Raw genomic sequence first — 56,834 nt, 5'->3', positions numbered from 1 at the left:
TCAGCACGGACGCATCGATCATGCCGCGCGTTTCGTCGTTGAGCGGCGTATGCAGCGACACCACGTGCGCCTGCTTGAAGAGTTCTTCCTTGCCGACGCGTTCCACATAGGCCGGGAAGTCGCCGTCGATGATGTACGGATCGTAAGCGATGACGCGTTTGAACAGGTTGCGGCTGATGTGCGCCATGCGCTTGCCGATGCGGCCAAGGCCGACGATGCCGATGGTCATGTCGGAGCAGCGCTGGATTTTTCCGGCGGTCGTGTAATGCCATTGGCCGGCCTTGACGTCGCGATCGTAGCCGGTGATGTTGCGGATCAGGTCGAGCGCCATTGCCAGCGCATGCGTGGCGACTTCACCGACACCGTAGTCGGGCGAGTTGCCGACCCAGACGCCGTATTGGGCGGCGTCGGTGGTGTTGATGGTGTCGAAGCCGGCGCCGTAGCGGCTGGCGATGCGAATCTCGGGACGGGCGGCGAACACCTTGGCATTGACCGGCGCATATTGCACCAGCAAGCCCTGGCAGCCTTCGGATGCCTTGATGACCTCGTCTTCGGTGCGGCACTGCGCCGTCACCACTTCAACGCCTGCTTCGCGATACAGCGCGAGCTCAAGGTCGACATCGGGAAAATCGTAGTCGGTAATCAACACTTTCATTGCTTTATGTCTCCATATGTCTTCGTGAGAGCGGACGGAAGTTCGTTTTTTTTGGTCGTCGTTCCCGTAATGGGTACGCGCCTGAATCTTCCGTCGGCTTGCTTGTTGAAAAATCAATTCAGATCAGTGGCTGTGCAATCAATGATTGTCCTTCGGAATGCCGGAGCCGCTCTTGCCGACCAGGAAGTCGAGGTCGGCGCCGAGATTGGCCTGCTGCACGTGATCGACGTAGAGCTTGACCCAGCCGCGATCGGCCGGCGCTTTCGGCGCTTGCCAGGCGGCGCGGCGGCGCTCCAGTTCTTCGTCGCTGACATGCAGGTGCAGCTTGCGCGCCGCCACATCCAGCTCGACCATGTCGCCGTTCTGCACCAGCGCCAGCGGACCGCCGGCAGCCGCTTCCGGCGTGACGTGCAGGACCACCGTGCCGTAGGCGGTGCCGCTCATGCGCGCATCGGAAACCCGCACCATGTCGGTAATGCCCTTGCGCAGCACCTTCGGCGGCAGCGGCATGTTGCCCGCTTCGGCCATTCCCGGATAGCCTTTGGGACCGCAGTTTTTCAGCACCAGCACGCAGTGTTCGTCGACGTCCAGATCCTCGTCGTCGATGCGCTTGTGCAGGTCGTCGCTGTTCTCGAACACCACGGCGCGGCCGGTGTGCTTGAGCAGTGCGGGCGTCGCTGCCGACGGCTTGATGACCGCGCCGTCCGGACACAGGTTGCCGCGCAGGATGGCGATGCCGGCGGCCGGCTTGAACGGTTGGTCGAAAGCATGGATGACGTCGCGGTTCCAGTTCGGCGCGTCCTTGCAGTTGTCCCACAAGGTCTGGCCGTTGGCGGAGAGCGCGCTTTTATCGATGACGCTTTCCAGTTCGCGGATCACCGACGGCAGGCCGCCTGCATAGTAAAAATCTTCCATCAGGTATTTTCCCGACGGTTGCAGGTTGACCAGGCAAGGCAGCTTCTGGCCGATGTTGTCCCAGTCTTCCAGCTTGAGGTCGACGCCGATGCGGCCGGCAATCGCCAGCAGATGGATCACGGCATTGGTCGAGCCGCCGATGCCGGCGTTGACGCGAATGGCGTTTTCAAAAGCAGCCTTGGTCAGGATCTTTGACATGACCAGGTCTTCCTTGACCATCTCGACGATGCGGCGGCCGGAATTGCGCGCCAGCACGTTGCGGCGCGCATCGACCGCGGGAATTGCGGCGTTGCCCGGCAAGCTCATGCCCAGTGCTTCGACCATGCTGGCCATCGTCGACGCCGTGCCCATGGTCATGCAATGGCCGTGCGAGCGATGCATGCAGCTTTCGGCTTCAAAGAATTCTTCCTGCGTCATATGGCCGCCGCGCACTTCTTCCGACATCTGCCAGACGCCAGTGCCGGAACCCAGTTCGCCGCCGCGGTATTTGCCGGACAGCATCGGGCCGCCGGATATGCCGATGGTCGGCAGGTCCACCGACGATGCACCCATCAGCAGCGCCGGCGTGGTCTTGTCGCAGCCCATCAGCAGCACCACGCCGTCGAGCGGATTGGCGCGGATCGATTCTTCCACGTCCATGCTGGCGAGGTTGCGGAACAGCATGGCGGTGGGGCGCATCAATGTTTCGCCGAGCGACATCACCGGGAACTCCAGCGGAAAGCCGCCGGCTTCCCAGATGCCGATCTTGACCTGCTCGGCCAGCGCGCGGAAGTGCGAGTTGCACGGCGTCAGTTCGGAATAGGTATTGCAGATGCCGATGACCGGGCGGCCGTCGAATTGATCATGCGGAATGCCGCGGTTCTTGACCCAGGAACGGTAGATGAAACCGTCGCGGTCTTGCCGGCCAAACCATGCCTGGCTGCGGCGGGTGAATTTCTTGGTATCGCTCATGTTCTTTCCTTCTTTCCTCGAGGCCCGCTGTGCGGACCATGAATGCTGTCTGAATCGGATGGCTGCAGGAAGAATCAGCGGCGAATATTGCTTTGGTCAAAGAAGTAGCGCGAGAAGTCCATCAGGTGGTAGGCGAGCATGGAGTCGCCGTCGCCTGCATGGCCGAGGCGGCAAGCGCGGATGCCCGACGCCGACGCGCTGTTGCGCGTCCAGTCGTGCGGCACGATGTCGGTGCTCCCCCGGCTAAATAAGAATTTCAATGCTTGTCTCCAGTACCCTCAGTACTGCACGGCGGCCGACGGCAGTATCTGCTCTTGTGTCGGTGTAGTACGGGCCGCGTGCTTTGAAAAGATGCCAGCGAGTCTATTTCAGCATTCGGGCTTTGGTCAAGTGGTAATACCAAATTTGCCAGATTTTCCATCGCGCGATTCAACCGGCGTTGTCATGATGCCCGATGGTGCGGTGCAGTGTAGGTGAATAATTTTCGTGCATAGCGTTCTTGCTTGACAGTGCCGGGACGATATGAAATTCTTTTCTATTATCTGGTCTGACCACATGACCTGTTTGTCGATTTGTTTGTCGCGCGCACAGGCTGAGGATTTTGTTGATGAAAGGATGGTTTGCAACATGGCTTCACCTGAACGTTTTTCCGCTGTCGAACTCAAGCAGTTCTCCACGCAACTGCTGCAGAAGGCCGGCTTGCCGCTGGAGCCCGCCGCTTCGGTGGCGAGCACGCTGGTCGACGGCGATCTGCTGGGACACGATACCCACGGGCTGGCATTGCTGGCCCCCTACGTCAAGGAGATCGAGAGGGGCGCGATGACCACCTCCGGCGAACCGGAAGTGGTGTCCGACCGTCCCGCCGCACTGGTCTGGGACGGCCGCCGCCTGCCCGGTCCGTGGCTGGTGCACAAGGGCATCGACGCGCTGGTTCCGCGTGCGCGCGAACTCGGCACGGCGTCGCTGGCGATCCACCATAGCCACCACATTGCTTGTCTCGCCGCGTATCTGCTGCGTGCGACCGAAGAGGGGTTCCTGATGGTCTTGTCGAGTTCCGATCCGGCCGTGCAAAGCGTGGCGCCGTTTGGCGGCACCCGGGCGGTGTTCACGCCGAATCCGATCGCGGCCGGCATCCCGACTTCCGGTACGCCTTTCCTGGTCGACATCTCGGCATCGGTCACCACCAACGGCATGAGCAATCGCCTGCACAAGGCCGGCAAGCAGTTTGAAGAAGAATGGATGCTCGATGCGCAAGGCAACGCCAGCCGCGATCCTGCCGTGCTGGCGACCGATCCGCCGGGCACCATCCTGCCGCTGGGCGGTTTGTCGGCGGGACACAAGGGCTTCGGCCTGGCGGTGCTGATCGAGGCATTGACCGGCGGCCTGTCCGGTTTCGGCCGCGCCGATCCACCGGCGGGCTGGGGTGCCACCGTGTTCATGAGCCTGTACGACCCGGCGGCGTTCGGCGGCGAGGCGGCGTTCAGGCGCCAGATGGATTACATCGCCGACGCTTGCCGCAGCAATCCGCCGCGTCCCGGCGTGGAGCGGGTGCGCATGCCCGGCGATCGCGGCATGGCGCGCCGTGCGCAACAACTGGAGCGGGGCGTGGCCTTGCATCCGACCATTGCGCCGATGCTGCGCGAAGCGGGGCAGCAGTATGGCCTGACGTTCCCCGCGGCGCTGGCCTGATCGAGGACATCCCGGCGCAGCAGCGCATGCCGTTGCCGCGTCGGGAGACAAGCAGGTCATTCGCTTGCGGGTGAGATACAATCCGGCGCCACTACAAGAAAGATTTTGAATCGGACCTCTTATGCCAATTGAAGCGATCGAGCCACAACGGCTGTACCGTCAGATCAGCGACCAACTGCGCAAGCTGATTGTCGACGGCGAATTCCCCGTCGGTTCGCGCTTGCCGTCGGAGCGCGACCTTTCCGTGCAATTGGGAGTGAGTCGTCCGTCGTTGCGCGAGGCATTGATTGCACTGGAGGTCGAAGGCTACATCGAAGTGCATATGGGGTCAGGCATCTACGTCTGTCCGCCGTCGCCGGCGCCTGAAGGCGAGATCGACCTGTCCACCGAAGAAGGTCCGCTGGAGCTGATCCGCGCGCGCGCCATGCTCGAAGGCGAGGTGGCATACGCCGCCGCCAAGAACGCGAAGAAGGCGCAAATCGACGCGATCGAAGAGGCGTTCAGGCTGATGATCGAGAACACCGATGCCGGCATTAATCCGCTGGAGGCAGACCGCCTGTTTCACATCCGCGTCGCCGAAGCAACCGGCAACAGCGTACTGGTCGGGTTGGTGACGCAATTGTTCGACGCGCGCCTGGGGCCCTTGTTCAACCGCTTGCATAGCCATTTCGATACTGCTGAGGTCTGGAACGATGCGATAGAAGAACATTCGCGCGTGATGAAAGCGCTGCGCGCCCGCGATCCGGAAATGGCGCGCGCGGCAATGCGGCGCCACATGGATATCGCCTTCAAACGCTACAGCGCCAGCCTGGTCGGACAAGCCGGCTTGCTGAAGAAAAAGGCGGAATCGGCGAAGACGTCCAAGGCACCTAAGGCGCTCGCAAAGAAACCTGTCATCAAGGCGAGTGCGGTCAAGAAGCAGATCAAACCGGCGACGGCGAAGAAAACGCCCGCGCCGAAGGCAATATCCAAACGCGCGCCGGCAATAACGGCAGCCGCCGCGGTCAAGCGGCGTAACGTTCGCGTCTAGCTGCGCTTAACTCAGTTTGCCGACGTTCCTGTCCCAATGGCGTCCGTCGAAGTCGATGAAAGTCAGCTTGTCGCTGGACAGGTCGACATCGTCGAGACAACGCACATTGATGGTGTAGAGTTCCGGCGCGGCGCGCGGACGGGTGAAAACATGCACGCCGCAATGGCGGCAGAAATGATGCTTGGCGACCATGGTGCCGAACTGGTAGGTCGCCAGCGCATCCTCGCCGCAGACCAGGCGGAAATTCTCGGGCTGCACGCGATGATGCAGAAACCCCTTCTTGGCGCAGATCGAGCAATTGCAGACGGTGATGCGTTCGATGGTCACATCGGCCTCGAAGCGGACCCGGCCGCAATGGCAACTGCCTTTGTGGTGATCCATGCGCGTCGGTCTCCGAGGTCTTCTGTCAGTTCCGTCAGTTGAAATAAGCTCTGGCCATTTCGAAGCGCGGCGCAAAGTAGGGATTGTCCATCCGCGAAATATGCACCTTGCCGTTGCCGGAAGGCGCGTGCACGAAGCGGCCGTCGCCGATGTAAATGCCGACGTGCGAGAACGGGCGGTTGAGCGTGTTGAAGAACACCAGGTCGCCGGGACGCAGGTTGGCCTTGTCGACCGGACGGCCCTGGCGCGCCATGTCGGCAGCGCTGCCGCGCAGTTTCAGGCCGGCGGCGCGGCTGAAGATATACGACACCATGCCGCTGCAGTCGAAGCCGGCTTCCGGATTCTTGCCGCCGAAGCGGTAGCCGGTGCCGATCATGTCCAGCGCGTAGATCGCCACTTCGCTGCCTTGTTCGGTGGCGGTTTCCGAACGCACGTCGGTTGCCGGCGCGGTCGACATGTCCGGGCCGCGCGTCGGCGCGACGCCGCATGCCGTCAACAGGACGGCGATGCAGCAGGCGGCGAGCGCATTGAGTGCATCGGGCGCGCGGGATGTGTTGGCCGTGTGAAGGCTGCGCATCGCCGTTTCCCGATCAGTGGCCCAGTTGCACCAGCACGCCTTCGAGCATGGCCAACATCTGGTCGAGCTCATCCTTGGTCACGTTCAGCGACGGCATGAAGCGCAGCAGATTGGGGCGCGGCGAGTTCAGCAGCAGGCCGACCGGATTGAGGTCGCGCGCGGCTTCGACGATTTGCGGGCCGATGTCCTTGCCCAGCTTGAGGGCGCGCAACAGGCCTTCGCCGCGCTCGCCTTCGAAGCCGTGCTTGTCCGACAGCTTGATCAATTCGGCGCTCAGGTAAGCGCCTTTTTCCCTGACCGAGGGCAGGAAGTCAGGCTTCAGCAATTCCTTGACCACGGCGACGCCGACGGCGGTCATCAGCGGATTGCCGTTATAGGTGCCGCCCTGTTCGCCGGCTTCGAAACAGGCGATTTCTTCGCGCGCCAGCAGGGCCGCCAGCGGCACGCCGCCGCCGATGCCTTTGCCCAGCGTCATGATGTCGGGTTCGATGCCGGACAACTGGTAGGCGAACATTTCACCGGTGCGGCCGACGCCGGTCTGCACTTCGTCGACGATCAGCAGCAGGTTGGCGTTCTTGGTCAGGCGGCGCAGGCCTTGCATGAATTCGCGCGTGGCCGGGATCACGCCGCCTTCGCCTTGCACCGGCTCCAGCATGACAGCGACGGTCTTCTTGCTGATCAGGCGCTCGACGCTGGCCAGGTCGTTCAGATCGGCCTTCAGGAAGCCCGGCACTTGCGGCGCGAACATGGTGTCCCAGCCCGGCTTGCCGCTGGCCGACATGGTGGCGATGGTGCGGCCGTGGAAGCTGTGGTCGAAGGTGATGATTTCAAAGCGGTCTTCACCGGCGCTGTTTTTGTTCTTCTTGCCCCATTTACGCGCCAGTTTGATGGCGCCTTCGTTGGCTTCGGCGCCGCTGTTGGCGAAGAATACGCGGTCGAACACGGAATTCGCGGTCAGCAGGTTGGCCAGTTCGATCGACGGCGCGTTATAGAAAGCCGGCGACGGATTGATCAGCTTCTTGCCCTGCGCGACCAGCGCATCCTGAATGCATTGCGGCGAGTGGCCCAGGGCGTTGACCGCCCAGCCCTGCAAATAGTCGAGGTAGCGCTTGCCAGTATGGTCGGTCATCCACATGCCGCTGCCTTCGGTAAAGACAAGTTCCGGCCGGTTGGTGACATACATCAGTTTGCTGACGTTGAACTGGTTGAATTCCATTGAATGACTCCTGCTTAGGCTGTAAAGGGCATGAAAAAAGTAAATGCGAATAAATGTGACGGAAGTAACCGAAACGAAATAAATGCGAACGATAAAAAAAAGCCACAGGGGTTGCCTGTGGCTTCGTGACCAAGCTTAACTCACGCGCACGGCAAACCTCGTTGAGGTTGGCTACGACGTCGCAAGGAAATAGTGGTGGCGTTCATGCGGTCAATATTAGGATGTTTTGCGCTATGCGTCAAAATTAATTTGGTGCAAATTTATAGAACGCTCGTCACTTCACAACGTCAGGCAACACGTGGCGGCAAGCGGCGGCGCCCCGATTTACTGCACCGTCGCCAGGTCGGCCGCCGAGGTGAACGAATCGGCATAGAACTCGTCTTCCGGCAAACCGCACTTTGCAACGAAGTCGCGCTGGGCCGACTCGACCACGATGGGCGCGCCGCAGGCATAGACCTGGTGGCCCGACAGGTCGGGATGATCGTCGATCACGGCCTGATGGACGAAGCCGCTGCGACCGTTCCAGTTGTCTTCCGGCTGGGCGTTCGAGATCACCGGTACGTACTTGAAGTCAGGCAGGCTTTGTTCCCAGCTCTTGCATAGTGCATCCATATACAGGTCCTGCGGGCGGCGGCCGCCCCAGTACAGCGTGACCGGACGCGTGGATTTGCTGTGTTCGAGCTGCTCGACGATTGCCTTGATCGGCGCGAATCCGGTGCCGGAAGCCAGCAGCACGATCGGCTTGTCGGAATCCTCGCGCAGGAAGAAGGTGCCCAGCGGGCCTTCGAAGCGCAGGATGTCGCGCTCCTTCAGCGTCGAGAACACCTGGTCGGTGAACAGGCCGCCCGGCATGTGGCGGATATGCAGCGTCAGGTGCCCGTCCTTGTATGGCGCGTTGGCCATGCTGTAGCTGCGGCGCTTGCCGTCGCGCAGCATGAACTCGACGTACTGGCCGGCCTTGTATTGGAGGCGGTCGTTGGCGGGCAATTGCAGGGACAGGATGATAACGTCGTCGGCGACCTTGTCCAGTTTCGCCACGCGCACCGGCATCTTCTTGACCGGGAACTCGCCGACGCCGGCCACTTCGCGCGCTTCGATGACGACGTCCGAATTCGGTTTGGCGCAGCAGAACAGCGAGAAACCCAGGCTTTCGTCCTGCGCCGAGAGGGCGCGTTCCTGGTGCGGGCCGTGGGTCACGCTGCCTTCGAGCAGCTTGCCTTTGCAGGAGCTGCATGCGCCGTTCTTGCAGCCGTAGGGCAGGCCGATGCCGGCGCGGATCGCCGCGGTGAGGATGGTTTCGCCTTCGTCGCAGGTAAACTGATGGCCGCTGGGCTGAACGGTAACTTGAAAACTCATACAATCCTGACAATGAACAAAGTAAAAAAAATCGGCAAGCCGCGCCTGCTGATGCTCGGTTGCGGCGACGTCGGCATGCGCATGCTGCCGCTGGTGCGCGCGCGGTTTCGCGTGATCGTCGTCACCAGCAAGCCGGAACGCCGTGAAGAACTGCGCGCAGCCGGTGCGATCCCGCTGGTCGCCGATCTCGACCGCCCCGCCACATTGGGCCGGCTGGCGCGTCTGGCGCAGGTGATCGTGCATCTTGCTCCGCCGCAACCTTCCGGTGAAAAAGACCGCCGCACCCGCAATTTGGCCGCCATTTTACCCGACCGCGCCAATCTCGTTTACATCAGCACCACCGGCGTCTACGGCGATTGCGGCGGCGCCCGCTTCGACGAGACGCGTCCGGTCAGACCGACTAACCCGCGCGCGCGCCGCCGTGTCGATGCCGAGCAGATCCTGCGCGCTTGGGCGCGGCGCTCCGGCAGCCGCCTGGCGATCCTGCGCGTGCCCGGCATTTACGCGCGCGACCGGCTGCCGCTGGAGCGCCTGCAAAAAGGCACGCCGACCCTGAACGCCGAGGACGACGTCTATACCAATCACATCCATGCCGACGACTTGGCCGCGATTGCCGTGCGCGCCATCGACCAGGCGTGGCCGCTGCGCGTGTACCACGCGGTCGACGATTCCGAAATGAAAATGGGCGACTATTTCGATGCCGTCGCCCGGGCCTTCCGACTGTCGCCGCCGCCGCGCCTGTCGCGCAGCGAACTGCGGCAGCAGGTCACGCCGATGATGCTGTCCTTCATGTCGGAGTCGCGCCGCCTGAAAAATGACCGTCTGCGCAATGAGCTTGGCATGCGTTTACGGTATCCGACTGTGGAAGCATTATTGGACGAGGTTGTTGGTTAGATAACAATTTGCATAAAGGCTTATGCTTATTTGTTTTTCGCATAAGCATACGTCTTTAAAATTGTTGTCCGGCGGGGACGATGCCAGTACAGTCGCATCCTACCGTCTGAAAGTCTGTGCAAAGTTGCCTTGAGTGCAACGCATCGGCAACGCACCCATTCATGAAACTATCGTTCAAGAACATTCAAAAGAGCTTTTCCGGCCTGCACGTCATCGACGATTTCAGCCGCGACATCGAGCAGGGAGAACTGGTCGCGCTGGTCGGTCCGTCCGGTTGCGGCAAGTCGACGCTGCTGCACATTGCCGCCGGCCTGGAAACGCCAAGCTCCGGCACCATCCTGGCCGACGGCCGGCCGGTGACCGGTCCGCATCCGGAACGCACCCTGATGTTCCAGGAAAACGCGCTGTATCCCTGGCTGACGCTGCAGCAGAACGTTGCTCTGGCGCTGGAATTCCAGAAGGTCGACAAGAAAACCGCCGCCGCGCAGGCGCGCGAGTGGCTGGCCAAGGCCAACCTGTCCGGCTTCGAGGCCTATTATCCGCACCAGGTTTCCGGCGGCATGCGCCAGCGTGCCGCGCTGGCCCGCGCCTTCATCTCGCAGCCGAAGGCGCTGTTGCTCGACGAGCCGTTCGGCGCGCTCGACGCGCTCACGCGCATGACCTTGCAAGATGCGCTGCGCAACCTGATCCGTTCCGAAGTGCAGGGCAAGGCGCCGACGGTGCTGCTGGTCACGCATGACGTCGATGAAGCCTTATTTCTGGCGGACCGCATCTTCGTCTTCAGTGCGCGTCCGGCCACCGTGCTCAAGGAATTCAATCTGGTGCATCACGAAAAAACGCACGATCTGTCGGAGTTCTCCGCGATCCGCCGCGAAATTCTCTGCCTGCTCGGCATCCATGCCGAACAGGATGAGTTTGCTAAAACAATGGAAGGGGTTGGGGTATGAAATTGAAACGTTTGTTGCTCATAGCATCCGCTGCCTTGGCCGCGCTGGTGTTTTCCGCACCGGTCATGGCGCTGGAAAAATTCAAGATCGGTTATCTGCGCGTGATGGACGACGCGCAGGCGATGGCCGCCTATGAGGCCGGTCTGTACAAGAAGTACGGACTCGATGTCGAGTTGATCGAATTCAAATCCGGCACCGATCTGATCAAGGCCATCGTCGGCGGCCAGCTCGACAGCGGCGTGTTCGGTTTCACCAATGCCGTCGCCTGGGCTTCCAAGGGCGCCGACCTGAAGGTGGTCAGCGGCGCCCAGCTCGGCTACCACGCCATCGTCGCGCGTGAAGATGCGCACATCAATAAAGTATCCGACCTCAAGGGCAAGACCCTGGCGTCGCAAGCCGAAGGCAGCACTGCCGACGTGGTGCTGAAGGGCGTCGTGTTCCGCGATGCCGGTCTCAAGACCGACGACGTCAACGTGCTTGGCGTGAGCCCGCAAGTGGCGGTGCAATCGCTGGTCGGCAAGCGCGTCGATGCTGCCTTCCTGTTTGAGCCGCAAGCGCGCATCGCGCAACTGATCGCACCGGTCAAGCAAGTCTATGAAATCGGCGAAGTCTGGCCTTTCCCGTGCATGGTGGTGATCACTTCCGGCGAGACGCTGAAGAACCGTCGCGCTGCGGTGTGGAAGTCGCTCGATGCGCAACGCGACGCCATCGAACTGTTGAAGAAGAAACCGGCCGATGCCGCCAAGCTGATCGCCGGCTACTTCATCGCCGAGCCGACGCTGAAGACGTTGAAGCACGGTGAGATGTTGCGTGAAGACGTGATCCGCGACGCCATCAAGAGCCAGACCTTCAGCGCCAAGCTGAACGACAAGGAACAGAACCGCATGCAGGAAATCGCCGATATCCTGCAAGCGCAGGGTTCGCTGAAGACCAAGGATGGGAAACCGTTTGAGGTGCGCAGCATAGTAGATCTATCCTGGCAAAAAGACAGAAAGTTGTAATAATCGCGGTCATCACGCTGCTGCGCCGGCCAAATTTGCGTCTGCGATGCTCACCGTACATCCGTACGGCTCCGCTTCTCGATGCAAACTTGACCGGCTCGCTACGCTTGCTGATCCGCGATGGTTTTCTAAGTATTTTAAAAAACGTGATTTCGATTCAGGCCGACGACTTCGTCGGCCATTGTATTTCTACTCAGTTCTAACTTATGAGCTCTCAGCGTCGCATTACCGGTTATCGTAAAAAGCTTGCCATGATGTTGGCGATCGCTTTCATTTTGTTGATGTGGCAGATCGCTGCGTGGTCGTTGCCGGACTTCCTCATGCCGGGCGTGCCGACCGTGCTGGCGCGCTTGTGGGAAGAGGTGCAGGCGCCGGCTTTCCGCACCGCGCTGTGGGGCAGCCTGACGCGCCTCGGCGGCGGGTACGGCGCGGCGCTGCTGCTGGGCATCGGTTTCGGTTTGCTGGGCGCGGTGATGTTCTTCTTCCGCGAAGTGCTGAAGTCGGCCATCATCATTTTGCAGTCGATTCCGTCGATCGCCTGGGTGCCGTTGTTCCTGATCCTGATGGGTTTCGGCAATTTGCCGATCATCGTCGTCGTCGCGATCGCGGCGTTTTTCCCGGCGGCCCTGTCGGTGATGAATGCGACCGAGAGCGTGCAGCAGGTGCATGTGTCCGCTGCGCGCGTGATGGGCGCGACGCGTTGGGGCATGTTACGCCGCGTGTATCTGCCGGCGGTCATGCCGGAACTGATCACCGGCGCCCAACTGGCGTTCGGCAACGCCTGGCGCGCGCTGATTTCGGCGGAGATGCTGGTCGGTTTCGGCAAAGGCCTGGGCCGTACGCTGGCGTATTCGGGCGAGACCGCGGACATGGTCGGCGTGATGACCAACATCCTCGCGATTGCGATTCTTGCTGCGCTGATCGATCAGGTGATCCTGGAAAATCTCAAGCACCGCTTGTTGCGCTATCAGTACGTCTGATGCCGTCGTGAAATGCACGTCATGAAACTCGCCGTTTCCGTTCTGTTGCATGTGTCCTTGCTGGCGTCGGCGCAAGCAGCGGACAGCGGTATCGACGCAGGGCGACAGCGCGGCACGCTGGTCGCCGGCGTGTCGTATCCCTTGCCGGCCTATGTCGCCGGCGCCAAATTCCGTACGCCGGAAAGTCCCGAGTCGACGTTGGTCGAAGACCTCGGAAAACGTCTGAAGGTCAAACTGGGTATGTCCAAGACGGACAACAGCAACGCTGCGCAATGGATCAGATCGGGGCGAGCCGACGTGGTGCTGGCGCTGGTTGATGACAATGATCCTTTGCGACGCGACGCCGGCGTCGTGCTCATCCCGACCGGTTACAGTGCCGGTGCGATGGCAATCATGCGCAGCGATACCGATATCAAGAGCTGGGAGCAGCTCAAGGGGCGCACCGTGTGCCTGTCCGAAGGCGGGGCTTATGTCGGTAAGATTGCAGCGAAATACGGCGCGATAGAAAAAGTGCAGCGCGCGCCGGCCGATTCGCTGTTGTCTTTACGCATCGGCGCCTGCGACGCCGCCGTGCATGACGACACCATGCTCAATGATTTGCTGAAGTTGCCGGAATGGAAAAAATTCTCTGCGCGCCTGCCGGTGCAAAGCCGCCGGACGCTGGTGTTTGCGGTGCGCGCCGATGACGCAAAGTCAATTTCTTATCTGAGACAGACAAGCGCAGACTGGGCCGCGGGTGGTTTCTGGCCGGAACTGAAAAAAAAGTGGGTCAACCACGTCGCCTTCGAGGTGTACCTGGATCAGAACGTCCCGGATTGTCATTGATTGTCATCGCATCAAGATGCGTTGCCATTACGGCATGACCCTGTTTTTCGCAAGTTGTCGCGACGGCAATCCCGCTTTGTAAGCAAACGCTTCCGTAGCTTGGCAAGCGCATTCAAAGGTGTAAGATGGCTTCACGTCCGCACAGTGTTACGACCGGACTGCTCTGTTCCCAGGCAATGAAAGGTGATCTTTATGGACGTCGCAATTACTGCCAGCTCTCCTGGCGCTGTTCCCAGTTCTCCCAATTCCGGTCCGTCGGTGAGCAATCTCGACAGCGCGCGCGCCGCACAGGCTCGCCAGGATGCCGAAAACGCACAGCGCAAGATCGACGAACAGCGCGCGGAAGCCGCTCGCCAAGCGCAGGCAACTCAGGCCTCGCGCAATTCCAATGGGGAAGTCATCGGCACCACGATCAGCACGACTGCCTGATCCGTATCCGATAGCTGGACTTTGAGATAAAGAACCCGCTGATGGCGGGTTTTTGCCGTTAACGTGTCTGTGAATGTCTCTTCGCAACGAGGCTATCTATGGCTCTCACCTTTGGCGCGTGGCGAGCGCCTGCTACGGTTTATAGCCGTCCGTCAGCGTCTTCAGGAACGCAATCACATCCTTGATCTCGGCGTCGTCGAGCGCCGGTTTGTCGCCGGGCTGACGGTCGAACGGCGGCTCCATGTTCACATTGGAAAAATGCTCCGGCAGCAGGTCGTCGAACTTGCGGATGCTGCCGTCGCGGTTGCGCGGATACCATTTCTCCGGATTCGTGTCGCGCTGTACATAGAACTGCATGACTTCCTCCAGCGTATGGAACACGCCGTTGTGGAAGAAGCTCCGGCGCAGCGCGATATTGCGCAAGGTCGGCGTCTTGAACAGGCCGCAGTATTCCGGCTTGTCCTTGAAGTCGTTGCGTTCCGGCCCGCACAGGCCGAAATCGTAGTAGCGCGGATCGGCGTTGGCCGGAATCTTCTTGTTGCGCGGCACGCCGACGGCGATCAGGCCGTAGTCGGTGAATTGCGGGAAAGCGCCGTTGGGCAGGATTTCGCTGATGTGGCACGAGGCGCAATTGCCTTTGCCCGGATCGTTGAACAATTCCAGGCCGCGCAGTTCCTGTGCGTTGAGTTGCGTTTGCTTGCGCAGGTAGGCGTCGTATTTGCTGGTGTAGGGGTAGAAATCGGCCGGACTTTCCTGGAATACTTCGAGCGCCATCAGCGCCGCCTGGAATGCCCGGTCCGTGTTGTCGAAAACCGTGTCGCCGAAAGCGGCGCGCAATTGCGCGGCATACGGCGCGCGCTTCAGTTTGGCGACGACTTCGGCGGCGTCGGCGTTGGCCATTTCATGCGGCGACAGCAGCGGGATGCGGGCCTGGTCATGGGCCGAATCGGCGCGGCCGTCCCAGGTCCGGCCGCCGGTCGGGCCGGCATCGATGCTGTCGTCGCCGTCGTCGTCATGGAAATGCTCGCTGAAGGGCGGCGTATTCTGTGCGTAGCGCAACGAGGGTACGGCGCGCGTGCCGGCGGTCTTCATGTCCTTGCCGCCGAGCTGCACCGACAAATCGTTGGGCGGCCCGAAAGCATGATCGGGGCTGTGGCAAGTCGCGCACGATTGCTGACCGGAAGCTGACAAGGATGGATCGAAAAACATGGTGCGGCCCAGCGCGGTCATTTCTTCGACGCTGGCGCGGCGTCCGGCGGGCGGCGCGTAAGCGGCATTGGCGTAGGCGGGAGCGGCCTCGGCGGGCGGCTGGCTGTCCGCATGCAGGGCGGCGAAGACGGCGGCTGCTGCGGCCGCGACAATAAGCAGGACTTTCATGGAGTGAGCATAGCAAGGCAATATGACGCAAATATGAAGTATCAGGATTGCCGCGGCAATGTCATTTTGTGGTTATATTTGCGGGCTAGCATAGCAGCCTTATCCTGCAGCATCTTCCTTGTGCGATTCCAAAAAAGAGAATATCCATGCGTGCTCAATTCAGCCAGTCGTTCAGCCAGCCAATACGCCTTTCCTTTCTTGCCGCCGCCGTTGCGGTCGGTCTCGCCGCTTGCGGCGGCAACGCCAACATCGCCGGCAGCGACGCCGCGGTGCGCAACATCGACACCGTGGTGGTGATCTATGCCGAAAACCGCGGCTTCGATACCCTGTACGGCCTGTTCCCGGGCGCCAACGGCATCCCCGGCGTCAATCCGAGTGCCAAAGGCGCGTATCTGCCGCAGGTCGACGTCGACGGCGCGGTGCTGCCGGTGCTGCCGCCGACCTGGGGCGGCGTGACCGCGCCGGGACAGAGCAAGGTGATTACGCAGGCGCAGTCCGCCGGCATGCCGAACAAGCCTTTCCAGATCGATGGCAAGGATGGCCTGGCGCTGGAGTCCAGCGTCATTACGCGCGACCTGGTGCATCGCTTCTACAATAACCAGATGCAGATCAACGGCGGCAGGAACGACAAGTTCGCCACCTATTCCGACGCCGGCGGATTGTCGATGGGCTATTACGACGGCAGCAAGATGGCGATGTGGCAACTGGCGCGCGAATACACGCTGGCCGACAACTTCTTCATCGGCACCTTCGGCGGCTCTTTCCAGAATCACCAGTTCCTGATCTGCGCCTGCACGCCGCAATATCCGAATGCCGACAAGTCGCCGGCCAAGGGCGGCATCTCCAAAATCGATGTCGACGCCAACGGCAATTTCGTGCGTCTGACGCCGGCTGCCGGTTCGCCGAAGTCGACCCTCGACGGCGCGCCGAAATACGCCAACGACGGTACGCTGACGCCGGCTGACGAGAAGGGCATGTTCTACGCCATCAACACCATGCAGCCGCCGTACCAGCCGAGCAACGTGGCGCCGTCCGCTGACGACGCCGCCAGGGCATATGCTGACGCGAACAGTGCGTCGACGCTGCCGCCGCAGACGCAAAAGAATATCGGCGACCTGCTGACCGACAAGGGCGTGAGCTGGGCCTGGTACGCGGGCGCCTGGAATTCGACGCTGAAAGTGGCGCAAGGCGACCGCAAATTCCCGACGCCGACGCCGAACTTCCAGTTCCATCACCAGCCGTTCAACTATTTCGCCAGCATGGATCCGGTCAAGCATGCGGCGTACCGCGCCGAGCATCTGAAGGACTTTGACGCCAGCTTCCTGCAAGACGCCGCCGCAGGAAAATTGCCCGCCGTTTCGTTTTACAAGCCGCAGGGCAACCTGAACCAGCATGCCGGTTATGCCGACGTGGCCTCGGGCGACGCGCATATCGCCGAAGTGGTCAACAAGCTGCGCCAGAGTCCGCAATGGAAGCACATGCTGATCATCGTTACTTATGACGAAAACGGCGGCTTCTGGGATCACGCTGCGCCGCCCAAGGCCGACAAATGGGGGCCGGGAACACGCATCCCGACCATCCTCATTTCGCCTTATGCCAAGAAAGGCTACGTCGACGACAGCCTGTACGACACCAGCTCGATCCTGCGCTTCGTCACGCGCCGCTGGTCCTTGCCGGTGCTCGACGGCATCGCCGTGCGCGACAAGGCGATCCAGGCCAACGGCGGCAAGCCGATCGGCGACCTGAGCAACGCCTTGGTATCGCAAGCGAACTGATTTTTCGCTCATATGAAAACGGCGTCATGCGATGGGCATGACGCCGTTTTTTTATCGTTCAGTTTTTGGGCTTTCCAGCAATTAACCGCAGCCTGCCATAACCCTCCGTCGTCCCAGCGAAGGCTGGGGCCCAGCGTCGTACCGAGGCTGGCATATCGATCGTCCGCTGCTTCACGCCGCTGAGTCCTGACTTTCGTCAGGACGACGGGGGAATGCATTGAATCAATGCGAGGCGCTGAGCGACCCCAGCAGCCAGGTTTCAGCCAGGTCGATCTGGTTGATCAGCGCCAGGAAGGTTTCGTCGTTGATCTGTTGTTCCGCGCGCAGGCGATGGACCTCGCGACGCTCGGCGCGGATCGCTTCCAGTCGCAGTTCGCGTTCGAACTGCTTGAAGCGGTTGGCGACGCGGTGGGTTTCTTCCGAGCCGCTTTCAGCATCCATGCGCATGCGATAAGTCGCCAGCAGGCTGCCGCTGACTTCGGTCAGCAGGGCCAGGTCATCCTGGTCAAGCTGCGCGCCGATGCGTTCCTGCGCTTCTTCGATGCCGCGCACGGCGGCTTCGGAAACACGCAGGCGCGCCAGCATTCCTTCGTTGCGGCGACGCAGGTTTTCGGCGTCGAGCTGCAGGCCTTTCAACAGCCACGGCAACAGGAAACTGCCGCTCAGCAGCGAGAAAATGATCACCCCCGTGGCCAGGAAAATCAGCAGGTCGCGCGCCGGAAAGGCGCGGCCATCCGGCATCAGCAGCGGAATCGACATCACGCCGGCCAGCGTGATCGCGCCGCGTACGCCGGCCAGCGAGGTGATGCTGATCAGGCGCACGTCGAAATAGCGCCGTTTGGCGCGCTGCCCGCGCAGGGCATCGGAGAAGCGCCGCAGGCGCAGGTTGAACCACACCCAGATGAAGCGCAGCGCAATCAGCGCCGCCGTGATCGCCGCGATGTAGGCGAACAGATGCCACACCGGCACGTTGCCGGCCATTTTCGCGTCGAGATGCGCGAGGCTGACGATACCCGGCAACTGCAAGCCGAGCAGGATGAACGACATGCCGTTGAAGACGAATTCGAGCATGGTCAGGATGCTCTGGCTCTGCATGCGCGTGGCCGCCGATTCGGCGCCGGCGGTTTCGATATAAGGCATCAGCATGCCGGCGGCGACTGCCGACAGGATGCCCGACAAGCCGAAATGTTCGGCGAAGATATAAGCGGTGAACGGGATCAGCAGCAGCAGCACGACCTGGATGCCGGGTTCGTCGCCGCTCCATTCGATGATCTTGCGGCGGATCAGGCCGAAGCCCCAGGCCACGATCAGGCCGATCGCAATGCCGCCGATGGAAATCAGCGTGAAGCTGATGCCGGCGTCGAGCAGCGAGAAGGTGCCCGACAGCACCGCGATGATGGCGAACTTGAACGCCACCAGGCCGGACGCGTCGTTCATCAGCGCTTCGCCTTCGAGCACGTGTTGCATGGTCGGCGGCAGGCGTCCCTTGCCGATGATGGAGGCCACCGCCACGGCGTCGGTGGGCGACAGCACGGCCGCCAGGGCAAATGCCGAAGGAAGCGCGATCACGGGAATCATCCAGTGGATGAAATAACCGACGCCGACCACCGTGAACAGCACCAGGCCCAGCGCCAGCGCCAGGATCGGCTGCGCCAGCCGGAAGAATTCGCGCTTGGGCATGCGCCAGCCGTCGGTGAACAGCAGCGGCGGGATGAACAGCAGCAGGAACAGTTCCGGATCGAAGCTGATGCGCAGGCCGAACAGCGGCAGCGCCAGCACCGCGCCCAGGCCGATCTGGAACAGCGGCAACGGCAGCTTGAACGGCGCCAGACGCGCGGCCACGCCGGAGACGGCGACGGCCAGCAAGAGGATTAAAACGGTAAAGACGATTTCCATCGGCAAGCAGACAAAAGAAAAATGAGACGATGAGGAGAACGGTGCAGCCGGAGGCGATGCGATCCTGACTGTAAGTATAGAGCCTGAGAGGGTGTCCGGCGGCAAAAGCGGATCGGGCATAGAATCATTATTTTTCGGCATACGGAGATCTCGCAATGACCATGACCGGCAAGCAAGCCAAACATCGCAAACTGGGCAACTCTTCCATTGAAGTCGCACCGCTGGCGTTCGGCGGCAATGTGTTCGGCTGGACCGTGGACGAAGCGACCTCATTTTCCCTGCTCGACAAATTCGTCGACGCCGGCCTCAACCTGGTCGACACCGCCGATGTCTATTCGCGCTGGGCCGACGGCAACAAGGGCGGCGAGTCTGAAACCGTGATCGGCAAATGGATCAGGCAAAGCGGCAAACGCGACAAGCTGGTGATCGCCACCAAGGTCGGCAAGGACATGGGCGACGGCAAGGTCGGCCTGTCCGCGGCTTACATCAGGCGCGCCGTCGAGGATTCGCTCAGGCGCCTGCAGACTGATTACATCGACCTCTATCAATCGCATGCCGATGACCGGAGCACACCGCTGGAAGAGACGCTGCAAACCTACGGTGAGCTGGTGCAGCAGGGCAAGGTGCGCCTGATCGGTGCCTCCAATTACGGCGTCGACAGGCTGGACCAGGCGCGCAAGATCAGCCTCGAACACGGCTATCCGCTGTACCAGACCTTGCAGCCGGAATACAACCTGTATTCCCGCGCCGATTATGAAAACAATCTTGAACAGTACTGCCTCAAGGAAGGTATCGGCGTCATCAATTATTATTCGCTCGCCAGCGGTTTCCTCAGCGGCAAATACCGTTCTGAGAAAGACCTCGGCAAGAGCACGCGCGGTGGCAAGACGCAGAACTACCTGAACCCGCGCGGCCTGCGCATCCTCGCCGCACTCGACGCCGTCGCCGGTCGATACGCCAGCACCCCGGCCAGCGTGGCGCTGGCATGGCTGATCGCGCGTCCCGGCATCACCGCGCCGATCGCCAGCGCCACGTCGCTGGAACAGATGGATGCGCTGATCGCTGCGACGCAGCTTTCACTGGACGATGACGCCATCCGTCAACTGGATCAGGCCAGCGCACCCTGAGGCTTGTGCCGCGACTGAACGTCGCGGCTTGTATTGCCATAACGTCAGGCAAAAGGTTTGACTATTGGGGAAGCCGCGCTTGACACACGTGGAGGTCGCACCTATTCTCTGCATACCCAATGGTCTTACCACTGGCTCGCCATTGAGCCGCGGGCAATATAACCAGCACATTCCATGTCCTTCGATCCCATCGTACAAAAATCCATCTCCGAGCAGGTGGCGCAGCGTCTGCTCACCATGATCCGCAGCGGCTTGCTCAAGCCCGGCCAACAGCTTCCGCCCGAGCGCGAACTGGCGGCCATGCTGGGCGTAGGTCGTCCGGCCGTGCGTGAAGCGATCCGTGGACTGGCGCTGCTGGGTTTGCTGCGTATCCGCCAAGGCGAGGGCACCTTCGTCGGCAAACTCGAAACGCGCGAACTGCTCGAACCGCTGGAAATGATCATCGACCTCAACGCCGGCACGCTCGAAGCATTGTTCGATGCCCGGATGATCATCGAAACCGGCGTCGCCGCGCTGGCCGCCACGCACATGCCGGAAGAAGAACTGGAACGCCTCTCCCGCAACGTCGAGGACGAAGCGCGCCTGCTGAGCGACCCGGCCGCTTTCTCTGCCGCCGATGTCGAGTTCCACGAAGCCATCATCGAGGCTTGCGACAATCCTTTCCTGCAAAGCATCGCGGGCAGCCTCTACCTGCTTGGCAAGAAGAGCCGCAGCATTACCTCGCGCATCCCGGCGACGCTCGAGCGCAGCTTGCAAGACCACCGCGACATCCTGGCTGCGCTGAAGGCACGCCATCCGCAACGCGCTTCCGAAGCCATGCGCACCCACCTCATCCGCGTGCGCGACGCGTATCGCGGGGCGGCGGAGAACAAGGACGAATCGGTGCACGATTGATGGTTTTGCCGGCGCTCGCACCTGTATTTCGAAAATGCGCCACAATGAATCCCGATTTGCTCAGAAGAAAAAATAGTCCGGCCCTCACAGAATACAAACCGTTGAAACGAGCCGGAACGTGACTCACCTTTGGTTCACGTTGTCAGTCAATTTCCCCAGGAGAACAGCAATGAAAGATTTGGCAGGAAAAGTCGTCTTCATCAGCGGCGCCAGCACCGGCATCGGCGCATCGGCGGCACGCGCCTTCGGCGCCAGGGGCGCGCATGTCGTGGTCCACTACAACAAGTCCGCAAGCGAAGCCGAAGCCGTCGCCGCAGACATCCGCAAGGGCGGCAAGGGTGAAAGCAAGGCCATCACCATCGGCGCCGACGTGCGCGACAGCAAGGCCATCGACAAGGCTGTCGCCAGTGCGGTCGAGCAACTCGGCCGCATCGACGTGCTCATCAACAACGCCGGCAGCCTGGTCAAGCGCGAGGCGCTGGAAAAAATCAGCGACGACCTGTTCGACGAAGTCGTGCAGATCAACGCGCGCTCGGTGGTGGCGTTCACGCGCGCCGTGATTCCGGTCATGCGCAAGCAGGGCGGCGGCAACATCATCAATGTCACTTCGGTCGCGGCGCGCCACGGCGGCGGCCCCGGCGCATTAATTTATGCCGCGTCGAAAGGCTTCGTCAGCACCATCACGCGCGGCATGGCAAAGGAGCTGCAGCCGGATCACATCCGCGTCAACGCGGTGGCGCCGGGCGTGATCATGACGCCGTTCCAGGAGCGTTTCACCACGCCGGAACAACTGGAGTCGTTCCGCAAGACCATCCCGATGGGTCGCATCGGCGATCCGCGAGAATGCGACGGCGCATTCCTGTACCTGGCGTCGGATGAGTTGTCGGGGTATGTGACCGGGCAGATCATCGATGTGAATGGCGGGCAGTACATGCCCTGATGTTGCGGCATGTCCTTCCGCCGACGAAAACGCCAATGCCGCCTTCGGCTCCCGCTGAAGGCGGCATTGGCTTTTTGTATTCCGGCTACTGCGGGGACAGCCTGCTTCTCAAATCCAGCACCGACTTCATCCACACGTCGCTGTTGTCGGATTCCAGCCATAACTCCAACAGCTCCGACGGCTCGGCCAGGATACGCTCGATTGCTTCATCGGCTTTTTGTACGAGCATCGGATCGGGAACCAGCTTCTTGTTCTCGACCCATGCATCCACGGTCTCCGAGTAGGCGTCGCGGCTTCCCCAGTTACCTTGCAGTCTTGCCACTACTTCAGCAGCGGCAATCGCCCTTGATGCTTCCGGCGCCTCGAGATAGTCGTTGCCGATTTCCACAACGGCGTCGAGCGCTTCTTCGACCATCGACAGATCGTCGGCATCCTGAAGGTCAGACCCGAAATCGCAAGCATCATCGTTACCAAACGACTCGTGTGACCAAGCTCCCATGTATTTCTCCAATAAGGGATTATCCGGATGCTGTGTACAGGCCAGGGAGATACCAGCAATCTCCTTGTTTCAGCGAAGAGGGCAACGTGAGATCCTCAGGGATATTAGCACGGGCCGGCATGGGAAGCGGGTGGCGTGATACTGGCATGCGCTTTGCACGTCATTCCGTACCCATAGAACCCGGAATGCAGATGTTCGCCCCTACTGAAATAAAATCGATCGGACAGATCACTTCTGTCGCGCAGGGTTCCAGCGATGCAACCCTGCTGCGCGACAAACTGACCCTCCTGCTGGACTCCACCGGCGAAGGCATCTACGGCATCGACCTCGACGGCCGCTGCACCTTCATCAATCGCGCCGGGGCGGAAATGCTCGGCTATCAGGTCGAGCAGGTGTTGGGCAAGAACATGCACGAGCTGGTCCATCACAGCCATGAACACGGCGGCCATTATCCGGAAGAGGAATGTCCGATCCTGAAGGCGTTCCGCAAGGGCGAATCTTGTCGGGTCGATCAGGAGGTGTTCTGGCGCGCCGACGGAACCGCGTTTCCCACCGAATATTCCTCGTATCAGATCGTCGACGGCGGGCAGGTGCGCGGGGCGGTCATCACGTTCAGCGATATTTCCAAGCGGCGACTGGCCGAGGAGCAGTTGCAGCGCGCCAAGGCAGAGCTGGAGCAGCGTGTGGCCGAGCGCACGCGCGAGTTGTCGGCGGCGCTGATGCAGGTGCGCGAGCTGTCGGCGCATGCGCATTCGGTGCGCGAGGATGAACGCACGCGCATTGCGCGCGAGATTCATGACGAACTGGGCAGTTTGCTGGTAGCGCTGAAGCTCGACGTGAACTGGATGGCGAGCCGTGTCGCCGACCGCGAACCGGTGGCGCGCAAGTGTGCGAGCATGAACCGGCTGATCGAGGCGGCGGTCGATAACGTCGGCCGCATCATCACCGATTTGCGGCCGAGCATCCTGGATCACCAGGGCTTGATCGCGGCGCTGGAGTGGCAGGTGCAGGAATTTTCCGAAGCGACCGAGCTGCCGTGCGAAGTCGGTTTCGACATTTCGCCGCAGGCGTTTGCGCCGCAAGGCACGCTCGCGACGGCGGCGTTTCGTATCTTCCAGGAAATGCTCAGCAATGTGGCGCAGCATTCGCAAGCAAGCGCGGTGAGGATCGCCGTGCGCCTGACGCCGCGGCAACTGGAGATGGAAGTGGAGGACAACGGCATCGGCGTGCCGGCGGCGGCGTTGGCGAACCCCAGATCGTATGGCGTGATGGGCATGCGCGAGCGGGCCTTGCACTTTGCTGGCGCGTTAAGCATCGAAAACGCCATTGATGGTGCGGATGTTGCACCGGAAAGCGGCGGCGCAGGCGTCAACCGGGGTACGCGAGTGCGCCTTGTCTTGCCGCTCAGGAGCGATGTATAAGAAGGGCATGCAAAAGCAATAACGACGGCAACAATGACAGCCACAAGGAAAACCATGATCCGTATTCTGCTGTGCGACGACCATCGCATCGTGCGCGAGGGCCTCAAGCAGATCCTGGCCGACACCCCCGATATCGAGGTGGCGGCTGAATGCGCCGACGGTCCCGAAGTGCTGCGCAAGGCGCGCGTGGAGGCGATCGATCTGGTCTTGCTGGACATCGCGATCCCGCATCAGGACGGGCTGGACGTGCTGCGCCAGTTGAAGCAGGAGATGCCGCGCCTGCCGGTGCTGATGCTGTCGACCTATCCCGAGAAACAATATGCGGCGCGCTGCTACCGGCTCGGCGCCGCGGGTTATCTGAACAAGAGCGCCGACACCGAGCAACTGGTGGCGGCGATCCGCAAGGCCGCCGACGGCGGCGTGTACGTCAGTCCGCACATGGCCGAGACGCTGGCGGCCGAACTCAGTGTGCGTTCCGCCGGCACCCAGCGCGCCGCGCACGAGACGCTGTCGCATCGCGAATACCAGGTGTTCCAGTTGATCGCCGCCGGGCGCAGCGTCAAGGAGATCGCCGATCAGCTCACGCTGAGTCCCAATACCGTCAGCACCTACCGCAGTCGCATCCTCGAAAAGACCGGCGCCGGCAACGATGTCGGCATTGCCATGTACGCCGTGCGGCATCAGTTGCTGCCTGTCTGACCTATTCTTGAGTTGTCGCTTTGATAGTGCTTTGTAGTCGTTCCACTACAAGGCGTCGTCTGTCGATGACGCGGAAAAACAATCTGGCAAGACCCTTGCACGTGATGAGGTCGTTACTTCAACTCAATCACGCCGGGGGAATCCATGCCAAAAGAAATCGACAGCACCATCTTCCACACTTACGATGCCGAGCGCGCAGGCAACACCTGCTCCTGCGGCAAACATGCCGACCAGATTGCCCATGACGATGAGCAGCAGCGCTTGCTGCAGGCGCGCGCGCAGGACGCCGAGCAGTTGAGCAACGACGTGGTGGAAGAATCGGTGATGCGCGCGCTGTTCCCGCAGGCGGCGCAGCGCCGGGACTTCCTGCGCGCGGTCGGCGTGAACACGGCGCGCGCGGCGATCGCCGGCATGTTCCCGCTGGGCGCCTTGCAGGCCATGGCGCAGGAGAAGAACGGCGCGATTGAAAAGAAGGACCTCAAGATCGGTTTCATCGCCATCACGTGCGCCGCACCGCTGATCATGGCCGACCCGCTCGGCTTTTATCGCAAGCAGGGCCTCAACGTGTCGCTCAACAAAACCGCCGGCTGGGCGCTGATCCGCGACAAGATGATCAACAAGGAACACGACGCCTCGCACTTCCTGTCGCCGATGCCGATCGCGATGTCGATGGGGGTGGGCAGCAATCCGGTGCAGATGCGCATCGCCACGATCCAGAATATCAACGGCCAGGCCATCACGCTGCACGTCAAGCACAAGGACAAGCGTGATCCCAGGCAATGGAAGGGCTTCAGGTTCGCGGTGCCGTTCGAGTATTCGATGCACAATTTCCTGCTGCGCTATTACCTCGCCGAGAACGGCCTCGATCCGGACCGCGACGTACAGATCCGCGTCACGCCGCCGCCGGAAATGGTGGCCAACCTGCGCGCCGGCAACATCGACGGCTTCCTCGGCCCCGATCCGTTCAACCAGCGTGCGGTGTATGACGAGGTCGGCTTCATCCACATCCTCTCGAAGGAAATCTGGGACGGGCATCCCTGCTGCGCCTTCGGCATGTCGGAAGATTTCGTCAAGCAGAATCCGAACACCTTCGCAGCCTTGTTCCGCGCCGTGCTGACCGCCGCCGCCATGGCGCGCGATCCGGCCAATCGTTCGCTGGTGGCCAAGGTGATTTCGCCGGCGGCGTATCTGAATCAGCCGGAGACGGTCGTCGAGCAGGTGCTGACCGGCCGCTTTGCCGACGGTCTGGGCAACGTCAGGAACGTGCCGGGCCGCGCCGACTTCGATCCGGTGCCGTGGGATTCGATGGCGGTGTGGATACTGAGTCAGATGAAGCGTTGGGGTTACGTCAAAGGCGACGTCGATTACAAGGGCATCGCCGAGCGCGTGCTGCTGCTGACCGACGCCAAGAAGTACATGAAGGAACTCGGCCAGCAGGTGCCGGACGGCGCCTATCGCAAGTACAAGATCATGGGCAAGGAGTTCGACCCGGCCAAGGCCGACGCCTACGTCAACAGTTTCGCCATCAAGAGGACCGCCTGATGAAGCCGGCGGCGCAACTCGGCTGGCGCGCGGCGCTGATCTCGCTGGCGCTGTTCGGTTGCCTGCTGCTGGTCTGGCATCTGGCGACGGCGCCGAAGGAAAGCGCTCGCATCGAAGCCGGCGCCTCGTCGTCGGCAGCCGATGACGAGTACGCCAAACTGATGGGCAAGAACAGCGGTACGCCGGTCAAAACCAGCGGCTTTCCAGGGCTGGCGCAGATGGGCGAGACCATGCGCAAGGAACTGGCTGATCCGTTTTACGACAACGGTCCCAACGATAAGGGCATCGGCATCCAGCTAGGGTATTCGCTGGCGCGCGTCGGACTGGGGTTTGCGATTGCGGCAGTGGTGGCGATTCCGCTGGGATTTTTGCTGGGCATGTCGCCGCTGATGCAGCGTGCGCTGAATCCTTTCATCCAGATCCTCAAGCCGATCTCGCCGCTGGCGTGGATGCCGCTGGCCTTGTACACGATCAAGGATTCGTCGATCTCGGGGATTTTCGTGATCTTCATTTGCTCGGTATGGCCGATGCTGATGAACACCGCATTCGGCGTGGCTTCGGTGCGGCGCGACTGGCTCAATGTCGCCAAGACGCTGGAGGTCAAACCGTTGCGCAAGGCCTTCCTGGTGATCCTGCCCGCCGCTGCGCCGACGATTTTGACGGGCATGCGCATCTCGATGGGCATTGCCTGGCTGGTGATCGTCGCGGCCGAGATGCTGGTCGGCGGCACCGGCATCGGCTACTTCGTCTGGAATGAATGGAACAACCTGTCGCTGACCAGCGTGATCTTCGCGATCCTGGTGATCGGCGCGACCGGCATGGTGCTGGATCTGGTGTTTGCGCGTCTGCAAAAACTGGTTACCTACACGGAATAAGCAGAGTAAGGCGGACACATGGACAAAGCATTTCTGACAGTTGAAAACCTCAACAAGCGTTACACCGATGATGGCTTGCCGGTGTTCGACAAGGTGTCGTTCAGCATCGACAAGGGCGAGTTCGTCTGCATCATCGGCCACTCGGGCTGCGGCAAGACCACCATCCTGAATGTGCTGGCCGGACTGGAAGCGCCATCGGGCGGCGTGGTGATCATGGACCGGCGCGAAGTCAAAGGCCCGAGCCTGGACCGCGGCGTGGTGTTCCAGAGCCATGCGCTGATGCCGTGGTTCAGCGTGCTCGGCAACGTCGTGTTCGCGGTGCGCTCGCGCTGGCCGGACTGGCCGCGCGACAAGGCCGAAGCGCATGCGCGCCGTTTTATCGAGATGGTCGGGCTCAAAGGCGCGGAAAGCAAGAAGCCGTCCGAGCTGTCGGGCGGCATGAAGCAGCGCGTCGGCATCGCGCGGGCGTTTTCCATCGAGCCGAAGATGTTGCTGATGGATGAGCCCTTCGGCGCGCTCGATGCCCTGACGCGCGGCGTGGTGCAGGATGAGTTGCTGAAGATCTGCGGCGCCACGCGCCAGACCGTATTCATGATCACGCACGACGTCGACGAAGCGATCCTGCTGGCCGACAAGATTTTTTTGATGTCCAACGGTCCGCGCGCACGCATTGCCGAAGTGGTGGTCAATACCATGCCGAAGACGCGCACGCGTGAAAGCATGCATCACGATCCGCAGTTCTACCGCATCCGCAACCATCTGGTCGATTTCCTGGTGCATCGTTCGCGCCGGATTCAGGAGGCCGGCGCCGAAGACGCCGCGACGCGTGTGGTGACGCCGGGGCTGGACGAGGGAGTGCCGGTACAGGCTTCAGACAATTTTCCTCAGGCGGCTGCCTGATTCTTTCATTATTTATCGCAAGGAGAACTTCATGGATCGCAACCTCGTTACCCAGAAAATCATCGCCGCCAAGGTCAGGAACAAGCTGACCTGGGCCAAGATCGCCGAAAGCATCGGCCAGAGCAAGGAATGGACGACCGCCGCCATGCTCGGCCAGATGACGCTGACCGCCAGGCAGGCCGCCGTGACGCAGGAATTGTTCGGCCTGAGCGATGAAGAAACGCTGTGGCTGCAGATCGTGCCGTACAAGGGTTCGCTGCCGACGCCGGTGCCGACCGATCCGTTGATCTATCGCTGGTACGAAATCGTCAGCGTCTACGGCAGCACCATCAAGGAACTGATCCACGAGGAATTCGGCGACGGCATCATGAGCGCCATCGATTTCAAGATGGACATCCAGCGCCAGGCCGACCCGAACGGCGACCGCGTCAATGTGGTGCTGAGCGGCAAGTTCCTGCCTTACAAAACGTATTGAGCCGTTTTCGCCGGCGGCGGGGAGGAGGGCGGTAGAATAGCCCGCATGGAAAAAAAAACCTCCCCGCGCAAACACGCCGTGAGCGCCATGAAGGCGCGTTTCGTCGCCATTTCGTGGCGCGACCTTGCGGTCAGTTTCGGCCCGATGCTGCTGCTGATCGTCGTTGGCGTCTGGCTGGCGATCTGGCTGATCCACCCGGCGCCGCCCAAGGTCATCACCATTGCGACCGGACCGCAGAACAGCAGTTTCTGGACCACCGCCGAGAAATACAAGGCGATCCTCGCGCGCGACGGCGTGACGCTGAAGCTGGTGCCGTCGGAGGGTTCGCTCGACAACCTGCGCAAGCTGACCGATCCGGACGGCGAGGTGGATGTCGGCTTCGTGCAAGGCGGCGTGGCGAACGGCGTCAATATCGACAATCTGGTGTCGCTCGGCAGCGTGTCGTATTCGCCGGTATCGGTGTTTTATCGCGGCGACAAAGTGTTTTCCCGGCTGTCGGAGCTGACCGGCAAGAGCATCGCCGTCGGCGTTCCGGGCAGCGGTTCGCGCGTGTTGGCGCTGACCCTGCTCAAGGCCAGCGGCATCGAGCCGGGCGGTTCCACCAGACTGCTCGACATGGGCGGCGACGAGGCGGCGCAGCAACTGGCCAAGGGCAAGATCGATGCGGCCTTCCTGATGGGGGAATCGGCTGCGCCGGCAACCATGGGCAAGCTGCTGCGCACGCCCGGCATACGCCTGCTGGATTTTTCGCAGGCAGCGGCTTACACGCGCCGCTTCAGCTATCTCAATGAATTGAGTTTGCCGGCCGGCGTATTCGATTTCCGCCGCAACCTGCCGGACCGCACGATCCGCCTGATTGCGCCGACCACCGAGCTGATTGCGCGCGACGACCTGCATCCGGCCCTGTCCGACCTGCTGATCGAGGCCGCGCGCGAGGTGCACGGCAAGGCCAGCGTGTTGCAGAAAGCCGGCGAATTCCCGGCGCCGCTGGCGCATGAGTATCCGATCAGCGACGATGCAGAGCGCTATTACAAGTCGGGCAAGAGTTTCTTCTATCGCACCTTGCCGTTCTGGCTCGCCAGCCTGGTGGATCGCACCATGGTGATCGTGCTGCCGATCGTCCTGCTGCTGATCCCCGGCGTCAAGCTGGTGCCGCTGTTGTACGGCTGGCGCATCCGTTCGCGCATCTACAAGTGGTATGGCGCGCTGATCGCGCTGGAGCGCGGCGTCATCACGCACACGCCGGAGGAGCAGGTGCAGATGCTCAAACAACTCGACGACATCGAGGCGTCGGTCAATCGCATGAAGATGCCGCTGGCGTTCGCCGACCAGTTTTACGTCCTGCGCGAGCACATCGGCTTTGTGCGCAGCCGGCTGGAAAGCGGGGCTTGACGCATGCCGTCCTGAAGCGGGTACAATCGTCCGCATTCGGGCGAAAATCGAAAAATATCAAAAATCGCTCAAAAAACAACGAGGTCAAAAACTACTGTTTATTTATACAGTTGTTGTGATACAGTGGAATCTCTTCAACAGAGATAGGAACCACTGCCATGACACACTTGGATCTCACTTCAGGCGCTCGCTTTGGTCTGGAATCTTCTAGCCCGTCTTCTTTCAGCCTGCGCTTCGGCCGCCGCGAAATGTTCGTCTGCCGCGATTCGTACGTGCGCCGCTACCGCGTCAATCCCGTGATCGAATGCAGCGCCGGCCTGGAGCCCGGCCACCTCGAAGTCCTCCTGTTCCGCCGCTGGCTGGTCGTGCTGTCGAAAGCTCGCGCCTGAGCATATCGGTGCAGCAGGGGGGCGCGTTGGCCGGTAGGGACATGTTGAAAATGCGAGTAAGCCGTTGACGGCGGGGTTCTCGCCGGGTTCTTATCTCGCATTTTTAAAACTTTCAATCCTGACAAAATACTGAATTTAAAACAGGAATTATTCTCATTAATGCTATAGTTGGCCGTCTTTCCGGTCGTGCGCTGTACTTATTCCGAGGTTTTCGGACGAGCGGCGCGGGTGCGCGGAAAGCAGACTGATCAATTGGCATAAAGGGATAAGTCCATGTTTTTACGTACTTTTGTTGCAGGTGTGGTGCTGGCGACAACGTCGGTTGGCGTGTCGGCTCAGGAAAAGGTGATCAACCTGTATTCTGCGCGCCACTATCAGACCGATGAAGCCTTGTATGACAATTTCACCAAGGCTACCGGCGTCAGGATCAACCGTGTCGATGCCGACGATGCCGGTATTCTGGCTCGTCTCAAAAGCGAAGGTGCGGCAAGTCCGGCCGACGTGATCCTGCTGGTCGACGCGGCCCGCCTGTGGCGCGGCGAGAACGAGGGCTTGTTCCAGCCGGTGAAGTCCGCGGTGCTGGAATCGCGTATTCCCGCCAATTTGCGCGGCAAGGACGACGGCCGGGGTTCGCAGTGGTTCGGTTTCTCGACACGCGCCCGCGTGATCGTCTACAACAAGCAAAATGTCAAACCGGAAGACGTCGATACCTATGAGGCGCTGGCCGATCCGAAGAATAAAGGCAAGCTGTGCACGCGTTCCGGCTCCCATCCTTACAACGTCTCGCTGTTCGGCGCGCTCTATGAACACGTGGGAGAGGCGAAAACCGAAGCCATCCTGAAGGGCATGGTCGCCAACATGGCGCGCTCGCCGGTGGGTGGCGACACCGACCAGATCAAGGCGGTGGCGTCGGGCGAATGCGGCGTGGCGATTTCCAATTCCTATTACGTTGCGCGTCTGATGAAGTCGACCAAGCCGGAAGACATCGCCGTGGTCAGCAAGGTCGGCGTGGTCTGGCCCAATCAGAAGACCTATGGTGCGCATGTCAACATCGCAGGCGCCGGCGTGGCAAAGAATGCGCCGCACAAGGCCGATGCGGTGAAATTTCTCGAGTACCTGTCGGGCGACGACGCCCAGCGCTATTTCGCCGAGGGCAATAACGAGTGGCCGGCGGTCAAGAGCGTGAAGACCGGCAACGCCGCGCTCGACACATTGGGACCGTTCAAGGCGGAAGTGATTGACGTCGCCGCAACCGGACGCAATCAGCAGAAGGTGCTGCAGATGCTGGATCGCGCCGGCTACAAATAAAAAGCGGGCGATCCCTGAAGACAGGAAAAGCACCGGTCGGCCTTGCGCCGCCGGTGCTTTTTTTCAGGCCGCATCTTGGCGAGGAAAGGCGACGACGTGGCTGACGTCGAGACGTATGCCTATCCATTCGCCGATAGCATGATCGTGATGCGAAGGGACCAGCGACAGCACCTGGACGCCGTCGTCGAGTTGCAGGGTGTAGAGGAAGTCGGCGCCGCGGAAGGATTTGCGTACGATACGCGCCTTGAACGGGGATGCGTCGTCATGCACGATGTCGTCCGAGCGCAGCAGCACGTCGAACGTTTGTCCATGACGATGTTGTGCTGCGGCGATCCAGCCTGCGGCCGCATAGGCGTCGGCGTCATGCAGATTGCCGAGTGGCGTTTCCATGATGAAGGCGCCGTCGTCGCTATCCCGGTTGCGCACCAGGATGCCCGGTACAAACATGCCGTGGCCGATGAAGTCAGCGACGAAGCGGGTGCCGGGACGATGGTAGAGCGCGTAGGGCTGGTCCCATTGTTCCAGCCGGCCGTGTTGCATGACGCCGATGACGTCTCCGACGGCGAAGGCTTCCATCTGGTCGTGCGTGACCATCAGCGCGGTGATGTTTGCCTGCTTGAGAATGCGGCGCACGTCTTCTGCCAGGCGTTCGCGCAGTTCGACGTCGAGGCTCGAGAACGGCTCGTCCAGCAAGAGCAGACGCGGTTGCGGCGCCAGCGCACGGGCCAGCGCCACGCGTTGCTGCTGGCCGCCGGATAGCTGATGAGGGAATTTTTCTTGCATGCCTTCGAGACCGACCAGCACCAGCATTTCCTGCACGCGTCGGCGACGCTCCTGTTTGCCGGCGTCGCGCAAGCCGAAGCCGACGTTGTCTTCAATGCACAGGTGCGGGAACAACGCGAAGTCCTGGAACACCATGCCGATGCGGCGCTGTTCTGCCGCGATGCGCACGCCGGGGCCGTCGAGGACTTGCTGGTCGAGCAGGATACGGCCGTGCTGCGGATGTTCCAGGCCGGCAATGGCGCGCAGTAGCGTGGTCTTGCCGCTGCCGGACGGGCCGATCAGCACGCCAAGTTCGCCGGGGCGAAGCCGGAACGATACCGATTGCACCGCCGGCGCGGCGGCGCGCGGATAGCTGATACTGACCTGATCGACTTGCAAAAACATTCTTGTCCTTTTTCTTTGCGTCTTGAAGCGTGTCCTGAATCGTTGCACGGCAACACTTGCCGCTACAATTCGTCACGCATTTACTCGTTTTCCAATAGGAACCACTAACAGAACGCCGCCGCAGACAGTGCAGACATACGACGAGGAAACAACGCCGTTCAGTCAGGCCTGTTTCTCCAACCGTCGTCCCAGCGCACGCTGGGACCCAGTGTCGTGAAGATGTCCGATACGACACTGGGTCCTGACTTTCGTCAGGACGACGGTTGTGATGGACTGACAATGCGGTGAGGTTTTTTTAAACTTGACTGAACGGCATTACGCTGCCGGCGGCTCTAAGCCAAGTGTAGCGCATTGACGTTCATGCCCAGAATACGCAAGGCACACTTTCATCGCGACTTTATGTATTTCATCGGCCTGATCGCTTTCCTGATTTCCTTGCCCGTCCTCGGCATCGCCGGCGCATGGCTGCATCTCGACGCGGCGGCCATTGACGCCTTGCGGCAGCAGATGCAGACGGTGCTGCCGGGCTACCTGGCGACCTCCGGATGGCTGGCGTTGTTCGTCACGCTGGGGGTAGTCGTGGTCGGCGCGGCGACGGCGGTGGCGATCAGTTTGTTCGAGTTTCGCGGCAAGCGGTTTTTCTCTTGGGCGCTGTTGCTGCCGATGGCGATGCCGGCATATGTGTCGGCCTATGCCTACACCGATTTCCTGCAATACGGCGGCGTCGTGCAGAGCAGTCTGCGTGCGCTGTGGCCCGGTTTTCGATTCGATGTGCGTAGCTTGTCGGGTGCGATCTTCTTGTTCATATTCACGCTGTATCCCTACGCTTATCTGCTGGCGCGCAATGCCCTGAGCGAACGCGGTGCGCACTTGATGGAAGCGGCGCGCCTGCTCGGCACGCCTCCGGGAGAGCGCATCCGCAGAGTGGCGCTGCCGCTGGCGCGCCCGGCGCTGATGGCGGGTGCGGCGTTGGCGTTGAAGGAGACGCTCGCTGATTACGGCGTCAGCGCCTACTTCGGCTTGACGACATTCGCCACCGGCATCTACAAGGCCTGGATGGTGATGGACGACCGCATCGCCGCCGCCCAGTACGCCTCACTGTTGTTGCTGTTCGTTGCTGTGCTGTTGTGGCTGGAGCGTCGCGAGCAGCAGCGTATGCGGTTTTCCAGCGTGCGCGGCAATCGCGTCAGCGGCGGAGACGGCGCCGAATTGCGCTTGCCGCGGTTGCGCGGCGCACGGCAGGTATTGGCGTGGCTGGTGTGCGCCGTGCCCATCGTGCTTGGTTTCGTGTTGCCGGTGCTGATCCTGCTGCAACTGATGTGGCGCGACAGTGAGCTGTCGATGGCGACCAATCTGGTGCGCTATGCCGGCTGGACCTGGAACAGCTTCCGCTTCGGCGGCATGGCCGCTGCGATTGCGGTGATGCTGGCGCTGGCCTTGTGTTTCGCTCAGCGCGCCAGCGGCTTGCCGCGCTTCAAATCGCTGTTCTTGCGCACGGTCGCGCGCATTGCGGCGATGGGTTATGCGATTCCCGGTTCGGTGGTGGCGGTCGGCATCCTGCTGCCGCTTGCTTGGTTGCAAAGCGTATGGCCGGGTGCTGCCGCGGGAGTGTGGCTGACGGCCACCGCGCTCGGCGTGATCTACGCGTATCTGGTACGCTTTACAGCCGTTGCGGTGCAGTCGGTGGAAGCAGGTTATACGCGCATTCCGATGAGTTTCGATGAAGCAGCGCGTACCATGGGAACGTCGCGCGGCCGCATCGTGCAAAAGCTGCACATGCCGCTGCTGTGGCGTTCGCTGGCGACGGCGGCGCTGATGGTGTTTGTCGACGTGGTCAAGGAGTTGCCGGCGACGCTGCTGCTGCGTCCTTTCAATACCGATACGCTGGCGGTCATCGCGCACAATCTGGCGCGCGACGAGCGTCTCGGTGAGGCGGCGCTGCCGGCACTGAGCATCGTGCTGGTCGGACTGATCCCGGTGTTGCTGGTGACGCGGGCCCTGAATAAACGATAGAGGAAAACATGAGCCAATACGATTACGACCTGTTCACTATCGGCGGCGGTTCCGGCGGCGTGCGGGCCAGCCGGTTCGCCGCACAGTACGGCGCGCGCGTGGCGATTGCCGAAAGCAAGGACCTCGGCGGCACCTGCGTCAACGTCGGCTGTATTCCGAAGAAACTGATGTCCTATAGCGCGCATTTCCATGAAGATTTCGTCGACGCCGCCGGTTTCGGCTGGACCGTCGGCGACAGCAGGTTCGACTGGGCGGCGCTGATTGCCAGCAAGGACAAGGAAATCGCGCGACTCAACGGCATCTATCGCAAGATACTGGACGGCGCCAGGGTCGATATCATTGAAGGCTATGCGACGATTGAAGACGCGCACACGGTCAGCGTCAACGGCAAGCGTTACACCGCGGCGCATATTCTGGTCGCCACGGGCGGCAGGCCGTCGGTACCGGCGATTCCCGGCAAGGAATTGGGCATCGTTTCCGACGATTTCTTTCATCTGGACGCCTTGCCCGGACGGACCGTGGTGCTGGGCGGCGGCTATATCGCCGTCGAGCTGGCTTCCATCCTCAACGGCCTCGGCAGCGAAGTGACGCTGGTGTATCGCGGCAAGCATCTGCTGCGCGGCATGGACAGCGAGCTGGGCGTGTTCCTGGCGGAAGAAATGCGCAAGAAGGGCATGAGCATCCTGTTTGAAAACAATATCGAAGCGATCGAAGCGGGCGGCGCCGGCTCGCGCGTCAAGCACGTCAGGCTCAGCGACGGTAAGACGCTCGACGCCGATTGCGTGCTGTTCGCCACCGGCCGCCATGCCAATACCGCCGGACTTGGACTGGACAGGGCCGGCGTGACCTTGACGGACAAGGGGGCGGTGAAGGTCGACGGCAATTTCACTTCCAGCGTGCAGTCCATCCATGCGATCGGCGATGTCATCGACCGTATCGCATTGACCCCCGTGGCGCTGGCTGAAGGGATGGTCGTGGCGGCGCGCCTGTTCCACAACGGCGAACGCTCGCTCTCTTACGACAATATTCCGACGGCAGTCTTCAGCCATCCCAATGTCGGCACAGTCGGTCTCAGCGAAGAGGATGCTCGCAAGAAATTCGCCGACGTGCGCCTCTTCAAGTCGGAGTTCAAGGCGCTCAAGCACACGCTCAGCGGCAACGCCGAACGCACCTTCATGAAACTGGTGGTGGATGCGCAAAGCGACCGCGTGCTCGGCGTGCACATGGTGGGCGCCGACGCCGGGGAGATTATCCAGGGATTTGCGGTGGCCCTGCAATGCGGCGCCACCAAGGCGCAATTCGACGCCACCATCGGCATCCATCCGACCTCCGCCGAGGAGTTTGTCACGATGCGCACGCCGGCAGCCTGAGCCCCTCCATAGCTTGTCGTCGGCACGGCCTTTGGCGGCAAGCTAGCGCCAGAGGCTGTAGCCGATGCGGAACTGCGGCGTCTGCTTCTGGTTGTAGGTCAGCAAGCTCTCGCCGTAGCCGTAGAAATAGCTCGCCATCAAATAACCGGCCGTGCCCGGAATCAGCTTCGCCAGCGGATACGACAGCATCGAATCGACGCTGCCGGCATTGCTGCGCGTGCCCTTGCGCAACGTCGTCGAAAATTCAACGCCGTCCGGTTTGCCGACCGCCAGTTTGAGGTCGGCATGGCCGCGGTACTGGCCGAGATCGGGATTGTCGAACATCGGGCCAAGATAAGTGTAGACCTTGGGCGAGATGCGCAACTGGTAATCGTTGAGGTTGCCGAAAATGAAAGTCGGTTCGGCGAAGAAAATATTCAGGCTGCGTGATTCCGCGCCGTCGCGTCCGTTCGATTCATGCTCCAGGCCGGTTGCGATCGATACGCGGCTCAGGAAGCTGTTGCGGATGCCGAGGTCGGGCAGGTAATAGAACACGCTGGGACGGTAGTTTGTGTCGCGAAAGGGTTCCGAGGGGCTTCCCAGGTCCCACAGCGAAAATTGCGTATAGCCGAAGTAGAGATTGTCGATCAGGCCGCGCGAACGCATGTCTTCAGGCCGGAAGATATGGAATTTGAAACTCAACTGGAATTTTGCGTTGCGATTGTTGCCGTTGCTGCTGCTATTGCCGGCGGCGAAATACATGGGTTCGTGAAACGACAATCGCGGAATGTTGATCAGGTCGGCCGCCGCCGGTGCGGCGCCGACCGGATCCGCGCTGGTCCCCGGCGTAATGACGGAGGCGGCTGGTGTGGCGGCGCCCGCTAGGGCCACGCCTTCGGCCGAGGCCAGCGGCATCTCGCCGTTTTTCGGACGAATCACCGCCACCAGCACCGGCGAGGCGTCGATGCCCACGGTTTCGATGCGCACGACGCCGCGCAGGTAGTCAGGCAAGGTCGCACTGTAGTTGATCTTGCGGAACTCTCCGCGTTGCAGTGTGATCTCGCCGGCGGCATTCGGATCTCGCTCCAGGTGCAATTGCACCGGCGGCGTCATATCGGCGGAAGCTGCCACCACCAGGTTGTCGGGAAGCGCGTAAGTGTGCGAGACCTGTTCATCCTCGCTGACCAGCAAGGTCAGGGTGAACGGCTTGTTGCCGTCGACCAGCTTGGGCGGCTGCAGCAGGGAGATGCCGGCGCTTGCATTCTGCATAAACACTATCGCGCCGGTTGCAATACATCCACGGATCAGGGGTGAGGCTCGCTTCTGGGCGGACAATCGGTTTGGTGTGAGCATGCTGGGCATTGTTGTCATTTTGTCGATAGATGAGGAATCAGGGGGAGCGGATGTTGACGTGACGGAATGACTTTCCTTGCGTAAGGTTGCTTCAATTCGACGTTGTATTTGTTACTGCATGCGACGTTCACCGTGTTCAGGTTCCTCGTGCTTGCCTGGCCTCGGCGAGCCCGCATGATTCATTCGCAAGGGATATCGATTTTATATTTTCATCTCGGGATGTTAACCGCTTCTCACGATGGTCTGCTGTTCCTGGAAAAATTCCTCGCGGCAATATCTTGTTCGCGGAGGAAACTTGCTCCTCCGAATTCCTCTCATCCAATGAGAACGATAATCACGCAACCCATACGGGGTGTGCTATTGCCGGGCGTCAACGTCGGCACGCAAGCCATGAACAGAGAGGGCAGTTGATCGCTGTTCAGCGTATTCAAATTCAAACTGCAAAGGCAATATAACGAGTAGGTACCAATCACATCAGTTATAACAATTACACCATTGCTCTTTTTTTAATGGAAAGCTTGGAGGGGAAATGAACATCATCGGAAATATGAAGATCGGCAAACGGCTCGGTTTGGGCTTTGCAGCCATTCTGGCACTCTCTGCCGTCATTGCGGCAATCGGCGTCTGGCGTTTGCAGAGCGTCGCGCAGGCCACCCAGGCCATGATGGACATACCGCTGGCCAAGGAGCGCATGATCGGCGACTGGTATCGCTACACTTATGCCGGCATTCGCCGCACTACGGCGGTTGCCAAGAGCACCGATCCCTCCCTGTCGGCGTTCTTCAGACCGGAAACCGAAGAAGCGACACGTATTTCGAGCGAGCTGCAAAAGAAAATTGCCGAACTGCTCGCCAGTGATGAAGAAAAGCAGCTCTACGACAAGATCATGGCGCAGCGCAAAGTCTATTTGTCGACGCGCGACGTGATCTACAAAGCCAAGGCCGAACCCAATCCCGATCCCGCCATGATCGCCGCAGCGCTGGAAAAGGATTATCTGCCGGCTTCGAAACTCTATCAGGAGCAGGTGGAGAGTTTGTTGCAACTGCAACGCAAGAAGATCGACGAACTCAATAGCCATATCGCCGAAATCGCTGCGCAGAGCGCCAATCTGCTGATCGTGCTGGAGGTGCTGATGCTGGCATTGGGCATCATGTGCGCCTGGTATCTGACCACCGGCATCACGCGGCCGTTGAATACCGCCGTCGGGATTTCGCGCCGCGTCGCCGAGGGCGACCTGTCGGTGGAAATCACCGTCAGCAGCAAGGACGAAGCAGGTCAGTTGCTGCAGGCCTTGCAAGACATGAACAACAGCCTGCGCGGCATCGTCAGCAATGTGCGCACCGGCACCGATACCATCGCCACCGCATCCAGTCAGATCGCCAGCGGCAACCTCGACTTGTCGTCGCGCACCGAGCAGCAGGCCGGTTCGCTGGAAGAAACCGCTTCAGCGATGGAAGAACTGACCTCGACCGTCAAGCAGAATGCCGACAATGCGCGCCAGGCCAATCAGTTGGCTGTGTCAGCGTCGGAAGTGGCAATGCAGGGCGGCAGCGTGGTCGGCAAGGTGATCTCTACCATGGGTTCGATCAACGACTCGTCGAAGAAAATCGTCGACATCATCAGTGTGATCGACGGCATCGCCTTCCAGACCAATATCCTCGCATTGAATGCAGCAGTGGAAGCCGCGCGTGCCGGCGAGCAGGGCCGCGGTTTCGCCGTGGTGGCAAGCGAAGTGCGCAGCCTCGCGCAGCGTTCCGCGGCTGCTGCCAAGGAGATCAAATCGCTGATCGACGATTCGGTGGAAAAAGTCGGCACCGGCAGCAAGCTGGTGGAGCAGGCCGGATCGACGATGGAGGAGGTCGTCGCCAGCGTCAAACGCGTCACCGATATCGTCGGTGAGATCAGTTCGGCCAGCCAGGAGCAAAGCACCGGCATCGAAGAAGTCAATCGCGCTATCACGCAAATGGACGAAAGCACGCAGCAAAACGCCGCGCTGGTCGAGCAGGCCGCCGCCGCTGCGCAATCGCTGCAGGAACAGGCCGGCAAGCTGGCGCAACTGGTCAGCGTCTTCAACATCGGCAATACCGCGGGCCTTGCAGGACCCGCAGCAACGACTTCGCGGCGCACGATAGACATCAATCCGGCACCGCGTCTGGAGTAAATAGGGGAGTGGGGAGCGGCCGTCGCCTTTGTTGGCGACGGCTTTTTTTGAAGCAGTTCTTACGCCGGGCATTCGGCCAGATAACGTTCGGTGGCGCGCTGCATCTTGCGGCGCGCTTTCTCCTGGGATTTGACATCGGCTACGCGCTGGTCGTCTTCCGACCATTTCTTGCGTTGCGCCAGCAGCGTGCATTTCTTCCTTCGTTTGTCTGCTGCCAATTGGCGACGTTCGTCGTCCTTCTGCGCACGCTGCCTCAGCCGGGCGCGGCGCTGTTCTTCTTTCGCCAGTGTATTCTCCAGGCGTCGCGATTGTGTGCCGTCTTTGTCCGGCAGGTTTTGCTCCGGTTTGCTGAAGCCGCGATTGTCGTACACATCAAGCGGCTTGCCGTCAGCGCAGGCGATATCGCTATAGGTCACCTGGCCATTGGCTTCGCACTTGAATATGGCCCACGCGGGTGTCGTCGACAGCAACAGAAGAGGGTAAATCAGTAACGCGCAACGCATCATGCAATCAATCTCCCGGAAGAATGGCAGGATCGGACTGCCGCCACCGGGAATGCGGAAGAGGTGCGCTCAGCGAGCTTGGGTTTTGCCTGCGGCAGTCAGAGAACTTTGCCTGGATTCATCAGCGAGTGAGGATCCAGGGCTTGTTTGATGGCGTGCATGAGCCGGAGTTCTACCGGCGATTTATAACGCAGGATTTCTTCGCGTTTGAGGGCGCCGAGCCCATGTTCCGCCGAGATCGAGCCGCCGAATCTGTCGACGCTGTCGTGTACCGTACGGTTGATGGCCGCTTGCTGGTTGATGAAGTCGGTGTCCTTCACGTCCACCGGCGGCGAGACGTTGTAATGCAGGTTGCCGTCGCCCAGATGGCCGAAGGTGACCATGCGGCAGCCGGGCGATGTCTGCTGCACCAGCACGTCGGTGACGCGAATGAATTCGCCGATGCGCGAGATCGGGATGGAAATGTCGTGCTTGATGTTTTTGCCTTCGTGCGCTTGCGCCATCGAAATAAGTTCGCGCAATTGCCACAGCGATTTTGACTGGGCTATCGAAGTTGCAATCGCTGCATCGTCGATCAGTTCCTGTTCCAGCGCCGTGCCGATGACGGCTTCGAACATTTCCGAGGCATGCGCTTCGGATTCGCTGTCCGACAATTCCAGCAGCACGTAGTGGGCGTGGTTTTTGCTGAACGGTGCGCGGTGCGGCGGAAAGTGTTTGGCGACCAGTTGCAGGCAAAAATCGGACATCAGTTCGAAACCGGTCAGCGCCGCGCCGCAATGCGTCTGTGCCAGATTGAGCAGGCGTAGTGCATGGTCGGGCGTGCGCAGCGCCGTCAGCGCCGTGACCTGCGCTTTCGGCTGCGGGAACAATTTGAGTACGGCGGCGGTGATGATGCCCAGCGTGCCTTCGGCGCCGATGAACAGGTTGCGCAGATCGTAGCCGGTATTGTCCTTGCGCAGGCCGCGCAGGCTGCTCATGATCTCGCCCTGTGCGGTGACGACTTCGACGCCCAGGCAGAGTTCGCGCGTATTGCCGTAGCGCAGGACGCCGGTGCCGCCAGCATTGGTCGACAGATTGCCGCCGATGGTGCAACTGCCTTCGGCCGCCAGCGACAGCGGGAAGAGACGTTGCGCCGTCGCAGCGGCTTGCTGGATGTGTTGCAGGATGCAGCCGGCCTCCACCGTCATGGTGTTGTTGATGGGATCAATGGCGCGGATGCGGTTCAGGCGCGTCAGCGACAGCAGCACGGCCTTGCCGCTGGCGTCAGGCACGCTGCCCAGGACCAGGCCGGTGTTGCCGCCTTGCGGGACGATCGGCACGCGATGCTCGCTGCACAGTCTGACGATGGCGGCGACTTCCTCGGTGGTGCCTGGTTTGAGCACGGCCAGCGCCTTGCCGGTGTAGCGTCCGCGCTGGTCGGTCAGGTAACCGGCGGTGTCGGTATCGTCCGTCAGGACATGGGCGGCGCCGATGGCGACGCGGCAGGCTTGCAGGAAGTCGGTCATGGAAAACCTTGAAAAGGATTACTGCGAGGCTTTTTGTATTGCTTGACGGGCGATTTCCTTGGCTGCCTTTTTGTACGGGCGCAGATAGAGGATCGCGCACAGGAAATACGCGCAACTGATGCCCACTTCCACCCAGCCCAGCGTGATGGAGGTCGGCACGCGGTCGCTGGTGGCGCGCACGATGCCTTCGGCGAAGTACAGCAGGATCAGCATCGACGACCATTGCATGGTGTAGACGTCGCGTTTGAGCACGCCGCGCAGCGGGAACAGCAAGGGAATCACCTTGAGCACCATCCACGAGCCGCCCGGACGCAAGGGCGCCAGCACGAGTTCCCAGGCGACGCAAAGGATGATCAGCGCGACCAGGCTGACGGCGGCGCCCAGATGAAAGAAGCGGAGGCGAAATGGGCTCATTTAATCACCTTGCAGTTTGATGGCGTTGTGCGCAAGGCGGCGGCCCAATGCCACCGCCAGCGCGCGCGTGTCGTCGGAAATCGCCTGGTCGCCGTTGACGCCGGCCCAGTGGCTGGCGCCGTAAGGCGTGCCGCCGGTGCTGGTGCTCATCAGCTCAGGTTGGGTATAGGGCAGGCCCATGACCAGCATGCCGTGGTGCAGCAAAGGAATCATCATCGACAACAGCGTCGACTCCTGGCCGCCATGCATGCTGCCGGTGGAGGTGAAGACGCAGGCCGGTTTGCCGGCTAGGGCGCCGGACAGCCACTGCGGCGCGGTGCCGTCCCAGAAATATTTCATGGCCGAGGCCATGTTGCCGAAGCGGGTCGGCGAACCCAAGGCGAGACCGGCGCATTGTTCGAGGTCCGCCGGTTCGACATACGGCGCGCCTTCGGCCGGCACATCGGGTTCGACGGCTTCGGTCACGGTGGACACCGCCGGTACTGTACGCAGGCGCGCATCGCAGCCTTGCACGCTTTCCACTCCCTGGGCGATCAGCTCGGCCAGTTTGCGAGTGGAGCCATGCCGGGAATAGTAAAGGACCAGTATCGTTATATTAGTTATGTTCTCCATGTTGGTATTATAGGAGCCTTTATTTGTCCATCGCACGTGTTTTACTGCTCGCATTTACCTGAGCGGAACCTTGCGCGCGGGAACGCGGTCTTCCGTAGCCACCGTGATTTTGATTGCTTCATCTTGCTTACTTTTCTGAAACCCATGCAGGGCTTGTCTCGTACACAGTTGCGCGATTTGTTCCGTTTCGCCGTCAAACGGCTCAATGACGATCGTCTGCCGCAAGTGGCGGGCAGCCTGACGTTTACCACCATCCTGTCGTTGGTGCCGATGCTGACGATCGCGCTGGCGATCTTCACGGCGTTTCCGCTGTTCAGCACTTTCCGCTCGGCGCTGGAGGCGTATTTCGTCCAGAACCTGATGCCCAAGGGCGTGGCCAACACCATCCTCGGCTACCTGAACCAGTTCTCCTCGAAGTCGGCGCGGCTGTCGGCGGTCGGCGGCGTCGCGCTGATCCTGACTTCGGTGATGACGATGGCGACCATCGATCGCGTGTTCAACCAGATTTGGCGCGTGAAGAAATCGCGGCCTTTGTTGCAGCGCATCCTGGTGTATTGGGCCATCATCACCCTGGGGCCGCTGCTGATCGGCGTGTCCATCAGCGTCACGTCCTACCTCTTTTCGGCCACCAACGGCGTGGTCACCAGCGTGCCGCTGATCGGCGCCAGTTTCTATACGTTGATCTCGGTGCTGCTTACCACCGGCGCGTTCACGCTGCTTTATATTGCGGTACCGAATCAATGGGTGGACTGGCGCGACGCTCTCTGGGGCGGCTTGCTGGCCGGCGTGGCGGTGGAAATTTCCAAGCGCCTGTTCGCCGCCTACATCATGAAATTTCCGACCTATACGATGGTGTACGGTGCGGTGGCGGCATTGCCGATTTTCCTGTTGTGGATCTACATGGTGTGGATGATCACCTTGGTCGGAGCCTTGCTGACGGCGGCCTTGCCGATCGTGCGCTATGAGCGCTGGTGGCATGTGGCGTCGCCGGGCAGCGAATTCATTGATGCAATGAAAGTGCTCAAGATCCTGCACGAGGCGCGCGCCAACGGCGAATCGGCGACGGTCGATGTCGGCCTGCTGCGCGCACGCACGCACCTGGGGCTGGAAGAGTTGCAAAACCTGTTGCAGAAGATGCTCGACGCCGGCTGGGTCGGTTCGCTCAAGGGCGACGCGCCGAAGAAGTCGGCCTGGAACAAGCGCCTGGCGGACGGGCTGGACCGCTGGACGTTGCTGATCAATCCCGAGTTCCTGAAGCTGGTCGACGTTTATCGCTTGTTCGTCTTCGACGCCGCCATGCTTGCGAACGAGGATCAGGAACTGGTCAACCGGGTCGAAAGCACCGTTTCCCTGGCGCTCGACCAGACGCTGGCGTCCTATTTCTCCGAAGGCGTGTACGCGCCGGACCTGCGCGAGGTGACATCGGTCGGCATTATCGTCAACCGTTAGGCGGGCGCTCCGGTCAGAACGAAATCTGCCCGGTCAGCATCTGCCAGTACATGACCCAGTCGCCTATGAATGAATAGAGCGGCTGGCGAAACGTCGCCGGCTGGTTCTTCTCGAACCGGAAGTGGCCGATCCAGGCGAAACCGTAGCCGCACGCCACTGCGGCCGCGAGCCACCAGAAATTGTGCGTCAGCAGCAAAAGCGCCAGGCACAGCAGAGCCAGTGTCGAACCGGTGAAATGCAACTGGCGGCAGGTGCGATTGGCATGTTCGCTCAGGTAGGTGGGATAGAACTCTTCGAAGCTGGCGTATTTTTTGTGAGGCAGAACTGTTGGCATGCTGGTCTCCTTGTGTTCTGGTGATTTCAGGGTAGACCTCGCCCATCGCGGAATCAATGAAAAAATTTCATTTCCGGCATCGGTTTGCGGTTGCCGAAACGCCCCTAAAGCCCGTACCATGCAGATACCGCCATTGTTTGTGGATTTTTGCCTTCGCTTGGGCTACATTCCAGACAGGAGCCTTGCGCTCTGTGGCTACAATAACTTAAGGATGACACCATGAAAGTCTCTGAAATTCTTAAAGTCAAAGGCAACATTCTCTTCACCGTGACCCCTGACACGCCGATCGCGGATGCCGTAGATGCGATGGCCGAGAAAGACATTGGCTCCTTGGTCGTCATGGAATTCGGCGAGTTGGTCGGCATGCTGACCTTCCGCGAAGTCCTCAAAACCCTGCAGGACAACAATGGTTCGGTCGGCCCCAACACCGTGCGCAAGCACATGGACGACCACCCGATCACCGTCACTCCCGACACCGACCTCAACGAAGTGCGCCGTATCATGCTCGAAAAACATGCGCGCTATGTGCCGGTGATGGACGCCAAGACGCTGCTGGGCGTGATGTCATTTTACGACGTTGCCAAGGCGGTGTTGGATGCGCAAGGTTTCGAGAACAAGATGCTCAAGGCCTATATCCGCGACTGGCCGACGGAAGAAGAGAATAATTGAATTGCCCGCGGGCGGCTTCCTGAACAGGGAAGCCGCTGTTTGCCAGAGAAACCGTTCATGTCGACATGAACGGTTTTTTGTTATCCGAATGACTGCTTTTTTGCCCGATTTTTGTCCATTTCGTTCAATCTGAGAATATCGCTCGCTACATGAGTCAATCCAACCAGTTTTCCCTGCTCGGCCAGCGCCGCTTTGCTCCCTTTTTCTGGACCCAGTTCCTCGGCGCTCTCAATGACAACGTTTTCAAGACTGCTCTGCTGACTATTCTCACCTATGATGCGCTGAGTTGGACCGACATTGACACCGGCCTGCTCAACAACCTGATTCCGGGTTTGTTCATCCTGCCGTTCTTCCTGTTCTCCGCCACTGCCGGGCAATTGGCCGACAAGATGGAAAAAGGCCGTCTGGCGCGTTACGTCAAGCTGCTGGAAATCGCCATCATGGGCCTAGCAGCCTACGGCTGGATGACGCATCACCTGTGGCTGCTGGTGATTGCGGTGGCTGGCATGGGCGTGCATTCGACCATTTTCGGACCGGTCAAATATGCCTACCTGCCGCAACAACTCAGGCCGCAAGAGTTGATCGGCGGCAACGGCGTGATCGAAATGGGCACCTTTGTCGGCATCCTGCTGGGCGAAGTGCTCGGCGCCGTGCTGGTGGTGCACAAGCCGTTCGGGCTGGAAATGGTGGCTGCGACGACGATCGGCTTCGCCATCCTCGGCTGGTTGGCCAGCTTGGGTATTCCACTTTCGCCGGCGCCCGCGCCGGATCTGAAGATCAACTGGAATCCGTTTTCGGAAATGGTGCGCAATCTCGGCTTTTCGCGTCGCAACCGGCCGGTGTTCCTGTCGATTCTGGGCAATTCATGGTTCTGGTTCTACGGCGCCATCGTGCTGGCGCAGTTCCCGTTGTATGCGAAGAATTATCTGCACGGCGACCACAGTGTGTTCGTCTTGCTGCTGATGGTTTTTTCGGTGGGGATCGGCGTCGGATCGCTCTTGTGCGAACGTTTGTCCGGGCACAAGGTGGAAATCGGCCTGGTGCCTTTCGGCGCGATCGGCTTGTCGGTGTTCGGTCTGGAGCTGTACTTTGCCAGCGTCAGCTACAGCGCCACCGCAGCCGTCGACGTGAGCGGCTTTATGGCGCAGCAAGGCAGCCTGCGCATCCTGTTCGATTGCGCGATGATCGGCGTGTTCGGCGGCTTGTACATCGTGCCACTGTTTGCGCTGATCCAGACGCGCTGCGATCCTGCGCATGTTTCGCGTACGATCGCCGGCATGAACATCATGAACTCGCTGTTCATGGTAGTGGCGGCCTTGCTGGCGATGGTGCTGCTGCGCGCGGGATTCACGATTCCGCAGATATTCCTGACCACGGCGATCCTGAACGCGCTGGTGGCGACCTACATCTTCTCGCTGGTGCCGGAATTCCTGATGCGTTTCCTGGCGTGGATACTGATCCACACCATCCATCGCGTGCGCACCGTCAACGCCGAGCTGATTCCCAGACACGGCGCCGCCGTGCTGGTGTGCAACCACGTCAGCTACGTCGACGCCATCGTGATCATGGCGACCAGTCCGCGGCCGATCCGTTTCGTCATGGACCACCGGATTTTCAAGGCACCGCTGCTGTCGTGGATTTTCCGCACCGCCAAGGCAATCCCGATTGCGCCGGCCAAGGAAGACCCCTGGCTGATGGAAAAAGCTTACGTCGACATCGCCCAGGCCTTGCATGAAGGCGACCTGGTCTGCATCTTCCCGGAAGGCAAGCTGACCAGCAACGGCGAAATCAACGAATTCAAGGGCGGCATCAAGAAAATCCTCGATCGCACGCCGGTGCCGGTTTTTCCGATGGCCTTGCGCGGCCTGTGGGGCAGTTTGCTCACGCGCGGCAGCGGCAATCCATTTCATCGCTCGTTCAAGCGCGGTCCGTTTTCGCGCCTGGAACTGGCGGTCGGCGAGCCGATCCCTGCCCGGCAGGCCACGCCGGAATACCTCCAGCAACGCGTGAGCGAACTGCGCGGCGAGTGGAAATAGGGCCTACACTGGTAAAATTCCGAATTCAGATCATTCAGAGCAGAGCTTCATTATGTCCGGCAATACCCTCGGCACGCTGTTTACCGTTACCACCTTCGGCGAATCCCATGGCCCGGCCATCGGTTGCGTGATCGACGGTTGTCCGCCGGGCATGGAACTGTCCGAAGCCGACATCCAGCCAGAACTGGACCTTCGCAAGCCGGGCACCTCGCGCCATGTCACCCAGCGCCAGGAGCCGGACACCGTGGAAATCCTTTCCGGCGTGTTCGAAGGCAAAACCACCGGCACGCCGATTGCGCTGCTGATCCGCAATCAGGACCAGCGCAGCAAAGATTACGGCAACCTGCTTGACACTTTCCGTCCCGGCCACGCCGACTACACCTACTGGCATAAATATGGTATTCGCGATCCGCGCGGCGGCGGCCGTTCGTCGGCGCGCCTGACTGCGCCCGTGGTCGGTGCGGCCGCGGTCGCCAAGAAATGGTTGTTCGAGAAATACGGTACGACGTTCAAAGGCTGCATGAGCCAACTCGGCGAGATCGCGATTCCGTTCGAGTCGTGGGATCACGTGCGCGAGAATCCGTTTTTTGCCGCCAACACCACTATCATTCCGCAGCTCGAAGCGTACATGGACGCTTTGCGCAAGGACGGCGATTCCTGCGGTGCGCGCATCGACGTGATTGCACAGAACGTGCCGGTCGGCCTGGGCGAACCCATTTATGACAAGCTCGATGCCGAAATCGCTTTTGCGCTGATGGGCATCAACGCCGTCAAGGGCGTCGAGATCGGCGCCGGCTTCAAGTCGGTCGCGCAAAAAGGCACCGAGCACGGCGATGCGCTGACGCCGGAAGGTTTCGTCGGCAACAACGCCGGCGGCGTCCTGGGCGGCATTTCGACCGGGCAGGACATTACGGCATCGATCGCCATCAAGCCGACGTCGAGCATCCGGTCGCCGCGTCCGTCGATCGATAAGGCCGGCCAGTCGACCCAGGTAGAAACCCACGGCCGCCACGATCCCTGCGTCGGCATCCGCGCCACGCCGATCGCCGAAGCCATGCTGGCACTGGTGCTGATGGACCATGCCTTGCGCCATCGCGCGCAATGCGGCGACGTGCACGTGACCACGCCGCAGATCGCTGCTCAAAAATAAACGAGATCCGCCGGCTTTTGCACCGGCGTCAGAACTGCGCTGAGGGATGCGGGTCGAATGATCCGCAAACATGGGGGAGGCGCCCGTCAATCGTGTTGATCGCGCGACAATGCGTCAGTCTTGGCGATGGCCGTAGCGTTTTCTCCTCTTTTTATTTTTGATGACGGAGATGACATGGCGCACCGAGTGCAAGGCCTGCAACAATTCCTGCCGCGTTTTTTGCTGGCTGCAGCCGTATTGGCGCTGGCGGCTTGCGAAAGCGTGCAAACCACCCAGAGCGGCGCTGTCGGCGTCACACGCCAGCAAAGCATGATGCTATCGGAGCAGGAGATCGATGCTGCCGCCGTCAAGGAATACGCCCAGGTGCTCGACGAGCAAAGGAAAAAAGGCGCGCTGAACCAGAGCCCCGCCCAGGTGCGTCGCGTGCGCGCCATTGTCGATCGCCTGATCCCGCAGACCGCGGTTTTCCGACCCGATGCGACCCGATGGAAGTGGGAAGTCAATGTCGTCACTTCGCCGGAGGCCAATGCCTGGTGCATGCCCGGCGGCAAAATCGCGGTCTATACCGGCCTGATCGAGAAGCTCAAGATCACCGATGACGAACTGGCCGCCGTGATGGGCCATGAAATCGCCCACGCTTTGCGCGAACATGCACGCGAACGGGCATCCGAGCAAGCCGTGACCGGTTCGCTGATTTCCATCGGTTCATCCATCCTCGGTATCGGCGAACTCGGTCAGCAGGGCGCGCAATATGCCTACATGGGGCTGATCGGCCTGCCGAATTCGCGCACCCACGAAACAGAAGCCGACCGCATCGGCGTGGAACTGGCTGCCCGTGCCGGTTACGATCCGCGCGCAGCCATTTCCCTGTGGCAAAAAATGGCGCAGATTGGCGGCAGCGAACCGATGAAGTTCATGTCCACCCATCCTTCGCGCGAAGACCGCATCAGTGATTTGACCGTCTATTCGCAGCGTGTGATGCCGTTGTACGAGCAGAGCAAGAAAACGCGCTGATACGGCGGCGTTGCCAGACACCGCGCCAAAACCACATTGGCGCCTCGGGAAAGGCCCGTTTATGGCATAATCAAAGGCTCATTTCAACGACTTGCGTTGCTTTCAGACGCCTGCATCATCATGCTCAAGACGCTTTACGACAAACTCTGGGAATCTCACGTTGTTCATACCGAACAAGACGGAACGGCCATTTTGTACATTGACCGTCACCTATTGCATGAAGTGACCAGCCCGCAAGCGTTCGAAGGCCTCAAGCTGGCTGGTCGCCAGCCATGGCGCAATGCCGCCAACCTGGTGGTGGCCGACCACAACGTGCCGACCACCAATCGCGCCAACGGCATCGTCGATCCGATTTCGCGCCTGCAGGTTGAAACGCTGGACGCCAATGCCAAGGAATACGGCCTGACTTATTTCGGCATGAACGACAAGCGGCAGGGCATCGTCCACGTGATCGGACCCGAGCAAGGCGCGACGCTGCCGGGCATGACGGTCGTGTGCGGCGATTCGCACACTTCCACGCACGGTGCTTTCGCCTGTCTGGCGCATGGCATCGGCACTTCGGAAGTCGAGCATGTGCTGGCGACGCAAACCTTGCTGGCGAAGAAGTCCAAGGCCATGCTGGTGCAGGTCGACGGCGCGTTGCCGCATGGCGTGACCGCCAAGGATATCGTGCTGGCTGTGATCGGCAAGATCGGCACCGCCGGCGGCACCGGCTACGCCATCGAATTCGCCGGCTCCACCATCCGCTCGCTGACGATGGAAGGCCGCATGACGGTCTGCAACATGGCTATCGAAGCAGGCGCGCGCGCCGGCATGATTGCGGTCGACGACACCACGATCAGTTACCTCAAGGGCCGCCCGTTTGCGCCGTCCGGTCCGCACTGGGAGCGCGCCGTGACTTACTGGCGCACGCTGCATTCGGACCCGGGCGCCAAATTCGACCTGGTCGTGACGCTCAACGCCGCGGATATCAAGCCGCAGGTTACCTGGGGCACCTCGCCGGAAATGGTGATCGCGGTCGACAGCCGCATTCCCGATCCGGACAAGGAAAAGGATCCGACCAAGCGCGACGGCATGGAAAAGGCGCTGGCCTACATGGCCCTCAAGCCCAACACGCCGATCGAAGATATCCGCATCGACAAGGTGTTCATCGGCTCCTGCACCAACTCGCGCATCGAAGATCTGCGCGAAGCGGCAGCGGTGGTGCGCGGGAAGTTCCGCGCTTCCAACGTCAAGCTGGCGATGGTGGTGCCGGGCTCCGGCCTGGTCAAGGAGCAGGCTGAACGCGAAGGCTTGGACAAGATTTTCAAGGATGCCGGTTTTGAATGGCGTGAGCCCGGTTGCTCGATGTGCCTGGCGATGAACGCCGATCGCCTGGAGCCGGGCGAGCGTTGCGCATCGACCTCCAACCGCAACTTTGAAGGTCGCCAAGGCGCGGGCGGACGCACGCATCTGGTCAGCCCGGCAATGGCCGCAGCAGCCGGTATCGCAGGTCATTTCGTTGATGTTCGTTCCTTGTAAAAAAACTACCTCGGTGAAAATATGAAAAAAATAATCGCTCTGGCCCTGCTGGCCGCTTCGACTTTGACGCTGACCGCTTGCAATACTGTCCAAGGTTTCGGCAAGGATGTCGAAAAGGTAGGTGAAAAAATGCAGGACGCCGGCAAGAAGTAGGAATAAAGGCAGTGGTGGCAACAGTTGGTATGTCGTATCGCTGTTGCCGATTCGTTTGTTGAAGAGATAGAAAAATCGGATTGACCAGGATCGCTGCACGGTGCGGCGATCCGTCATCGATACAAGTGCCATGAATAAATTTATCGTCCATGATGGTCTGGTTGCCCCGCTTGACCGCGCCAACGTCGATACCGACGCGATCATCCCCAAGCAATTCCTGAAGTCGATCAAGCGCAGCGGCTTCGGCCCCAACCTGTTTGACGAATGGCGTTATCTGGACCACGGCGAGCCGGGCATGGACAACTCCAAGCGTCCGCTGAACCCCGACTTTGTGCTCAACCAGCCGCGTTATCAGGGCGCATCGATCCTGCTGGCGCGCAAGAATTTCGGCTGCGGCTCCTCGCGCGAACATGCGCCGTGGGCGCTGGATCAATACGGTTTCCGCGCCGTGATTGCGCCCAGCTTCGCTGATATTTTCTTTAACAATTGCTTCAAGAACGGCCTGCTGCCGATTGTGCTGCCGGAGCAGCAGATCGACCGCCTGTTCGACGAAGTGAAAGCATTCCCGGGCTTCCGCCTGATCATTGATCTGGAAAAACAGATCATTACTACCGCGAATGGTAGTCAGACTTATCCGTTTGAGGTCGGCGAATTCCGTAAATACTGCTTGCTCAACGGCCTTGACGACATCGGTTTGACATTGCGCCAGGCGGACAAAATCCGCGCCTTTGAAGAGCGTCACCTGTACGATCAGCCTTGGCTGGCTAACACCATCTAAGCACGTTTGCAGGTTCTGGCCGGCCGGATGCGGCATCGCGCGATCGGTATGATCGGCGGCGATGCGGCAGCCGGCGATATTATTTTCCAAGACGACAAGACGACGACATGAAGATTGCAATTTTGCCAGGCGACGGCATTGGCCCCGAAATCATCGAACAAGCCGTACGCGTATTGAATACGCTCGGTGAAAAATTTGAAATGGAAACCGCGCCGGTCGGCGGTGCAGGCTATGAAGCGCACGGCCATCCGTTGCCGGACGGCACGCTGAAGCTGGCCAAGGAAGCCGACGCCATCCTGTTCGGCGCCGTCGGCGACTGGAAGTACGATAAGCTGGAGCGCGCGTTGCGTCCTGAGCAGGCCATCCTCGGCCTGCGCAAGCATTTGCAACTGTTTGCCAATTTCCGCCCGGCGATCTGTTATCCGGAACTGACCGGCGCATCGTCGCTGAAGCCTGAACTGGTGGCCGGCCTCGACATCTTGATCGTGCGCGAACTGAACGGCGACATCTATTTCGGTCAGCCGCGCGGCATGCGTGAAGCGCCGGATGGTCCGTTCAAGGGCGCGCGCGAAGGCTTTGACACCATGCGCTACAGCGAGCCGGAGATCCGCCGCATCGCGCATGTGGCGTTCCAGGCCGCGGCCAAGCGCGGCAAGCGCTTGTGCAGCGTGGACAAGGCCAACGTGCTGGAGACTTTCCAGTTCTGGAAAGACATCGTCACCGACGTGCACAAGGAATATCCAGATGTCGAGCTGACGCATATGTACGTGGACAATGCCGCCATGCAACTGGTCAAGGCGCCGAAGAACTTCGACGTGATTGTCACCGGCAACATGTTCGGCGACATCCTGTCGGACGCGGCCGCGATGCTGACCGGTTCGATCGGCATGTTGCCGTCGGCGTCGCTGGACGCCAACAACAAGGGCTTGTACGAACCGTCGCACGGTTCGGCGCCGGACATCGCCGGCAAGGGCATCGCCAATCCGCTGGCGACGATCCTGTCGGCGGCGATGATGCTGCGTTTCTCGCTGAACAAGGCGGAGCAGGCCGATCGCATCGAAGCCGCAGTGAAGAAAGTCCTTGCACAAGGCTACCGCACGGGCGATATTTATGAAGAGGGCACGACCAAGGTCGGCACCAGGGAAATGGGCGACGCCGTCGTCAAAGCACTGGGTTGATTGCTGGAAGTGGTTTTTTAACGCTGTTGTTCATTAATTATGGAAGTCCATTAAATAGGGAAAGATGATGAAACTGGTTGGTTTGGTTGGCTGGCGTGGAATGGTGGGTTCGGTCCTGATGCAGCGCATGCAGGACGAGGGTGATTTCGATCACATCGAACCGGTATTTTTTTCGACCTCGAATGCAGGCGGCAAAGCGCCGTCGTTCGCCAAAACGGCAACGACGCTGAAAGACGCCAATAGCATTGACGAGCTGAAAAAATGCGACATCATTATTACCGCGCAGGGCGGCGATTACACCACCGACATCTTCCCCAAGCTGCGTGCAGCCGGCTGGGACGGTTACTGGATCGATGCAGCGTCGACGCTGCGCATGAAGGACGACGCCGTAATCGTGCTCGACCCGGTCAACAGCAACGTCATCAAGGATGCGCTGGCCAAGGGCGTCAAGAACTACATTGGCGGCAACTGCACCAATTCCATCCTGTTGATGGGCGTGGGCGGCTTGTTCAAGGAAGGTCTGGTCGAGTGGGTCAGTTCCATGACCTATCAAGCGGCTTCCGGTGGCGGCGCCAATCACATGCGCGAACTGTTGAAGGGCATGGGGGTGATCAGCGCGGCGGTAGCCGATGAACTGGCGACGCCGTCGTCGGCGATTCTGGACATCGACCGCAAGGTCGCCAAGACCATTCGCGAGGACGTGCCGACCGAATACTTCGGCGCGCCGCTGGCGGGCGGACTGATTCCCTGGATCGACGCGCAACTGGAAAACGGCCAGTCCAAGGAAGAATGGAAGGGCCAGGCGGAAGTCAACAAGATCCTCGGCAACGAGAAGATCATTCCGGTCGACGGCCTGTGCGTGCGTATCGGCGCGATGCGTTGCCATAGCCTGGCATTGACCATCAAGCTCAAGCGCGACTTGCCGCTGGCGGATATCGAATCGATCATCCGTTCGGGCAACCAATGGGTGAAATGGGTGCCGAATGATCGCGCGCTCACCGTCAAGGAACTGACGCCGGCATCCATCACCGGCAGTCTGGAAATCGGCGTCGGCCGCGTGCGCAAGCTCAACCAGGGGGCGGAATATATTTCCGCCTTCGTGATCGGCGATCAGTTGTTGTGGGGCGCCGCCGAGCCGTTGCGCCGCATGCTGCGCATCATTCTTGAAAAATAATTGGCCAGGGAACGTCGGGAGGTTTTTCTGATGTTCTGTTGTCAATTTGCAACGCCAGCCCGTCAAACATTCCGTCATCGGAATGTTGGCGGGTTTTGACCATCTTGAGAACTTGGTTACACTTGCAGGCCTAAGTTCTTGATGATATGTTGAAAATTAGAATTTATCTCATCCACGTCAACCAACCTGTTTTTTCGCGAGGACTAGTCAAATCCATTGCTTAGTGGCAATTTGGAGGGCTTTTGTTGGCTTATTGGATTTTTGGTTGTCATTGATGAAATAAATTTTGGTCTTCAGGCCTTCTTTAACAGAACGTCTATCTCACCATATAAAACATGCCTCTACATACTGATACCAAGTTTCGGCTGTCCCGCCTCAAAAAACTCAGCGCTGCCGTCGCCATGGCACTGGCCTTGCCGATGGGCGCCCATGCCGCCGGCATGGGCAAGCTGACGGTGCTGTCCTCGCTGGGCCAGCCCCTGAGGGCGGAAATCGAACTGACCTCGGTATCGAAGGAGGAAGAGGGCGCGCTGGTTGCCCGCCTTGCGCCGGCAGATGCGTTCAGAAAAGCCAACATCGATTTCAATCCGGTGCTGTCCTCCTTGCGATTCTCAATCGATCAGCGCCAAGGCAAGCAATTCATTCGCATCACCTCGTCGCAGGCCGTCAATGAGCCTTTCGTCGATTTGTTGCTGGAGTTGAGCAGCGGCGGTTCGCGTCTGGTGCGTGAATACAGTTTCTTGCTGGACCCGCCCGACATGCGCAAGCCGCAGGCGGCGCAATCGGCCCCGGCTGTTCCGCCGACGGCGCCGCCTGCTGCGGTGAAGCCTGCTGCGGCAGGAACGCCGGCAGCCAGACCGGCCGCGACGCCATCTTCTGCACCAGCGCCGACTTCAGCTTCAACGGCGCCCGCTGCAGTCGCCAATAACAGCGACGAAGAACCGGTCTCCACCATCGTGACGAAACCGGCTCCATCGAGCCAGGCTGAAGAAATTATCCGCAGCGGTCGCAGCGAGCAGAGTGGCCTGACCAACGCGCCTGTTCCGGCTGCCGTGGCCGAAAAAACCGTACCGACGTCCACCGCCACAGCAGAGGCAAAGACGGGCGCCGCCGCTCCGGCGACAGGCCGCCGAGCCAGAGGCAATGCCGCTGCGGAGAGTAAGACGGGCGATAAAACCTATCGCGTAAAGGAAGGCGACACCTTGGCGGAAATCGCCACCCGCACCAAGGACAATACGGTCTCGCTGGATCAGATGCTGATCGCGCTGTACCGCGCCAATCCGGATGCCTTCATCGGCGACAACATCAATCGTCTGCGCGCCGGCCGTGTGCTGTCGGTACCCGACGCAGCGACTGCCGGCGCCGTCGATAAAGGCGAGGCGCGCACCACGGTGGTCGCGCAAGCCCGGGATTTCAACGCTTATCGCAACAAGCTGGCCGGCCAGGTCGCCAGCGGTCCGGCACGGAAATCCGACAACCCTAGGCAAAGCAGTGGCGGCAGAGTGACGGCGCGCGTGGAAGAAAAATCTTCCACCGGCGAGGCCAAGGATAGGCTGCAATTGTCCAAGGCTGGTGCGAGCGATCGGGCTGCCGCGGAAAAGGCTGCTGCTGAAGAAAAGATCGCCGCGGACAAGGCTCTCGCCGAGGCCAATGATCGCGTCAAAGCGCTTGAGAAAAATGTCAGCGATCTGCAAAAACTGCTGGAGATCAAGAACAAGACCCTGGCCGATCTGAGCGAACAGCAAAAAGCCGCCGCAGCGAAACCGGAGGCGCCCGTAGCACCGGCGCCGGAGGCAGCCAAACCGGAAGAAAAACCTGCCGAGGCCAAGCCTGCTGAAGCTGCGCCGCCGGCCGAGGTCGCCAAACCGGAAACACCTCCGGCACCGGCCCCCGCGCCCGCTGCAGCGGAAAAACCGAAATCTGCAATTGCGACAGGTCCGATAGCGAAAGCCAATTTCTTCGATCGTATCCAGGACAATCCTTTCGCTTTGCCTGGCGCCGGCGCGCTGGTCGCTTTGCTGGCAGCGTGGGGTGTTGTGCGTCTGCGCAACAAGAAAAAAGCCGGGCAGGCCGCCGCAGCGGAATCCGATCAGGAGGATGAGCCGGTTGAGGAAAAAAAGCCTGAGCCGGTCGCCGCTGTCGCTCAATCCGAGGTTGCAGAGGCTCCTGTCGAAGCAGAGGTCGTTGCTGCGCCTGAAGCCGACGCCGTCGATCCGATCGCCGAAGCCGACATGTACATTGCTTACGGTCGTGATGAGCAGGCCGAAGACATTCTGCATCTGGCACTGAAGAGCGATCCGGATCGCCAGGCGATTCGCGGCAAGTTGCTGGAAATTTACTCCAAGCGTCAGGATGTCGATGGTTTTAACGAGGTCGCCAGGGAGTTGCATGAAGCAACCGGCGGCATTGGTGAAGAATGGGAAAAGGCGGTCGCCATGGGCATCGTGCTGGACCCGACCAATCCGTTGTATGGCGGCGTGGCGGCAGCAGGTGAGGATGCCGCGCTCCCCCCCCCAGAAGTGAGCAGCAACGCCGGAAATGAGCCGGTCGCCGAAAAGGCGCCAGAGCCGACACCGGAGCAAGACCAGGGGCTGGAATTCGACCTGAACGACTTCAAGGGGGCGGAAATCCAGCCGGATACGGCGCCTGCGGCCGATATTGGCCGCAAGATAGATTTCGATCTCGAACTCGACAGCGGCGCCAAGCAGGACGGCGACGGCCCGGTCGTGCCGACGCCGGTAGCCTCGATCCTGGACGATTTGCCGAAACCGGCCGCCGCGCTTAGCGACATCAATCTCGACTTGCCTACGCCGCCCGAACAGCCCAAGCCGGTTGACGTGCTGGAAGACGACGAGTCAGCCTTCGCCGCCGAAATGTCGACCAAGCTGGATCTGGCCGCGGCGTATCAGGAAATCGGCGACAAGGAAGGCGCGCGCGAATTGCTGG

At 60.7% G+C, this 56,834-nt stretch carries 53 protein-coding genes (2 of these 53 cut by a window edge); 35 read left to right on the top strand and 18 right to left on the bottom strand.

The annotated features are described in order from the left end of the window. From RV1423_RS01570 to RV1423_RS29635, 4 genes are all read right to left on the bottom strand, one after another. A protein-coding gene (locus RV1423_RS01570) for a C-terminal binding protein (protein ID WP_034292352.1) crosses the window boundary here: on the bottom strand, positions 1-655 show its 5' portion. The gene continues 302 nt to the left of window position 1, outside the view; 655 of the gene's 957 nt are visible here — the first part of the coding sequence; it begins with the start codon at positions 653-655; the stop codon falls past the left edge of the window. Between the two features lie 138 nt (positions 656-793). Continuing rightward, positions 794-2,521, bottom strand: coding sequence for an IlvD/Edd family dehydratase (locus tag RV1423_RS01565; RefSeq protein ID WP_034292350.1), 1,728 nt, complete (start codon positions 2,519-2,521; stop codon positions 794-796). Between the two features lie 74 nt (positions 2,522-2,595). Continuing rightward, a complete protein-coding gene (locus RV1423_RS01560) occupies positions 2,596-2,781 on the bottom strand; it encodes a hypothetical protein (RefSeq protein WP_034292348.1) in 186 nt (61 codons plus the stop codon). Positions 2,782-2,907: 126 nt separating this feature from the next. Then, on the bottom strand, positions 2,908-3,150 hold the full coding sequence (locus tag RV1423_RS29635) for a hypothetical protein (RefSeq protein WP_155834997.1): 243 nt from the start codon (positions 3,148-3,150) through the stop codon (positions 2,908-2,910). Between RV1423_RS29635 and RV1423_RS01555 the strand changes: the two genes are divergently transcribed. Both RV1423_RS01555 and RV1423_RS01550 read left to right on the top strand, forming a co-directional pair. Continuing rightward, a complete protein-coding gene (locus RV1423_RS01555) occupies positions 3,149-4,210 on the top strand; it encodes an Ldh family oxidoreductase (protein WP_197034852.1) in 1,062 nt (353 codons plus the stop codon). The two genes, RV1423_RS29635 and RV1423_RS01555, sit on opposite strands and share 2 nt — an antisense overlap. Positions 4,211-4,331: 121 nt before the next feature. Continuing rightward, a complete protein-coding gene (locus RV1423_RS01550) occupies positions 4,332-5,240 on the top strand; it encodes a FadR/GntR family transcriptional regulator (RefSeq protein WP_034292344.1) in 909 nt (302 codons plus the stop codon). 6 nt (positions 5,241-5,246) lie between these two features. On the opposite strand, the gene RV1423_RS01545 is transcribed toward RV1423_RS01550, so the two are convergent. The 4 genes from RV1423_RS01545 to RV1423_RS01530 form a co-directional block, all read right to left on the bottom strand. Continuing rightward, positions 5,247-5,621: a GFA family protein gene (locus RV1423_RS01545; protein ID WP_034292342.1), complete on the bottom strand. Its 375-nt coding sequence runs from the start codon at positions 5,619-5,621 to the stop codon at positions 5,247-5,249. Positions 5,622-5,655: 34 nt separating this feature from the next. Next, positions 5,656-6,198 (bottom strand): C40 family peptidase, encoded by a 543-nt coding sequence (locus tag RV1423_RS01540; protein WP_034292340.1) that lies wholly within the window; start codon positions 6,196-6,198, stop codon positions 5,656-5,658. A gap of 13 nt (positions 6,199-6,211) precedes the next feature. Then, the gene (locus tag RV1423_RS01535) at positions 6,212-7,414 is read right to left on the bottom strand and encodes an acetylornithine transaminase (protein ID WP_034292338.1); all 1,203 of its coding nucleotides are present in this window, start codon (positions 7,412-7,414) and stop codon (positions 6,212-6,214) included. A gap of 324 nt (positions 7,415-7,738) precedes the next feature. Further along, positions 7,739-8,770: a CDP-6-deoxy-delta-3,4-glucoseen reductase gene (locus RV1423_RS01530; RefSeq protein ID WP_034292336.1), complete on the bottom strand. Its 1,032-nt coding sequence runs from the start codon at positions 8,768-8,770 to the stop codon at positions 7,739-7,741. Positions 8,771-8,782: 12 nt separating this feature from the next. Here RV1423_RS01530 and RV1423_RS01525 point away from each other — a divergent pair, with 12 nt between their 5' ends. From RV1423_RS01525 to RV1423_RS01500, 6 genes are all read left to right on the top strand, one after another. Beyond that, a complete protein-coding gene (locus RV1423_RS01525; protein ID WP_034292334.1) occupies positions 8,783-9,664 on the top strand; it encodes an SDR family oxidoreductase in 882 nt (293 codons plus the stop codon). Positions 9,665-9,825: 161 nt separating this feature from the next. Beyond that, a complete protein-coding gene (locus tag RV1423_RS01520; RefSeq protein ID WP_034292332.1) occupies positions 9,826-10,611 on the top strand; it encodes an ABC transporter ATP-binding protein in 786 nt (261 codons plus the stop codon). Continuing rightward, complete coding sequence (locus tag RV1423_RS01515; protein ID WP_034292330.1) at positions 10,608-11,612, top strand: ABC transporter substrate-binding protein; 1,005 nt, start codon at positions 10,608-10,610, stop codon at positions 11,610-11,612. Before RV1423_RS01520 ends, RV1423_RS01515 begins: the two co-directional genes overlap by 4 nt. A gap of 206 nt (positions 11,613-11,818) precedes the next feature. Continuing rightward, on the top strand, positions 11,819-12,592 hold the full coding sequence (locus tag RV1423_RS01510) for an ABC transporter permease (RefSeq protein WP_034292328.1): 774 nt from the start codon (positions 11,819-11,821) through the stop codon (positions 12,590-12,592). A 21-nt stretch (positions 12,593-12,613) separates the two neighbouring features. Then, a complete protein-coding gene (locus RV1423_RS01505) occupies positions 12,614-13,417 on the top strand; it encodes a transporter substrate-binding domain-containing protein (protein WP_081768641.1) in 804 nt (267 codons plus the stop codon). Positions 13,418-13,609: 192 nt separating this feature from the next. Then, on the top strand, positions 13,610-13,846 hold the full coding sequence (locus tag RV1423_RS01500) for a hypothetical protein (protein ID WP_034292326.1): 237 nt from the start codon (positions 13,610-13,612) through the stop codon (positions 13,844-13,846). 132 nt (positions 13,847-13,978) lie between these two features. On the opposite strand, the gene RV1423_RS01495 is transcribed toward RV1423_RS01500, so the two are convergent. Next, positions 13,979-15,223, bottom strand: coding sequence for a cytochrome-c peroxidase (locus RV1423_RS01495; RefSeq protein ID WP_034292324.1), 1,245 nt, complete (start codon positions 15,221-15,223; stop codon positions 13,979-13,981). A 146-nt stretch (positions 15,224-15,369) separates the two neighbouring features. On the opposite strand from RV1423_RS01495, the gene acpA reads away from it, so the two are divergent. Beyond that, the gene (gene acpA, locus RV1423_RS01490) at positions 15,370-16,998 is read left to right on the top strand and encodes an acid phosphatase (protein WP_051516408.1); all 1,629 of its coding nucleotides are present in this window, start codon (positions 15,370-15,372) and stop codon (positions 16,996-16,998) included. A gap of 222 nt (positions 16,999-17,220) precedes the next feature. Here the strand turns inward: acpA and RV1423_RS01485 are convergent, their stop codons facing one another. Next, positions 17,221-18,894 carry a Na+/H+ antiporter gene (locus RV1423_RS01485; protein WP_034292322.1) on the bottom strand — a complete coding sequence of 558 codons (1,674 nt, stop codon included), beginning with the start codon at positions 18,892-18,894 and terminating at the stop codon, positions 17,221-17,223. 161 nt (positions 18,895-19,055) lie between these two features. Between RV1423_RS01485 and RV1423_RS01480 the strand changes: the two genes are divergently transcribed. The 3 genes from RV1423_RS01480 (at position 19,056) to RV1423_RS01470 (ending at position 21,855) form a co-directional block, all read left to right on the top strand. After that, positions 19,056-20,021 (top strand): aldo/keto reductase, encoded by a 966-nt coding sequence (locus RV1423_RS01480; RefSeq protein ID WP_034292535.1) that lies wholly within the window; start codon positions 19,056-19,058, stop codon positions 20,019-20,021. Positions 20,022-20,195: 174 nt separating this feature from the next. After that, positions 20,196-20,915: a FadR/GntR family transcriptional regulator gene (locus RV1423_RS01475; RefSeq protein WP_034292319.1), complete on the top strand. Its 720-nt coding sequence runs from the start codon at positions 20,196-20,198 to the stop codon at positions 20,913-20,915. A 169-nt stretch (positions 20,916-21,084) separates the two neighbouring features. Further along, entirely contained in the window at positions 21,085-21,855 is a 771-nt protein-coding gene (locus RV1423_RS01470; protein ID WP_034292317.1) for an SDR family NAD(P)-dependent oxidoreductase, read from the top strand. Positions 21,856-21,940: 85 nt separating this feature from the next. Here RV1423_RS01470 and RV1423_RS01465 read toward each other — a convergent pair whose 3' ends face one another. After that, positions 21,941-22,354 (bottom strand): DUF4259 domain-containing protein, encoded by a 414-nt coding sequence (locus tag RV1423_RS01465; RefSeq protein WP_034292316.1) that lies wholly within the window; start codon positions 22,352-22,354, stop codon positions 21,941-21,943. A 185-nt stretch (positions 22,355-22,539) separates the two neighbouring features. Between RV1423_RS01465 and RV1423_RS01460 the strand changes: the two genes are divergently transcribed. From RV1423_RS01460 to RV1423_RS01420, 9 genes are all read left to right on the top strand, one after another. Next, positions 22,540-23,775 (top strand): PAS domain S-box protein, encoded by a 1,236-nt coding sequence (locus RV1423_RS01460; RefSeq protein WP_034292314.1) that lies wholly within the window; start codon positions 22,540-22,542, stop codon positions 23,773-23,775. Positions 23,776-23,829: 54 nt separating this feature from the next. After that, positions 23,830-24,474, top strand: coding sequence for a response regulator transcription factor (locus RV1423_RS01455; RefSeq protein ID WP_034292312.1), 645 nt, complete (start codon positions 23,830-23,832; stop codon positions 24,472-24,474). A gap of 144 nt (positions 24,475-24,618) precedes the next feature. Next, a complete protein-coding gene (locus RV1423_RS01450; protein WP_034292310.1) occupies positions 24,619-26,016 on the top strand; it encodes a CmpA/NrtA family ABC transporter substrate-binding protein in 1,398 nt (465 codons plus the stop codon). Then, on the top strand, positions 26,016-26,891 hold the full coding sequence (gene ntrB / locus RV1423_RS01445; RefSeq protein ID WP_034292307.1) for a nitrate ABC transporter permease: 876 nt from the start codon (positions 26,016-26,018) through the stop codon (positions 26,889-26,891). The genes RV1423_RS01450 and ntrB overlap by 1 nt, the downstream gene beginning before the upstream one ends. Positions 26,892-26,909: 18 nt before the next feature. Next, on the top strand, positions 26,910-27,791 hold the full coding sequence (locus tag RV1423_RS01440; protein WP_034292306.1) for an ABC transporter ATP-binding protein: 882 nt from the start codon (positions 26,910-26,912) through the stop codon (positions 27,789-27,791). Between the two features lie 31 nt (positions 27,792-27,822). After that, positions 27,823-28,266 (top strand): cyanase, encoded by a 444-nt coding sequence (gene cynS, locus RV1423_RS01435; RefSeq protein ID WP_034292303.1) that lies wholly within the window; start codon positions 27,823-27,825, stop codon positions 28,264-28,266. Positions 28,267-28,311: 45 nt separating this feature from the next. Continuing rightward, positions 28,312-29,658 (top strand): TAXI family TRAP transporter solute-binding subunit, encoded by a 1,347-nt coding sequence (locus RV1423_RS01430; protein WP_034292300.1) that lies wholly within the window; start codon positions 28,312-28,314, stop codon positions 29,656-29,658. Positions 29,659-29,816: 158 nt separating this feature from the next. After that, on the top strand, positions 29,817-30,047 hold the full coding sequence (locus RV1423_RS01425) for a hypothetical protein (RefSeq protein WP_034292298.1): 231 nt from the start codon (positions 29,817-29,819) through the stop codon (positions 30,045-30,047). 273 nt (positions 30,048-30,320) lie between these two features. After that, positions 30,321-31,355 carry a Fe(3+) ABC transporter substrate-binding protein gene (locus RV1423_RS01420; protein ID WP_034292295.1) on the top strand — a complete coding sequence of 345 codons (1,035 nt, stop codon included), beginning with the start codon at positions 30,321-30,323 and terminating at the stop codon, positions 31,353-31,355. A 63-nt stretch (positions 31,356-31,418) separates the two neighbouring features. Here the strand turns inward: RV1423_RS01420 and RV1423_RS01415 are convergent, their stop codons facing one another. Beyond that, complete coding sequence (locus RV1423_RS01415) at positions 31,419-32,522, bottom strand: ABC transporter ATP-binding protein (RefSeq protein ID WP_034292293.1); 1,104 nt, start codon at positions 32,520-32,522, stop codon at positions 31,419-31,421. Positions 32,523-32,921: 399 nt separating this feature from the next. Between RV1423_RS01415 and RV1423_RS01410 the strand changes: the two genes are divergently transcribed. After that, positions 32,922-34,535, top strand: a complete 1,614-nt coding sequence (locus RV1423_RS01410; protein WP_034292290.1) for an iron ABC transporter permease — start codon at positions 32,922-32,924, stop codon at positions 34,533-34,535. An 8-nt stretch (positions 34,536-34,543) separates the two neighbouring features. Beyond that, positions 34,544-35,905: a glutathione-disulfide reductase gene (gorA, locus tag RV1423_RS01405; protein ID WP_034292289.1), complete on the top strand. Its 1,362-nt coding sequence runs from the start codon at positions 34,544-34,546 to the stop codon at positions 35,903-35,905. Between the two features lie 42 nt (positions 35,906-35,947). On the opposite strand, the gene RV1423_RS01400 is transcribed toward gorA, so the two are convergent. Then, the gene (locus RV1423_RS01400) at positions 35,948-37,246 is read right to left on the bottom strand and encodes a phospholipase A (RefSeq protein ID WP_034292287.1); all 1,299 of its coding nucleotides are present in this window, start codon (positions 37,244-37,246) and stop codon (positions 35,948-35,950) included. A gap of 520 nt (positions 37,247-37,766) precedes the next feature. Here RV1423_RS01400 and RV1423_RS01395 point away from each other — a divergent pair. Further along, entirely contained in the window at positions 37,767-39,398 is a 1,632-nt protein-coding gene (locus RV1423_RS01395; RefSeq protein WP_034292285.1) for a methyl-accepting chemotaxis protein, read from the top strand. A 59-nt stretch (positions 39,399-39,457) separates the two neighbouring features. Here RV1423_RS01395 and RV1423_RS01390 read toward each other — a convergent pair whose 3' ends face one another. The 4 genes from RV1423_RS01390 to wrbA all read right to left on the bottom strand — a co-directional run bounded on the left by RV1423_RS01390 (position 39,458) and on the right by wrbA (position 42,432). Then, a complete protein-coding gene (locus tag RV1423_RS01390; protein WP_034292283.1) occupies positions 39,458-39,904 on the bottom strand; it encodes a hypothetical protein in 447 nt (148 codons plus the stop codon). 95 nt (positions 39,905-39,999) lie between these two features. Next, positions 40,000-41,406, bottom strand: a complete 1,407-nt coding sequence (locus RV1423_RS01385) for an FAD-binding oxidoreductase (RefSeq protein WP_034292281.1) — start codon at positions 41,404-41,406, stop codon at positions 40,000-40,002. Positions 41,407-41,424: 18 nt separating this feature from the next. Then, positions 41,425-41,820 carry a DUF2069 domain-containing protein gene (locus RV1423_RS01380; RefSeq protein ID WP_034292278.1) on the bottom strand — a complete coding sequence of 132 codons (396 nt, stop codon included), beginning with the start codon at positions 41,818-41,820 and terminating at the stop codon, positions 41,425-41,427. Then, entirely contained in the window at positions 41,821-42,432 is a 612-nt protein-coding gene (wrbA, locus tag RV1423_RS01375) for an NAD(P)H:quinone oxidoreductase (RefSeq protein WP_034292276.1), read from the bottom strand. It lies immediately after the preceding gene. A gap of 144 nt (positions 42,433-42,576) precedes the next feature. Between wrbA and RV1423_RS01370 the strand changes: the two genes are divergently transcribed. After that, positions 42,577-43,881 carry a YihY family inner membrane protein gene (locus RV1423_RS01370; RefSeq protein ID WP_034292274.1) on the top strand — a complete coding sequence of 435 codons (1,305 nt, stop codon included), beginning with the start codon at positions 42,577-42,579 and terminating at the stop codon, positions 43,879-43,881. A 13-nt stretch (positions 43,882-43,894) separates the two neighbouring features. Here the strand turns inward: RV1423_RS01370 and RV1423_RS01365 are convergent, their stop codons facing one another. Next, the gene (locus tag RV1423_RS01365) at positions 43,895-44,215 is read right to left on the bottom strand and encodes a DUF962 domain-containing protein (RefSeq protein ID WP_034292272.1); all 321 of its coding nucleotides are present in this window, start codon (positions 44,213-44,215) and stop codon (positions 43,895-43,897) included. A gap of 219 nt (positions 44,216-44,434) precedes the next feature. Between RV1423_RS01365 and RV1423_RS01360 the strand changes: the two genes are divergently transcribed. From RV1423_RS01360 to RV1423_RS01315, 10 genes are all read left to right on the top strand, one after another. Continuing rightward, positions 44,435-44,884, top strand: a complete 450-nt coding sequence (locus RV1423_RS01360; RefSeq protein ID WP_034292269.1) for a CBS domain-containing protein — start codon at positions 44,435-44,437, stop codon at positions 44,882-44,884. A 149-nt stretch (positions 44,885-45,033) separates the two neighbouring features. Beyond that, positions 45,034-46,920, top strand: coding sequence for an MFS transporter (locus tag RV1423_RS01355; protein WP_034292266.1), 1,887 nt, complete (start codon positions 45,034-45,036; stop codon positions 46,918-46,920). A gap of 52 nt (positions 46,921-46,972) precedes the next feature. Beyond that, the gene (aroC, locus tag RV1423_RS01350; protein ID WP_034292263.1) at positions 46,973-48,070 is read left to right on the top strand and encodes a chorismate synthase; all 1,098 of its coding nucleotides are present in this window, start codon (positions 46,973-46,975) and stop codon (positions 48,068-48,070) included. Between the two features lie 174 nt (positions 48,071-48,244). Continuing rightward, a complete protein-coding gene (locus RV1423_RS01345; protein ID WP_051516406.1) occupies positions 48,245-49,084 on the top strand; it encodes a M48 family metallopeptidase in 840 nt (279 codons plus the stop codon). A 120-nt stretch (positions 49,085-49,204) separates the two neighbouring features. Then, positions 49,205-50,605 (top strand): 3-isopropylmalate dehydratase large subunit, encoded by a 1,401-nt coding sequence (gene leuC, locus RV1423_RS01340; RefSeq protein WP_034292530.1) that lies wholly within the window; start codon positions 49,205-49,207, stop codon positions 50,603-50,605. A 21-nt stretch (positions 50,606-50,626) separates the two neighbouring features. After that, positions 50,627-50,758, top strand: a complete 132-nt coding sequence (locus tag RV1423_RS01335; RefSeq protein WP_034292260.1) for an entericidin A/B family lipoprotein — start codon at positions 50,627-50,629, stop codon at positions 50,756-50,758. A 130-nt stretch (positions 50,759-50,888) separates the two neighbouring features. Beyond that, positions 50,889-51,536, top strand: coding sequence for a 3-isopropylmalate dehydratase small subunit (gene leuD, locus RV1423_RS01330; RefSeq protein ID WP_034292258.1), 648 nt, complete (start codon positions 50,889-50,891; stop codon positions 51,534-51,536). A 107-nt stretch (positions 51,537-51,643) separates the two neighbouring features. After that, entirely contained in the window at positions 51,644-52,714 is a 1,071-nt protein-coding gene (leuB, locus tag RV1423_RS01325; RefSeq protein WP_034292256.1) for a 3-isopropylmalate dehydrogenase, read from the top strand. 67 nt (positions 52,715-52,781) lie between these two features. Further along, entirely contained in the window at positions 52,782-53,888 is a 1,107-nt protein-coding gene (gene asd / locus RV1423_RS01320; RefSeq protein WP_034292528.1) for an aspartate-semialdehyde dehydrogenase, read from the top strand. A 335-nt stretch (positions 53,889-54,223) separates the two neighbouring features. Then, a protein-coding gene (locus tag RV1423_RS01315; RefSeq protein WP_034292254.1) for a FimV/HubP family polar landmark protein crosses the window boundary here: on the top strand, positions 54,224-56,834 show its 5' portion. 71 nt of this gene lie beyond the right edge of the window; only the first 2,611 of its 2,682 coding nucleotides appear in the window; the start codon lies at positions 54,224-54,226; the stop codon falls past the right edge of the window.

It is taken from the genome of Herbaspirillum sp. RV1423 (genome assembly GCF_000577615.1).
In the GTDB taxonomy this organism is placed as follows: Bacteria; Pseudomonadota; Gammaproteobacteria; order Burkholderiales; family Burkholderiaceae_D; genus Herbaspirillum.
The sequence above is the reverse complement of the archived record's forward strand: the minus strand, read 5'-3'. Positions and strand labels throughout refer to the sequence as shown.

Excerpts from the sequence above, each read along its gene's own strand:
- RV1423_RS01485 (WP_034292322.1), bottom strand. The coding sequence starts at position 18,894 with ATGGAAATCGTCTTTACCGTTTTAATCCTCTTGCTGGCCGTCGCCGTC.
- aroC (WP_034292263.1), top strand. The coding sequence starts at position 46,973 with ATGTCCGGCAATACCCTCGGCACGCTGTTTACCGTTACCACCTTCGGC.
- ntrB (WP_034292307.1), top strand. The coding sequence starts at position 26,016 with ATGAAGCCGGCGGCGCAACTCGGCTGGCGCGCGGCGCTGATCTCGCTG.
- RV1423_RS01415 (WP_034292293.1), bottom strand. The coding sequence starts at position 32,522 with ATGTTTTTGCAAGTCGATCAGGTCAGTATCAGCTATCCGCGCGCCGCC.
- RV1423_RS01550 (WP_034292344.1), top strand. The coding sequence starts at position 4,332 with ATGCCAATTGAAGCGATCGAGCCACAACGGCTGTACCGTCAGATCAGC.
- RV1423_RS01520 (WP_034292332.1), top strand. The coding sequence starts at position 9,826 with ATGAAACTATCGTTCAAGAACATTCAAAAGAGCTTTTCCGGCCTGCAC.
- leuC (WP_034292530.1), top strand. The coding sequence starts at position 49,205 with ATGCTCAAGACGCTTTACGACAAACTCTGGGAATCTCACGTTGTTCAT.
- gorA (WP_034292289.1), top strand. The coding sequence starts at position 34,544 with ATGAGCCAATACGATTACGACCTGTTCACTATCGGCGGCGGTTCCGGC.
- RV1423_RS01500 (WP_034292326.1), top strand. The coding sequence starts at position 13,610 with ATGGACGTCGCAATTACTGCCAGCTCTCCTGGCGCTGTTCCCAGTTCT.
- RV1423_RS01525 (WP_034292334.1), top strand. The coding sequence starts at position 8,783 with ATGAACAAAGTAAAAAAAATCGGCAAGCCGCGCCTGCTGATGCTCGGT.
- RV1423_RS01335 (WP_034292260.1), top strand. The coding sequence starts at position 50,627 with ATGAAAAAAATAATCGCTCTGGCCCTGCTGGCCGCTTCGACTTTGACG.
- RV1423_RS01465 (WP_034292316.1), bottom strand. The coding sequence starts at position 22,354 with ATGGGAGCTTGGTCACACGAGTCGTTTGGTAACGATGATGCTTGCGAT.
- RV1423_RS01460 (WP_034292314.1), top strand. The coding sequence starts at position 22,540 with ATGCAGATGTTCGCCCCTACTGAAATAAAATCGATCGGACAGATCACT.
- RV1423_RS01540 (WP_034292340.1), bottom strand. The coding sequence starts at position 6,198 with ATGCGCAGCCTTCACACGGCCAACACATCCCGCGCGCCCGATGCACTC.
- RV1423_RS01495 (WP_034292324.1), bottom strand. The coding sequence starts at position 15,223 with ATGAAAGTCCTGCTTATTGTCGCGGCCGCAGCAGCCGCCGTCTTCGCC.
- leuB (WP_034292256.1), top strand. The coding sequence starts at position 51,644 with ATGAAGATTGCAATTTTGCCAGGCGACGGCATTGGCCCCGAAATCATC.
- RV1423_RS01450 (WP_034292310.1), top strand. The coding sequence starts at position 24,619 with ATGCCAAAAGAAATCGACAGCACCATCTTCCACACTTACGATGCCGAG.
- wrbA (WP_034292276.1), bottom strand. The coding sequence starts at position 42,432 with ATGGAGAACATAACTAATATAACGATACTGGTCCTTTACTATTCCCGG.
- RV1423_RS01480 (WP_034292535.1), top strand. The coding sequence starts at position 19,056 with ATGACCGGCAAGCAAGCCAAACATCGCAAACTGGGCAACTCTTCCATT.
- acpA (WP_051516408.1), top strand. The coding sequence starts at position 15,370 with ATGCGTGCTCAATTCAGCCAGTCGTTCAGCCAGCCAATACGCCTTTCC.
- RV1423_RS01555 (WP_197034852.1), top strand. The coding sequence starts at position 3,149 with ATGGCTTCACCTGAACGTTTTTCCGCTGTCGAACTCAAGCAGTTCTCC.
- RV1423_RS29635 (WP_155834997.1), bottom strand. The coding sequence starts at position 3,150 with ATGTTGCAAACCATCCTTTCATCAACAAAATCCTCAGCCTGTGCGCGC.
- RV1423_RS01360 (WP_034292269.1), top strand. The coding sequence starts at position 44,435 with ATGAAAGTCTCTGAAATTCTTAAAGTCAAAGGCAACATTCTCTTCACC.
- RV1423_RS01425 (WP_034292298.1), top strand. The coding sequence starts at position 29,817 with ATGACACACTTGGATCTCACTTCAGGCGCTCGCTTTGGTCTGGAATCT.
- RV1423_RS01410 (WP_034292290.1), top strand. The coding sequence starts at position 32,922 with ATGTATTTCATCGGCCTGATCGCTTTCCTGATTTCCTTGCCCGTCCTC.
- RV1423_RS01530 (WP_034292336.1), bottom strand. The coding sequence starts at position 8,770 with ATGAGTTTTCAAGTTACCGTTCAGCCCAGCGGCCATCAGTTTACCTGC.
- RV1423_RS01545 (WP_034292342.1), bottom strand. The coding sequence starts at position 5,621 with ATGGATCACCACAAAGGCAGTTGCCATTGCGGCCGGGTCCGCTTCGAG.
- RV1423_RS01420 (WP_034292295.1), top strand. The coding sequence starts at position 30,321 with ATGTTTTTACGTACTTTTGTTGCAGGTGTGGTGCTGGCGACAACGTCG.
- RV1423_RS01455 (WP_034292312.1), top strand. The coding sequence starts at position 23,830 with ATGATCCGTATTCTGCTGTGCGACGACCATCGCATCGTGCGCGAGGGC.
- RV1423_RS01475 (WP_034292319.1), top strand. The coding sequence starts at position 20,196 with ATGTCCTTCGATCCCATCGTACAAAAATCCATCTCCGAGCAGGTGGCG.
- RV1423_RS01535 (WP_034292338.1), bottom strand. The coding sequence starts at position 7,414 with ATGGAATTCAACCAGTTCAACGTCAGCAAACTGATGTATGTCACCAAC.
- RV1423_RS01380 (WP_034292278.1), bottom strand. The coding sequence starts at position 41,820 with ATGAGCCCATTTCGCCTCCGCTTCTTTCATCTGGGCGCCGCCGTCAGC.
- RV1423_RS01390 (WP_034292283.1), bottom strand. The coding sequence starts at position 39,904 with ATGATGCGTTGCGCGTTACTGATTTACCCTCTTCTGTTGCTGTCGACG.
- leuD (WP_034292258.1), top strand. The coding sequence starts at position 50,889 with ATGAATAAATTTATCGTCCATGATGGTCTGGTTGCCCCGCTTGACCGC.
- RV1423_RS01565 (WP_034292350.1), bottom strand. The coding sequence starts at position 2,521 with ATGAGCGATACCAAGAAATTCACCCGCCGCAGCCAGGCATGGTTTGGC.
- RV1423_RS01385 (WP_034292281.1), bottom strand. The coding sequence starts at position 41,406 with ATGACCGACTTCCTGCAAGCCTGCCGCGTCGCCATCGGCGCCGCCCAT.
- RV1423_RS01470 (WP_034292317.1), top strand. The coding sequence starts at position 21,085 with ATGAAAGATTTGGCAGGAAAAGTCGTCTTCATCAGCGGCGCCAGCACC.
- cynS (WP_034292303.1), top strand. The coding sequence starts at position 27,823 with ATGGATCGCAACCTCGTTACCCAGAAAATCATCGCCGCCAAGGTCAGG.
- RV1423_RS01510 (WP_034292328.1), top strand. The coding sequence starts at position 11,819 with ATGAGCTCTCAGCGTCGCATTACCGGTTATCGTAAAAAGCTTGCCATG.
- RV1423_RS01355 (WP_034292266.1), top strand. The coding sequence starts at position 45,034 with ATGAGTCAATCCAACCAGTTTTCCCTGCTCGGCCAGCGCCGCTTTGCT.
- RV1423_RS01430 (WP_034292300.1), top strand. The coding sequence starts at position 28,312 with ATGGAAAAAAAAACCTCCCCGCGCAAACACGCCGTGAGCGCCATGAAG.
- asd (WP_034292528.1), top strand. The coding sequence starts at position 52,782 with ATGAAACTGGTTGGTTTGGTTGGCTGGCGTGGAATGGTGGGTTCGGTC.
- RV1423_RS01395 (WP_034292285.1), top strand. The coding sequence starts at position 37,767 with ATGAACATCATCGGAAATATGAAGATCGGCAAACGGCTCGGTTTGGGC.
- RV1423_RS01515 (WP_034292330.1), top strand. The coding sequence starts at position 10,608 with ATGAAATTGAAACGTTTGTTGCTCATAGCATCCGCTGCCTTGGCCGCG.
- RV1423_RS01440 (WP_034292306.1), top strand. The coding sequence starts at position 26,910 with ATGGACAAAGCATTTCTGACAGTTGAAAACCTCAACAAGCGTTACACC.
- RV1423_RS01505 (WP_081768641.1), top strand. The coding sequence starts at position 12,614 with ATGAAACTCGCCGTTTCCGTTCTGTTGCATGTGTCCTTGCTGGCGTCG.
- RV1423_RS01365 (WP_034292272.1), bottom strand. The coding sequence starts at position 44,215 with ATGCCAACAGTTCTGCCTCACAAAAAATACGCCAGCTTCGAAGAGTTC.
- RV1423_RS01370 (WP_034292274.1), top strand. The coding sequence starts at position 42,577 with ATGCAGGGCTTGTCTCGTACACAGTTGCGCGATTTGTTCCGTTTCGCC.
- RV1423_RS01400 (WP_034292287.1), bottom strand. The coding sequence starts at position 37,246 with ATGCCCAGCATGCTCACACCAAACCGATTGTCCGCCCAGAAGCGAGCC.
- RV1423_RS01345 (WP_051516406.1), top strand. The coding sequence starts at position 48,245 with ATGGCGCACCGAGTGCAAGGCCTGCAACAATTCCTGCCGCGTTTTTTG.